Origin of the sequence: Demequina lignilytica (assembly GCF_030418375.1) — a bacterium.
Classification (GTDB): domain Bacteria; phylum Actinomycetota; class Actinomycetes; order Actinomycetales; family Demequinaceae; genus Demequina; species Demequina lignilytica.
The window spans coordinates 1-54,368 of sequence record NZ_JAUHPZ010000014.1 but is presented as its reverse complement, the minus strand read 5'-3'; the positions used below and the strand labels follow the sequence as shown (position 1 = coordinate 54,368).

Below are 54,368 nucleotides of genomic sequence, written 5' to 3'. Positions count from 1 at the left end.
CACTAAGTTACTCCCATGTTTCATCCGTGTCAAATCGGTGTTTCGTTCCGATCCGACCCGGTGAGGGAGTCCCACTTTCCTCGTCAAGGGCCTGGACGCATGACTGCATCCTCGGCTCTCGCCTGGTTCGTGGTGTGTTGCACGGGCTTCTCTCGCGGGGCCTTCTTCAGTCCTCCGCCGAGCGCTTCCGTCGTTGGCAACGGGTAATAACTTAAGGGGCGATCGCACCCCGAGTCAAATCGCCGTGAATCCCGGGCGTGTCGCGGTATCTACCCAGGTAGATGCCGGATAGGCCGGAGGCCGGCCGCCCCTCTCAGGCGACCGGCCTCACGATTCCCACGGACTTCTTCCCGCGCCTCACGACGACCCATCCCCCCGCGAGCACGTGGTCTGCTCCCAGCGCGAGATCCGGGTCGTCGACCCTCACGTTGTTGACGTAGGCGCCGCCGTCCTCGATCGCGCGCCGCGCGGCCTTGCGGGAGTCGACGATGCCCGCGGACACGAGCGCGTCCACGACCGTCGCGCCCGGATCGAGATCGACGCCTCCGAGCTCCTTCGCGCAGCCGTCGAGGGTCGCGCCATCGAGCGCGCCGAGCTCGCCGCGGCCGAAGAGCGCCTGGGACGCGTCGACCGCGCCCTGGGCTGCGGCCTCCCCATGAACCAGCCGGGTAACCTCCCACGCGAGCGTGCGCTGCGCCTCGCGACGGAACGGCTCCTCCGCGACCTTGACCTCGAGGGCCTCGATCTCCGCGCGCTCGAGGAAGGTGAACACCTTGAGGTAGCCGATGACGTCGGCATCGGCCTGGTTGAGCCAGAACTGGTAGAAGGCGTACGGGCTGGTCATCTCGGCGTCGAGCCACACGGTGCCCGACTCGGTCTTGCCGAACTTGGTGCCATCGGCCTTGGTGATGAGCGGAGTCGAGAGCGCATGGACCGAGGTGCCCTCCGCCTTCCGCGTGAGCTCGGTGCCCGACGTGAGGTTGCCCCACTGGTCCGAGCCGCCGGTCTGCAGCGTGCAGCCGTAGCGTCGGTAGAGCTCGAGGAAGTCCATCCCCTGCAGCACCTGGTAGCTGAACTCGGTGTACGAGATGCCCTCGTCGGAGTTCAGCCGGCGCGCGACGGTGTCCTTCGAGATCATCGTCCCCAGGCGGAAGTACTTGCCGACGTCGCGCAGGAGCTCGATCGCCGACATGTCCTTGGTCCACTCGTAGTTGTTGACCATGCGGGCGGCGTTCTCGCCCGTGAAGGACATGAACGGCTCGATCTGCCCGCGGATGCGCTCGACCCACTGGTGGACGATCTCCACCGGGTTGAGCGTGCGCTCCCCCGCCATCTTCGGATCGCCGATCAGACCCGTGGCGCCGCCGACCAGCATCAGCGGCTTGTGGCCGGCGAGCTGGAAGCGCCGCACGGTCAGGATCTGGACCAGGTTGCCGATGTGCAGGCTCGGTGCCGTGGGGTCGAAGCCGCAGTAGAGCGTGATCGGGCCCGAATCGAGGGCCTCCCGCAGCTCGTCCTCACCGGTGGTCTGGGAGATGAGCCCGCGCCATGTGAGCTCGTCGAGGATGTGGTCAGTCATGATGGAGGCCATTGTGCCAGGCATCGATGGGCCCCGATGCGGGGTGCGCGGCCACGACGATGCGCGTCAGGAGTCGCGTGCGAGAAGGTAGCGGCCGTCGCGGGAGAAGCCTGTCACCCGCCATCCGTCTGCAAGCGCCGCGGTGAGCGTCTCCCTCAGCGCCACGCGCCACGCGAGCCGCAGCCCAGGATCCTCCTCACGGATGCGCTCGATATGCCGCGGCACCGCGATCGCCGCCTCCGGCGCGCCCTGCGGCGCCGTGCGCACCTGCGGGCGACCGTCGGCGTCCGCGGCGAGGAGCAGTGGCAGCTCCTCGCCCGAGACCGCGACGGGTCCGCGCGCACGGGTGAGGTCCCAGGCGACGAGCACGCGGTCGCGGCCGAGCTCCGGACGGGTGCCCCCGCGGGTCTCGCCGTAGAAGTCGACGACGTACCTCTCCAGGGTCACGCCCAGCCGTCCGAAGTTGAACCACGCGTTGCCGGCGACGAGCGGGTCGAAGGTCCAGCGGATGGTCTCGATCCCACGCTCGAGGCACCACGCGCGCTGATGGAGCTTGATCGCCGCGCCGACGCCGTGGCCCGCGAGCTCGGGGAGGACGCCCGTGACGTGGGAGTGGAGCCCGACGTCGCCAGGCGACACGATCCCCACGCACACTCCCACCAGGTCCGCGCCCACGAAGGCCCCGGCGACGTAGTGCCCCGTGTGGTGCAACGCGACCAGCACCGGGAGCCCCACGGGGGGCACCCCCCAGAGACCGGCGAGCAGCGCGGCGGCGGTGCCGCACTCCTCGAGGGTGAGCGGTCGGACCGCGACGCCCGCGGCCGTGGCCGCGTCCCTCGCCTGCGCGATCGCGCCCTCGACGTCGCTCATGCCGTCCTCCTGATCGGGCCGTCGGCATCGTGCCGCGCCCAGGTGTTCCCCCATTCTGGCGCACCCGCGGCGTCAGCCCCTCACGCGGAGGTGTCGAGCACCAGGTCCGCCGCGTCGCGCACGCCGGACGCGTCGAGGTGCGCGCCCTCCGCCTCCTGCCATCGCTCCCATTCGCCGCGCATCGCCTCGCCGTCGCGGGCGATGCCGCGCTCCAGGCGCAGCTCGCGCGGCGCGTCCACGAGGACCACGCATGAGGCGTGCCGGCGTGCGGCGTGGGAGGCGACGCCGACCCCCTCGATCACCAGATACGGCCGGGGCGGCACAGCGATCTCGTGGCTTCGGGACGATGCGGTCCAGTCCCACATGCGGAAGGACCCCGTCCGGCCCGCGGACAGGGGGGCGAGCACCTGGTCGACCAGCACGTCGTCCAGGGTCGAGAGGCCGCCCCACCCCTCGTACATGTCGTCGCCGTGCAGGGTCTGGACCACGGCACCGTCCGGCACCGGGCGGGAGGGGTCGAAGGTGCCTGCTCCGGCCGACGCCCGCCCGCCCAGCGCGACGGCGATCTCGCCCGCGAGCGTGGTCTTCCCGGCACCCGCCGGGCCGTCGATCAGCACGAGCGTGGTGACGCCGAGCCGCGGTCCGCGGGCGCGGGCGATCGCGATCGCCCGATCCGCCGTCGTGTCCGCCACCCGACGAGGATACGGTGGGCGTATGCACCCCTCGAGCGCCAAGATCCTCGACCTCCTCACCGCGGCCGGACTGCACTCCCAGGTGCGGACGTTGGCCGACTCGGCTCGCACCGCCGCCGAGGCGGCCGCAGCGCTCGACTGCGAGGTCGGGGCGATCGCCTCCAGCCTCGTGTTCCTCGCCGACGGCGAGCCGATCCTGGTGCTCACCAGCGGCTCCCACCGCGTGGACACCGACCTGCTCGCCCGCCAGATCGGGGCGCGCGCGATCACGCGCGCCGATGCCGCCCGCGTCCGCGAGGCGACGGGTCAGCCGATCGGCGGCGTCGCTCCCGTCGGGCACCCCGCGCCCGTCACGACGTACATCGACGTCGAGCTCAAGAAGCACGGCGAGCTGTGGGCGGCCGCCGGCACCCCGCACTCGGTGTTCGAGATCGCCTACGACGACCTGCGCCGCATCGCGAACGCCACCGAGGTGACGGTCGAGGAGCACGCGTAGCCGCCTCGTCCCACCCGCCCAGGACACCGCGCACGGAGCTGGTCCCGGGTGGTCGGCGTGTCGGAACCCGAACGTGGGGACACGCCGGTGAACCCGGGACGGGTTCCGTGCGGGTTGTCCGCGAGGGCGAGAGCGAGTGCCGGGGTCGGGTCGGGTGGCTACGACGCCGAGCCCGCCCAGGGACGGAAGTGACGCACGCGCGCGCGTGCCGCCTTGCCCTGCTCGACGACCTGGGAGGGCGCCGTCCCCCCGGCGCCGGTGCGCGCCGCCAGCGACCCCTCGACCGTGAGCACCTCGAGCACGCCGGGCGTGAGGTCGGGGTGGATCGCGGCTATCTCCGCCTCGGTGAGCTCGTGGAGCTCCTTGCCGCGCTTCTCGCACAGACGGACGCACGCGCCCGCGACCTCATGCGCCTCGCGGAACGGGGTGCCGTTCCGCACCATCCACTCGGCGACGTCGGTCGCGAGCGAGAAGCCCGCGGGCGCGAGCTCCGCGAGCCGCTCGGTCCGGAACACGAGCGTGCGGATCATCCCGGTGAAGGCGGGCAGGATGACCTCGAGCGTGTCGACCGCGTCGAACACGGGCTCGTGGACCTCCTGGATGTCGCGGTTGTAGGCGAGCGGCAGACCCTTGAGCGTCGTGAGCAGCCCGGTCAGGTCCCCCACGAGGCGCCCCGCCTTCCCGCGCGCCAGCTCGGCGATGTCGGGGTTCTTCTTCTGCGGCATGATGCTCGACCCCGTCGAGTACGAGTCGTCGAGCGCCACGAAGCCGAACTCGACCGTGGCCCACGCGATGATCTCCTCGGAGATGCGGGACAGGTCGACCCCGACCATGGCCGCCACCCACGAGAACTCCGCGACCACGTCGCGCGACGCGGTCGCGTCGATCGAGTTCTCGCACGGGCCGACGAAGCCCAGCTCGTTCGCCACCGCCGCGGGATCGAGGCCCAGCGTGCTGCCGGCGAGCGCACCGGCGCCGTAGGGCGAGAACGCCGCGCGGGCGTCCCAGTCGGTGAGGCGCTCGACGTCGCGCAGCAGCGGCCAGACGTGGGCCATGAGCGCGTGGCCGACGGTCACGGGCTGGGCGTGCTGGAAGTGGGTGCGCCCCGGCATGGGCGCGTCGATGTGCCGGTCGGCCTGGCCGAGGAGGGCATCGGCGAGGTCGAGCAGCTCCGAGGCGATCAGCCGCGCGTGGCGGCGCAGGTACATGCGCGGCAGCGTCGCGATCTGGTCGTTGCGGGAGCGCCCGGCGCGGAGCTTGCCGCCCAGGTCCGTCCCGACCCGCTCGATGAGGATCCGCTCGAGGGCGCCGTGGACGTCCTCGTCCGACTCGGCGGGCAGCAGCGTGCCCGCGGCGACGTCCGCGCGCATCGTCTGCAGCGCCGCGACCATGTCGGCGGACTCGGCCCCGGTGAGCAGCCCCGCCCGCTCGAGAGCGTGCGCGTGGGCGATCGACCCCAGCAGGTCGTCGTCGGCGTACCGCCAGTCGAAATGCGTCGACTTGGACAGGCGCGCGAGCGCGGCGTCGGGCCCGCCCTCGAAGCGGCCTCCCCACAGCGCGCCCTCGTTGGTCCCCTGCTCGCCAGCCATGGTGCTCTCCCTCGTCACTACCTCGTGGAACAGCGCTCGGGCCGCGCATCGCGCGGCCCGAGCGGATACGTGATCGACCCTACGCCAGCCGCGACTCGCGGGCCGCGGCCTGCTTGGCGGCGAGACCGTAGATCTCGATGAAGCCGCGCGCGGCCGACTGGTCGAACGTGTCGCCCTCGTCGTAGGTGGCGAGGTTGAAGTCGTACAGACCGGTGTCCGAGCGGCGACCCGTCACGACGGCCTTGCCGCCGTGCAGCACCATCCGGATCTCGCCGTTGACGTGCTCCTGGGTCTCCTCGATGAACGCGTCGAGGGCGCCCTTGAGGGGGGCGTTCCACATGCCGTCGTAGACCAGCTCGGTCCACTCGTGGCTCACGCGGCGCTTGTAGCGGGCGAGCTCGCGCTCGATGGTGACGTTCTCCATCTCCTTGTGGGCCTCGATCAGCGCGATCGCGCCGGGGGCCTCGTAGATCTCGCGGCTCTTGATGCCCACCAGGCGGTCCTCGACGATGTCGATGCGGCCGATGCCCTGGGCGCCGGCGCGGCGGTTCATCTCCTCGATCGCCTGGAGCGGGGTGACGGCCTGGCCGTCGATCTTCACGGGCACGCCCTTCGCGAACTCGATCACGACCTCGTCCGGCACCGGCGGGAACGCCGGGTCGTCGGTGTAGTCGTAGATGTCCTTGGTGGGCGCGTTCCAGATGTCCTCGAGGAAGCCGGTCTCGACGGCGCGGCCCCACACGTTCTGGTCGATCGAGAAGGGGTTCTTCTTGGTGGTCGCGATCGGGAGGTTGTTGCGCTCGGCGTAGTCGATCGCCTTGTCGCGGGTCAGTGCGAGGTCGCGGACCGGCGCGATGCACTTGAGGTCCGGCGCCATGGAGACGATGCCGACCTCGAAGCGGACCTGGTCGTTGCCCTTGCCGGTGCAGCCGTGGGCCATGGTCGAGGCGCCGAACTGGCGGGCGGCCTTGACGATGTGCTTGACGATGACGGGGCGGGACAGGGCCGAGACCAACGGGTACTTGTCGTGGTACAGCGCGTTCGCCTTGAGGGCGGGCATGCAGTACTCCTCGGCGAACTCGTCGCGGGCGTCCGCGACGTAGGCCTCGACGGCGCCGCAGTCGAGCGCGCGCTGGCGGATGACCTCGAGGTCCTCGCCGCCCTGGCCGACGTCGACGGCCACCGCGATCACCTCGGCGCCGGTCGCCTCCGCGATCCAGCCGATGGCGACAGAGGTGTCCAGGCCTCCGGAGTAGGCCAGCACGATCCGCTCAGACATGTGTATTCCTTCTTGCTTGTGGGGGTCTTCAGCTGTGGTGACCGCTCGCGCGGTCGAGGAACCTCTGGGCGAGCGCGAGCCCGCCTGCCGGATCCCGGGAGAGCACGAACAGGGTGTCGTCGCCCGCGACGGTGCCGACCACCTCGGGGTCATCATGCCCGTCGATGGCGGTCGCGAGGAACTGCGCCGCTCCGGCAGGGGTGCGGAGCACGGCGATCGCGCCCGAGCCGTCCGCGGAGTGGAGCAGCTCGGCGCAGAGCCGCGTGAGGCGCGCGCCGGTGTCCTCGGACGCCTCGAGCGAGGCCTGGGTGGTGTAGACCAGCTGGCCGGAGGCCGCCCGGATCTTCACCGCGCCGATGTCGAGCAGGTCGCGCGACAGCGTCGCCTGGGTGACGTGGATCCCCTCCGCGTCGAGGCGCACCGCGAGCTCCGCCTGCGAGCGGATCTCGGCGCCCTCGATCAGGCGCGCGATCAGCGCCTGCCGGGCGGTCTTGGTCGGGGGGATCGTGGCGGCCATCAGCGCCTCGCGAGCCAGGCGAGGAGCGCCTTCTGGGCGTGGAGGCGGTACTCGGCCTCGAGCCACACGATCGACTGGGGGCCGTCGATCACGTCGGCGGACACCTCCTTGCCACGGTAGGCGGGCAGGCAGTGGATCACCTGGGCGCCGGGGGCCGCGATCTCGAGCGAGCGGGCGTTCACCTGGTAGCCCGAGAACACCGTCTCGCGCGCCTCGTACTCGCCCTCGTCGCCCATCGAGACCCACGTGTCGGTGGCGATGACGTCGGCGCCGGCCACCGCATCGTCGTGGTCCGTCGTGACGGTGATCGAGCCGCCCTGCTCCGCGGCGATCCGCTTCGCGTCCAGCACGATGCGCTCGTCGGGCAGGTAGTCGGCGGGTGCGCCGACCCGGACGTGCATGCCCGCGAGCGCCCCTCCCAGCAGGTACGAGTGCGCCATGTTGTTGGCGCCGTCGCCCACGTACGCGAGGCTGAGCCCGGCGAGAGCGTCCACTCCCCCGCGCGCATCCGCGACGGCCGCCAGGTCCGCGAGGATCTGGCACGGGTGGAACGAGTCGGTGAGCGCGTTCACCACCGGCACGGACGAGTGCGCCGCCATCTCCTCGATGAGGTCCTGGCCGAAGGTACGCCACACGATCGCGCTCACCATGCGCTCGAGCACGCGAGCCGTGTCGCCGACGGGCTCGCCCCGGCCCAGCTGGGACGTGGCGGAGTCGATGACGAGCGGGTACCCGCCCAGCTCGGCGATGCCGGCCGAGAACGACACGCGGGTGCGCGTCGAGGGCTTGTCGAAGATGACAGCGACGGCCTGCGGTCCCGCGAAGGGCTGCTCGAGGAAACGGTCCCGGCGGAACGCCAGCGCCAGCTCCAGGATCTCCCGCTGCTCGGCGGCGGTGATGTCGTCGTCGCGCAGGAAGTGGCGCGTCATGCGGATCCCTCCGTGATCAGGCGTGCGCCGTGCTCGGCCATCCACGCGATGAACAGGTCCGCCTCGGGCCGCGTCAGGGTGAGCGCTGGCACGAGCCGGATCGTGTCCGGCGACGGCGGGTTGACGATGAAGCCGGCCTCGACCGCGGCGGCCGCGATCGTGGCGGCGGCGGGGTGGGCGAGCCCGATGCCGAGCATCAGGCCTTCGCCGCGCACCTCGACGACCCCGTCGATCGCCTCGAGCGACGTCCTGAGGTGCTCCCCGACCGCCTTCGCGTTGGCGAGCAGGTCCTCGGACTCGATCACGTCGAGCGTGGCGAGCGCGGCCGCCGCCGCGAGGGCGTTGCCACCGAAGGTGGTGCCGTGGTCGCCCTTGGTGAGCAGGGCGCCGGCCGTCTCGCCGAACGCGACGACCGCGCCGATCGGGAAGCCTCCGCCGAGGCCCTTCGCGAGCGTCATGACGTCGGGCCGGATGCCGCCCAGCTGGTGCGCGAACCACGCTCCGGTGCGGGCCACCCCGGTCTGGATCTCATCCATGATGAGCAGGGCGTGGTGGCGCAGCGTGAGCTCGCGGGCCGCGGCGATGAACGCATGCGGCACCGGCCGGACGCCGGCCTCGCCCTGGATGGGCTCGAGGATGATCGCCGCGAGGTCGTCCCCCGCCTCGGCGACGGCGGCCCGCAGCGCGGCCTCGTCGGTCGGCTCGACGAAGACGACGCGCTCGAGCAACGGGGCGAAGGGGGCGCGGATCGCCTCCTTGGCGGTCAGCGACAGCGCGCCCATGGACCGGCCGTGGAAGCCATGCTCCAGCGCGATGATGGTGCCCTTGCCGGTGCGGCGGGCCATCTTGAAGGCGGCCTCGTTGGCCTCGGTCCCCGAGTTCGCGAAGAACACGCGGGACCCGGGAGGCGCCTGTGCCAGGTCGAGCAGCCGCTCCGCGAGGCGGATCTGCGGCTCGGTCGCGAAGAAGTTCGACGCCTGGGCGAGGGTGCCCGCCTGGTGCGCGATCGCCGCGACCCAGGCAGGGTGCGCGTGACCGAGCGCGTTCACGGCGATGCCGCCGAGGAGGTCGAGGTAGCGGTTGCCGTCGGCGTCCCACACCCAGGAGCCCTCGCCGCGGGCGAGCACGCGCATCGGCACACCGTACGTGCCCATGAGCGAGTGCGTGTAGCGCTGCAGGTCGACGGCGCCGCGCGTGAGGCCCGCCTCGCCGTGGGCACCGGGCTGGAGGTCGCTCATACCCAGATCTCCTTGTCCGGCAGCACCATGGTGCCCGAGCCCGCGGAGGTGAAGATCTCCGCGAGGATCGAGTGCGCCTCGCGCCCGTCGATGACGTGCGCCTGCGGGACGCCGCCGCGGACGGCGCGCAGGCACGCCTCCATCTTGGGGCGCATGCCCGACTCGAGCTCCGGGAGCATCTCCTCGAGGCTCCGCGCCGGGATCTCCGAGATGAGCGAGCCCTTGTCGGGCCAGTTCGCGTACAGCCCCTCGACGTCCGTCAGCACGATCAGCTTGCGCGCCCGCAGCGCGATCGCGACCGCCGCTGCCGCGGTGTCGGCGTTGACGTTCAGCACCTGGGTCGGGTCGTCGATGTCGGGGGCGACGGTGCTCACCACGGGGATGCGGCCGGCCTCGATGATGTCCTGGACCGCCCCGGGGTTGACCTTCACCACGTCGCCGACCAGGCCGACGTCGACGGGCTCGCCGTCGACGAGCGCGTGCCGGCGCTTGGCCTGCAGCATGCCCGCGTCCTCGCCGGACAGCCCCACGGCGTACGGACCGTGGTCGTTGATGAGCCCCACGAGCTCGCGCGAGACCTGGCCGGTGAGGACCATGCGAACCACGTCCATCGCCTCCGGGGTGGTCACGCGGAGGCCGCCGCGGAACTCGGACTCGATGCCGAGCTTGCCGAGCATCCCGGAGATCTGCGGGCCCCCGCCATGCACGACCACGGGGTGCAGGCCGAGCAGGCGCAGGTGGACGATGTCCTGGGCGAAGGCGCGCTTGAGGCCCTCGTCGATCATGGCGTTGCCGCCGTACTTCACCACGACGATCGCGTCGCGGAACTGCTCGATCCATGGCATGGCGTCGATGAGGACGCCCACCTTCTGGCGGGTGGTGAGCTCGGGGACGGTGAGATCGGTCATGAGGAGTACGCGCTGTTCTCGTGGACGTAGTCGTGGGTGAGGTCGTTGGTCCAGACCGTCGCGGAGGCGTCGCCGGCGTTGAGGTCGAGCGTGATGAGCACCTCGCGGCCCGACAGATCGACGAGCGACCGGTCCTCGCCGACGCCGGAGGCGCGGCACACCTGGACCCCGTTGACGGTCACGTCGAGGTTCGCGGCGTCGAACGGCGCCACCTCCTCCGGCACCGTCCCGGCGGCGGAGATGATGCGGCCCCAGTTCGGGTCGTTGCCGAAGATCGCGGCCTTGAAGAGGTTCGACCGGGTGATGGCCCGCGCGACGGCCTCGGCGGCCGCCTCGGTGGTCGCGCCCGCCACGGTCACGGCGACGTCGTGGCTCGCGCCCTCGGCGTCGGCCACCAGGCCGCGTGCGAGGGTCGCGCACACCTCGGTCAGGGCCTCCTCGAGCTCCCCGAGGGCGGGGACGATGCCGGTGGCACCGCTCGCGAGCAGGATCACCGTGTCGTTGGTCGACATGCAGCCGTCGGAGTCGACGCGGTCGAACGTGACGCGCGTCGCGGCGCGCAGCGCCGCGTCCGCGCGCTCGGCGCTCACGGAGGCGTCGGTCGTGATGACGCACAGCATGGTCGCGAGCCCGGGCGCGAGCATCCCCGCACCCTTCGCCATGCCCCCGACGACCCAGCCGTCGCGCGCCGCGACGGCCGTCTTCGGCACCGTGTCGGTGGTCATGATGGCGAGCGCCGCATCGTCCCCGCCCTCGGCGCTGAGCGACGCCGCCGCCTCGTCCACGCCGGCCAGCAGCGCATCCATGGGCAGGCGCACGCCGATCAGCCCGGTCGAGCAGACCGCGACGTCGCCGGAGGACACGTCGGAGCCCCGGGCCTGCAGGACCGTCGCGACGTGCTCGGCTGTGCGATGCGTGTCGAGGAACCCGTCCGGGCCGGTCGCCGCGTTGGCGCCGCCCGAGTTGAGGACCACCGCGTCGACGCGGGAGTCGACCAGCACCTGGCGCGACCACGTCACGGGGGCGGCCACGACGCGGTTGGACGTGAAGACCCCGGCGGCGACCCGCTCGGGGCCGGTGTTGACCACGAGCGCGACGTCGCGCGCTCCGGTCGACTTGAGCCCGGCGGCCACGCCGGACGCGACGAATCCCTGCGCTGCGGTGACGCTCATGGCGCGACCCCGATCGTGCTCAGGCCCAGGGTCTCCTCGAGACCGAGGGCGACGTTCATGGACTGGAGGGCCGCGCCGGCGGTGCCCTTGACCAGATTGTCGATGGCGCACACGACCACGACGCGGCCCGCCTTGCCGTCGACGGCCACCTGCATCAGCGCGGTGTTGGCACCGAGCGTCGCGGCGGTCGTGGGCCACTGCCCCTCGGGAAGCAGGTGGACGAACGGCTCGTCGGCGTAGGCGGCCTCCCACGCGTCGCGCACGGCCTCGACGTTGACGCCGGGCGCGAGCGGCGCGGTGACCGTCGCGAGGATCCCGCGGGCCATCGGCACCAGCGTGGGGGTGAAGCTGATCCTCACCTCGCCTGCGCCGGCGGACTCGAGGTTCTGGATGATCTCCGGGATGTGGCGGTGCGAGCCCCCGACCGCGTACGGCACCGCCGCGCCGAGGGCCTCGGAGGCGAGCAGGTGCGGCGCGAGCTTCTTCCCCGCGCCGGAGTAGCCGTTCGCGAGCACCGCGACGATGTCGCCGGGCTCCACCACGCCGGCGGCGACGCCAGGCTGGAGGGCGAGCGTGACCGCGGTGACGTTGCACCCGGGCACGGCGACGCGCCGCGCGCCCGGCAGCGTCTCCCGCTGGTGCCCGGTCGCCGTGATGAGCTCGGGCATGCCGTAGGGCCACGTGCCGGCGTGCTCGCCGCCGTAGTACGAGGCCCAGGCCTGGGCGCTGGCGAGCCGATGATCGGCGCCGCAGTCGAGCACCAGCGTCTCGGCCGGCAGCTGCGCGGCGATCTCGCCCGAGGCGCCGTGCGGCAGCGCGAGGACCACCACGTCGTGACCGGCGAGGTTCTCGGCGGTGGTGTCGACCAGCACGCGGTCGGCGAGATGGCGCAGATGGGGCTGGTGCGCACCCAGCGTGTCGCCTACGCTCGAGTGTGCGGTCAGGGCGCCGAACTCGACCTCGGGATGGGCCGAGAACACGCGCAGGACCTCGCCTCCGACGTAGCCGGAGGCGCCGGACACCGCGACCTTGATGCTCATGTGCATGACTATACATGCCAATGCATACTGTCGCGAGGCACCCCGTACGATGCACTCTGTGAGAGCGATCCAGGTGACACGGCATGGCGGCCCCGAGGTGCTGCAGCCCGCCGTGATCGACCGCCCTGAGGTCTCCCCCGGTCATGTGCTGGTGCGCGTCGAGGCCGCCGGCGTCAACTTCATCGACACCTATCAGCGGTCGGGCCTGTACCCGACGCCGACCCCGTTCGTGCCGGGCAAGGAGGGCGCGGGAGAGATCGTCGCGGTCGGCGAGGGCGTCGAGCACCTGGTCGAGGGCGAGGGCATCGCCTGGGCCTTCACCCAGGGCTCCTACGCCGAGTACGTCTCCGTGCCCGTCTCCGACGCGTACCCCGTTCCCGAGGACGTCGAGCTGGACATGGCCGCGGCGGTGATGATGCAGGGTCTCACCGCGCACTACCTGGCGACCTCCTCCTACGCGATCATGCCGGGCGACACGGTGCTGGTGCACGCGGCCGCCGGCGGGGTCGGGCTGCTGCTGACCCAGCTCGCGGTCGCGCGCGGCGCGACGGTCATCGGCACCGTCGGCTCGGAGGACAAGGCGCGCATCGCGCTGCAGGCCGGCGTGACCCACGCGCTCCGCTACGACCAGTTCGAGGACATGGCGACGGACCTCCCGGCGGCGGTCCGAGGGATCGCGCCCGAGGGCGTGGCCGCGGTGTACGACGGCGTCGGCCGAGCCACGTTCGACGGCTCGCTGGCATGCGTCGCCCGTCGCGGCCACCTCGTGCTGTTCGGAGCCGCGTCGGGCCCGGTCGCCCCGGTCGACCCCCAACGCCTCAACGCGGCGGGCTCCGTGTACCTCAGCCGCCCGACCATGAAGGACTTCCTCACGACCCCCGAGGAGCGGGAGCAGCGCGCGAGCGACATCCTCAACGGCATCCTGCTCGGCGACCTCACGGTCCGCATCGATCGCGGCCTGAGCCTCGAGGAGGCCGCCGAGGCGCACCGGGCCCTCGAGGCCCGCGAGACCACCGGCAAGGTGCTCCTGCACCCCTGACGGACGTGAACCCGCCAGCCGTAACCTTCCGGCAGGCCGATCGACACACGACCGTGACAATGTCCAGGCAGAATATGCCCATGCAGCATCTTCGCCTCCGCGTGATGCGCGACTCCGACCTCCCCGCGGTGACCGCGCTGAACGCCGCCGCCTCGCCCGCCCTCAACCTGCTGTCCGAGGACGAGATGCGGGAGCTGACCACCATGTGCGACGTGCGCCTGGTCGCGACGGGCGCGAGGCGCGAGGTGGTCGCGTTCCTCCTCAGCCTCGGCATGGGGCAGGCGTACGCGTCGGAGAACTACCGCTGGTTCGAGGAGCGAGGCGTCCGCCACCAGTACATCGACCGGATCGTGGTGTCGCCCACCGCCAAGGGCACCGGCGTCGGTCGCGCCTTGTACGAGTCCGTGTTCGAACGGGCCCGGGAACGCGGCGCGGCCGAGGTCACCACCGAGGTGTTCCTCGATCCCCCGAACCCCGGCTCGGTGGCGTTCCACGAGCACCTGGGATTCCGCCACCTGGGAGAGCAGCGGATCCGCGAGGGAAGCGTGCTGGTGGCGCTGCTCGCGCGCACCGTCTTCTGAGGTCGCTCAGTACCCCTGGGCGGCGAGCTGGTCCGCGCGCTGGGCGCGCGAGTCCACCAGCTGGCGCAGGGCGAAGGCGAGCACCCGCTCCTCGACGGCGAACCGGCGGGCGGTGAGCACGATCATGGCCCGGACCTCGTCGGTCTCGAGCGCGTCGCCGTCGGGTCCGAGCAGGCTCCGGACGTACGCGACCACGTCGGCACCCGGGCGCAGCGGCGCGTGCACCATGAAGGCGATGGACTCCCAGGTGCCCGGGCCGAGACCGCGGACCGCGAGGAGCAGGTTCGCGACGGACGCCTCGCGCTCGCGGACGGCCTCCTGGAGCTCCTTGGCGTGGCGGATGCCCGTGCCCACGAGCAGCCGAGCCGCCTCGTGGATCACCTCGGCGCGGCGGCGCGGCACACCGAGGACGGTGGTGTCGCCCCAGCGCTCTCCGATCAGGTGCTGGATGCCGGCCGTGTCGGCATCGACGAGCCCCGTCAGGTCGTCGAGCAGCTTGCCTGGGCTGCGCCGCATGACGGTGTCCGCGATCTCCGCGACGGAGGCAGCAGGCACCTGCGACGCGAACACTCCAGTGATCAGCGCGAGCTCGCACTGGGCGGGATACCCCCAGGGGGCGGCGTCACGCCACGACCCCGGCAGGACCTCCCCCAGCGCCGCCCTCAGATTCGGCACAAGGTCCTCGACCATGGCCTCACGCTACCCCCAGCGCCGTTCCTCCACCACCCCCGGTTCGGCCACGATCCGGTCGCGGACGCGCGGGGGTCTCCGCGCACCATAGTCTCGGAGCATGCGGATCCTCATCGTCGGCGGCACCGGGCTCATCTCGTCGGCACTGGCGCGCGCCGCCGGCACAGCAGGCCACGAGCTCCATCTGGTCACGCGCGGGACGTCGGCGACCGCGCCCCCACCGCCGGGCGCGCACAGCATCCACGTGGACGCCACCGACGCGGTGTCGCTGCGCAACGCCCTGCACGGGATGCGGCTCCGCGGCGAACGCTTCGACGCGGTGGTGCAGTTCATCGCGTTCGACCCCGCGCACGTGGCGGCCGACGTCGAGACCTTCGCCCCGCTGACGGACCAGTACGTGCTGATCGCCACGTCGGCGGCGTACAAGACCTTCGACCACCTGCATCCCCTCACCGAGGACACCGAGCAGGAGAACCTGTTCTGGGAGTACGCGCGGCTCAAGATGGAGGCCGAGGCCGTGCTCCGCGAGCACGCGGCGGCAGCGGGCCTCGGATGGACGATCGTGCGGCCCGCGCACACCTACGGTCCCTCCAAGATCCCGGCTTTCACCGCCAACTCCCGGCACCCCTGGACGCTCGTGGACCGCATGCGTCGCGGCGCCGACATCATCGTCCCCGGCGACGGCACCTCGCTGTGGACGCTCACCCACGCGACCGATGTCGCGACCGGCATCCTCGGGCTGCTCGGCAACGCGGCGGCCCTGGGCGAGGCCGTGCACATCACGTCGGACGAGGCGCTGACCTGGAGCGGCATCTACGCGGCGATCGCGCGCGCCGCCGGGCTCTCGCCGGACCGGCTCGCGCGGCAGACCGTCCACGTGCCATCGGAGGCGCTGATGGCCGCGATGCCGTGGGAGGAGGGGTCGATCCGCGGCGACAAGATGCACCCCGCGGTGTACGACACGGCGAAGCTGCGCCGCCTGGTCCTCGGCTGGGAGGCGCGAGTCCCGTTCGCCCGCGGCGTCGCGGAGTCGATCGCATGGTTCGAGGCGGACCCGGCCCGACAGACCGTCGACGCGGCCGCGAACGAGACTCTCGACGCTCTCGCCGCGATCTACCGCGACGCGCTCGCGCGGGCGCACCACCTGTCGGCCATGCGCGGCCACGAGGGATGAGCGACCAGGAACCCCGCGGTCGGGACCCGGAGGTCGCGTTCCCGCTCGCGATCGTGTCGACCGCGCTCGGCGTGGTGGGGCTCACCGTCCCGGTGCTGGCCTGGGTCGCGACGGCTCTGGCGGTCACGTCCTACGTCCTCAACACTCCGCACGCTCCGACCCGCACGCTGGCGATCATCGGCGCGGCCTTCGGGCTGGTGGGCATCGCGATCCCGTTCGTGGGCTGAGCCGAGCGGGCGCGCCTGGGGCGCATCGTCACGCGACGATGCGACAATTCCGGCGACGGCACCGCACCTGGCGGGCCCGACGCAGCAGGGGGTTCCTCATGACGCGCACCGGCCGCACCCACCGGGGTCTGACGCTCGTCTCGGCCGCCGTGATCCTCGTCGTGGCGGGCTGCACGGGCTCGGGAGGCGCGGCGAGCCCGACATCGAGCGCTCCTCCCGCCACCGAGGCGCCGATGCCGACATCGTCCGCGAGCCCCGCCCCGACGCCCGGCGGGGAGACCCCCGCACCCGCCGCCTCGTCCAGCTCCACCGCCGATGCCGGTGACGACGAGTTCTGCACCCTCATGATCGACGCGATGACGGCGCACCGGACCGCCGCCGAGGAGGTCCAGGCCGGGCTGCGGCTGCTGCTCGACAAGGACGCGGTGGCCGCCGACGACACCGCGGGGGTCAACGCCGCCGGCGAGGCGATCGTGACCTACGGCACCCGCTCCGCCGCGCTCTACGCCGAGGGCGCCGCCGTGGTGGGCGACGCCGGCGCGGCGGCCGACCTCGAGGCCATGGTGACCTTCGAGGAGCTCTTCACGGAGCCGGTGGGCCAGGCGCTGGCCGGCCTCGACTCGCTCGACGGCGCGGCCGCGGAGATCGCTGCCGTCACGGCGGACGAGGCGGTCCAGGAGGCCATGACGGCGGCCGCCGAGGCCTCGCCGGACCTGGCCCTCTACATCGCCGACCGCTGCGGCATCGAGGTCGCGGAGTCCGACCTGGCGCCGGCAGGCGGCCTCGGCTGAGCCTCAGTCGGACGACGCGCGGGGCGGGTTGACGGCGTCGCCCAGGCAGGTGAGGTCGGAGTCCGCTGTCACCTCGAAGGCCTCGAACGCGTCGTCCGCGAGGATCGCGTCGATCAGCGCGCGCGAGCCGCCCACGAGGGTCGAGTCGAGGTCGATCTCGGTGCCGAGCACCCAGGCGCGGTCGCGCGGCCAGATCAGCTGCGGTGACGGATCCCTCCCCCATGTGCGCGACCAGCCGATGCCCACCGCGTACCCCCAGTCCGGATCCTCGAGCTCCGACAGCGCGCAGGCGATCCGGAGGTAGGTCCGGCCCGGCAGACGCAGGAGGTGAGGGTCCGTGAGCGCCCGCGTCACCTCCGGCGAGACCGCCGGCGGCTCCGGAACCGCTGCGGGAGGCGCCTCGCCGTCACCCTCCCAGGCGATGTAGACCATCCCCGAGCCGGGGTGGAGATTGCCCCAGCCCTCCCATACGGCGAGCACCGCATCGTCCGGAGTCGACGTGCCGGCCGCGAGCAGCGGCGCCAGCCGCGCGAGCAGCGCAGGCTCGAGCCACCCCTCCTGAGGCGGCCGCACCTCCCAGGCGCCGATCGAGGTCTCGTGCTCGCGTGAGGCGAGGGACCCGTACTGGACCTCCGGGTGCATGATGGCGCCCACCGCGGCCGCGACCTGGGTCCAGGTCCACGCGCGCTCGTCCACCACCCGCGGCACCACTCCCTCGCCGCGGTCGGTCCAGTCGAGCAGCCGCCCCTCGAGGGGATGAAGGATCCGGGCGTAGGCGTCCCAGCCGGTGCCGACCACGCCGCCGACCGCTCCCCAGCCGTGCAGGCGCCGCTCCAGCCACTCCCCCTCGTGCGAGCCGAGCAGGACCCTCACGACCGGCGCTCGCCCAGCAGCAGCCGGTAGATCGCGAGGTCCTCGTCGCTGTACACGCAGAAGGTGACGTCGTTGACGTCCGGCGCCGACGCGAGCGCCTGCGCGACCGCGCGGGTCGCGATGCGGGCGGCGCGCTCCTTCGGGTAGCCGTAGACGCCCGTGGAGATCGCAGGGAACGCGATCGAGTGCACGCCATGGTCCTGCGCGATCTCGATGGCCCGGGTGTAGCAGGACGCGAGCAGCGCGTCCTCGCCCGAGTCGCCGCCCTCCCACACGGGGCCGACGGCGTGGATGATCCACTTGGCCGGGAGCGCGTGGCCGTAGGTGATCTTCGCCTCGCCCGTCCGACAGCCGCGCAGCGCGCGGCACTCGTCGAGCAGCCCCGGACCGGCGGCGCGATGGATCGCCCCGTCCACGCCCGCGCCGCCCAGCAGCGACTGGTTGGCCGCGTTGACGATCGCGTCGACGGGAAGGGTGGTGATGTCGGCGAGCCGTGCCCCCATGACGGCGGTCATGGCGCGAACCTACCGGAGCGACGCCCCGACGGTCGACTCCCCCGGGCAGCCGTCGCGCTCTGGGCGAACCTCGGAACATCCGCACGCGGAGCGGAGTTGCCTCTCAGGACACCCCACGACCCCCGGAGGACACCCCATGACCTGGACCGCGGCCGACATCCCCGATCAGAGCGGACGCGTCGCGGTGGTGACCGGCGCCAACGGTGGGCTGGGCCTCGCGTGCACCATCGCCCTCGCACGCCGAGGCGCCCACGTGGTGATGGCGGCGCGCAGCCCCGAGAAGACGGACGATGCGCACGCCGCGGTCCTCGCCGCGGTGCCGGGGGCGTCGCTCGAGACGGTCCCGCTCGACCTCGCCTCGCAGGAGTCAGTCCGCTCGGCCGGCCGGACCATCGCCGACCGGCACGGGGCGATCGACCTGCTGCTCGCCAACGCCGGGGTGATGGCCATGCCCGAGGGCCGCACCGCGGACGACTTCGAGACCCAGCTCGCCGTCAACCACCTGGGCCACTGGACGCTCATCGCGGAGCTGCTCCCGCGCCTCATGGAGGCCCCGGCCGCGCGGGTCGTCACCACCACCTCGATCGCTCGCCTCAACGCGGACCCGGTGGATCCCGCGAACCCGCATCTGGACGGCGAGTACGAGGACTGGAAGGCCTACGGGCGGTCCAAGCTCGCGGCGGTGCACCTCGCCGTCGGCCTCGACCGGAGGCTGCGGGCGGCGGGCTCGACGGCGCGCGCGCTCGTGGCCCACCCCGGCATCTCGCACACCGACCTGCAGAAGCGCACCGTGCGCGAGGGTGGTGGCGGGACCCAGGGACCCTTCTGGGAGCGCTACGCCGAGCGGCGCGGCATGGACCCCGCGCGCGGGGCCCTCTCGCAGCTCCGGGCCGCCACCGACCCGCGCGCCGAGGGCGGCACGCTGTACGGACCGCGGTGGGGCGTGACCGGCGCCCCGACGCGACGACCGCTGCTCACCCGACGCGGCATGGACGGAGCGATCGCCGCCCTCTGGACGGCGTCGGAGGAGCTGACCGGCGTCGCGCTCGAGGTGCCCGCGGAGGTGACGCGGTGACGGACCAGGCGTCGGCCGCGGACGCCCTGGTGTTCTTCGGGGCGACCGGCGACCTGGCGCGCAAGCAGATCTTCCCCGCGCTGTACGGCATGGTGGCGCACGGCGAGCTGGACGTGCCCGTGGTCGGGGTCGCGTTCTCGCAGTGGAGCGTCGACGACCTGCGGGAGCGCGCCCGCAGCTCGGTGACGGCGGCGTTGCCGGACGCGGACCCCGAGGTGCTCGACCGGCTCATCGGGCTGCTGCGCTATGTCGACGGCGACTACCGCGACCCGGCCACGTTCGAGGCGCTGCGCGACGCCTTGGAGGGGAGGCATCGTCCCGTCCACTACCTGGCCATCCCGCCGGCGCTGTTCGGGACCGTCGTGCAGGGGCTCGCCTCGGTCGATCTCGACCGGGACGCGCGCGTGGTGGTCGAGAAGCCGTTCGGCCGCGACCTCGCGAGCGCACGCGAGCTCGACGCGGTGGTGCGCTCCGCCTTCCCCGAGGAGTCGATCTTCCGGATCGACCACTTCCTGGGCAAGGAGGAGATCATGAACCTCCTCTACTTCCGCTTCGCGAACTCGTTCCTCGAGCCCGTGTGGAACCGCGACCACGTCGCGAGCGTCCAGATCACCATCGCCGAGGACTTCGGCGTGCAGGGGCGAGGCCCGTTCTACGAGTCCGCGGGGGCGCTGCGAGACGTGATCGAGAATCACGTCTTCCAGATCGTCGCGCTGCTCGCCATGGAGCCGCCCGCGTACCAGGGGTACTTCGCCGTGCACCAGGCGAAGGCCAACGTGTTCCGTGCGATGCGGCCGCTCACCCGCCACGACATCGTCCGCGGTCAGTTCGAGGGCTTCCGCGAGGAGCCGGGGGTGTCACCGACGTCCGACACCGAGACCTACGTCGCTGCGCGGCTGTTCATCGACTCGTGGCGGTGGGCGGGCGTGCCCTGGTACCTGCGGACGGGCAAGAAGATGCCGACCACCGCTCACGAGGTGGTCGTGGAGTTCAAGAAGCCGCCGCAGCCGTTGTTCGACGACGCGATGATGGCGCAGCGGCCCAACCACCTGCGGTTCCGCCTGCAACCCGACGGCGAGATCGCCCTGGGCGCGCGCATCAAGACGCCCGGGGAGGAGTTCGTCGGCGAGCAGCGCGAGCTGACGGTGCCGACCGCGGGCGCCCAGGCACGCCGTCCGTACGAGCGGCTGCTCGGCGACGCCCTCCAGGGCGACCGCGCGCTGTTCACCACCGAGGACTCGGTGGAGGCGGCGTGGACCGTGGTCGACCGCGTGCTGACCGACCATGCGCCGGCCATCCGGTACCAGCCGGGCACCTGGGGCCCCGCGGAGGCGGACACCCTGATCGGAGCGGACGGGCCGTGGTACGAGCCCAAGGGAAGGAAGGCCTGACATGCAGCTGGGGATGATCGGACTCGGACGGATGGGCGCGGGGCTGTCGCGCCGGCTGCTGCGGGACGGCCACACCGTCGCCGTGCACGACGTCGACCCCGCCGCGATCGACGCGCTCGCAGTCGACGGCGCGGTGCCGATCCGCGAGCTCTCCGGATTCGTCGAGGCGCTCGAGGCGCCCCGAGCCGTGTGGGTGATGGTGCCCGCGGGAGCGATCACCCAGCGGGTGATCGCGTCCCTCGCCGACGTGCTCGAGCCGGGCGACGCCATCATCGACGGCGGCAACAGCTACTACCGCGACGACCTCGACCACGCCGCGATGCTCGGCGAGCGTGGGATCCACCTGGTCGATGTCGGGACGTCGGGAGGCGTCCACGGCCTCGAGCGAGGGTTCTCGCTGATGATCGGCGGGGACGATGCGGTGGTCGCGCGGCTCGCGCCGGTGTTCCGGACGCTGGCGCCCGGGGTCGACGCCGCACCGCGCACCCCCGGCCTCACGGGCGAGCCGGTCCCCGGCGAGGAGGGGTGGCTGCACTGCGGCCCGGTGGGCGCGGGGCACTTCGTGAAGATGGTGCACAACGGTGTCGAGTACGGGCTCATGGCCGCGTACGCCGAGGGGCTCAACGTGCTGCGCAACGCGAACATCGGGTCGCGAGAGCACGCCCAGGACGCGGAGACGGCCCCGCTGTCGCATCCCGAGCACTACCGCTTCGACATCGACACCGCCGCGGTGGCGGAGGTGTGGCGCCGAGGGTCCGTGGTCGGGTCGTGGCTGCTGGACCTCACCGCCGCCGCGCTGCGGGAGGACCCGGACCTGGCCGCGTACTCGGGCCAGGTCTCGGACTCGGGCGAGGGCAGGTGGACGTCGATCGCGGCCATCGAGGAGGGCGTGCCGACGCCCGTGCTCACCACCGCGCTGTACTCGCGGTTCGCGTCACGGGACCTCGACGACTACGCCCAGAAGGCTCTGTCCGCGATGCGGAAGGGATTCGGCGGCCACGAGGAGAAGCCCACGGGCGAGTGAGCGGCACCTGAGCGGCACGGGTGAGGGTGCCGTCCGCGCCCGCTGCTGAATTCATGCACGAGCGGACGTGCGCGGGCCGCCCGCGCGCTCGTGCATGAAGGAGGGAGCGGCGACGGCGGGACTCCCTCGTGACGCGCCGCGCGGCACGCCGGGCGGACCGGGCGATGGACCGGACGGGGTCCGGAGGGCCGGCGCCCGGTCGCGCCTCACAGGGAGGCGCGACCGGGGGCCAGCGGGGCGGTGCGTGCGGCGCGGAGGCGCCTGGCGAGGCGCAGGTGCGCGCGCAGCGCACGCATCCTGAGCGACCACGAGGACCGACGGGAGGGCGGGGCCTCCCGCTCGGCCGCGCGGTCCGCGTGAAGCAGCTCGGGATGACGGGAGTAGTACAGCGCGAGCCTGGACTGAGGCTCGAGAGGGTTGGAGTGCATGAGAGTCACCTTCGGGGCGTGCGGTCGCGTGGCGACCGCCTCCGGGCACGGACGACCGTGCCACGGAGAGGACGATGTGCATCGCACCGCCGAGGCGACGGTCGAGCGTCGCGTCAGGAGTGCGGAGGCGCTGCGCCGTGAGGCGAGCGCAGGGCCCCGGACGGGGCGGCGAGGCGGGCGGTCCGCTAGGCCGTGAGGCCGAATGCTTCGCGCGCGAATCGCGCACAGGTGGGACCGTCGACCACCGGGCCGGTCAGGCGCGTGGGCGCGACCGAGCCGCTGAGGACAAGATCGTCGATGAACGTCATCATGAGGGTCGCACCCCCTTCCGTGTAGTGTCTCCGGCCCGACCGGACGCCGGGCCGTGGGCCAGTCAACACCCTGGCAGACGAAAGCGCCAGGACATTTTGCGCAATCGTGATATTGCGCCCGTCGAGGCCTGCCCGATCCCCTCAGAACAGGGTGAGGGGATCGACCGCCGACGACGGCGCGGCGGCGGCCCGACGCCACTCCCCCGCGTCGTCACGGGCGTTCGCGCGGGACGCCACCGATCCGGTGTTCGGGTCCTCCGGCGCCCGCGCCAGACCATGCTTCGCGATGATCGGTCTGATGCGCGAGGCCAGCCAGCGCCGGTACTCCTTCGGTGCATAGGCGCCGTCCCCGTACAGCTCGCGATAGCGCGGGATCAGGTCGGGACGATGCGCATGGAGGTACTGGGCGAACCACTCCTTCACGCCGGGCCGCAGGTGCAGCGCGGTGTACGTCACCGAGGACGCGCCGGCCTCCTTGATGCGCGCGAGCGCCGCGTCGAGGTGCGCCTCGGAGTCGGTCAGGAACGGCAGGACCGGCATCATGAACACGGCGACCTCGAAGCCCTCCGCGGCCGCGGCCGCCACGGTGGCCAGCCGCGCCTGCGCGGTGGGAGTGCCGGGCTCGATGGCCTGCTGGAGCTCGTCGTCGACGATCGCGATCGAGATCCCCAGGTCGACGGGCACGGACTCGCGCGCCGCCGCGAGCAGGGGAAGGTCGCGGCGCAGCAGCGAGCCCTTGGTGAGGATCGACAGCGGGGTCCCCGCGTCCGCGAGCGCGCGGACGATCCCGGGCATCAGCCGATAGCGGCCCTCGGCGCGCTGGTACGGGTCGGTGTTGGTGCCGAGCGCGACGTGCTCGCGCTCCCACGACGGCTTCGCCAGGTCCCTCCGCAGCGCGTCGACGATGTTGATCTTCACGACGATCTGGCTGTCGAAGTCGCGCCCGGCATCGAGCTCGAGGTACCGATGCGACGGGCGGGCGAAGCAGTAGGCGCAAGCGTGCGAGCAGCCGCGATACGGGTTGATGGTCCAGGTGAAGGGCACCGCGCTTCCGGGACCGACCCGGTTCAGCGCGCTCTTCGCGAGCACCTCATGGAACGTGATCCCGGCGAACTCGGGCGTCTGGACCGTCCGCACGACCGTCGACAGCCGCGCGAGCGCCGGCAGCGCATCGTCCGTCTCGGCGCGCAGCGCCTGACCCTCCCACCGCATGCCGCCATTCGAACAGGTGTTCGAGTCGAGGTCAACCCTCCACGCCGACGCGATCGACCTCGAGGGACACCTGCGGCGACGCACCCGCGGGAACCTCGAAGCCGTAGGACAGCACGGTGACGTCCCATTCCTCGGGGCGCGACAGTGTCCAGCTCACGCCGTCGGCGGCGAGGCGACCGCGCACGGCGTCTCCCCCGCAGGTCCCCGAGATGAACGTCGGCGGCTCCGTCACGGCGGATGCGTCCTCGAGAGCCACCGGAGCGAACGGCACCGTGGCCGAGCACGCGGCCGCCGTCGGATCCGAGGCCGCGTAGGCCTCGCCGCTCGCCGCCGGATCGAGCGTGAGCCGCACCAGGATGGGATCCGGCTGGTCGTCGCGCCCCTCCCACGGCCACCAGGAGTCGACCCGCTCGCCCGTGGACCAGACCCCGGTGACGAGCGCGACGTAGGAGTCGCCCGACGCGTCCGCCGCGTCGAGGTTCCGGTAGACCTCGACGCAGACGTCGAGCGCCCCGGAGTACGACTGCGACAGCGCCTGCCACGGGCGCGCATGCACCGACGCCCACACAACGGTGTCGACGCACTCCCCCGAGGATCGCTCGAAGTCGCCCGTGATCACCGGCAGCGGCATCTCGGCCGCCGCGCGCACCTCCGGCGCGGACCCGAGCGTGTCGGACCTCCACCAGAACCAGCCGATCGCGACCAGCACCAGCGTCACCAGGATCGTCACCACCGCGCGCACGCAACCCCCTCGCCCGCGGTCGCACGACCGCTCCCACGCCGAGCATAGGGCCCGCACCCTCCTGCGCCGCGGAGGCGCCGCACGGTCATGGCCCGTGACCTACGTCCCTTTTACCTTCCCTTGGAGAACGGCAGACTCGCCGATGAGGGCGCACCATGGGTGGTGTGCCCTCCCCTGCGAGACGAAGGAGCCGAGCATGACCGTGGTGGAGCACCGCAGCTACCTGGACCAGCTGACCCTCGCCCCCGAGGTGCGGGCCGCGCTGGAGACCGCTCCGGCGGTCATCATCCCCGCGACGCGCGCCGAGCTCTACGAGCTCACGCTCGGCCCGGACGGCGGACCCGTGTTCTCGGTCGACTACGACGTCGACGGCGAGGTCATCACGGAGGCGACCGTGACGCGCTGCCGCAACGGCGCCGCCGTCAACTACCCCGAGGACTACATGCGCCGGCGTGACCCGAAGTGCATGGTGATCGCGGACGACCGCCCGACGGACAAGGACCGGTTCGCGGACCGGTTCGGCCACGGCTTCGCGGAGACCCGGCAGGAGACCCTCGACTGGCTCTCGCGGCAGGAGCTGATCGTGGTGCCGTTCAAGGCCGGAGGCCCCACCTACGGGTCGCCGTCGATCGCGATCGTGCCGCGCAACGCCGCGTTCTTCGCGACCGCGCTGGTCGACCTCCAGGGCTGGGTCACGTTCGAGCAGCTGGGCGAGTTCGCCCCGCGCGGCATCGTCTACGTCGCTCCCCCGTTCCGTCACACCCACTTCGACGGCCGGCAGGTCGTGGTCCACGACCGCTCCGAGACGCTGCACGAGATCTTCGCCTACAACCTCTACCCGGGCCCGTCCGCCAAGAAGGGCGTGTTCTCGATCCTGCTCGACATCGGCGAGCAGGAGGGCTGGATCACCGCCCACGCCTCGTCGGTGCGCGTCACCACGCCCTACGACAACGAGACGGTGATCATGCACGAGGGCGCCTCGGGCGGCGGCAAGTCCGAGATGTGCCAGGAGCTCCGCCGCGAGCACGACGGCCGCATCCTGCTCGGCACCAACGTGGTGACCCAGGAGCCGTACCTCATCACCCTGTCGGAGACCTCCGACCTCGCGCCGGTGACCGACGACATGACGCTGTGCCACCCGGCGGTGCAGGACGGCAGCGGCAAGATGGTGGTCGCGGACGCCGAGGACGGCTGGTTCGTCCGCGTGGACAACCTCAAGAACTACGGCGAGGACGTGCACTTCGAGCGCGCCGTGATCCATCCCGACGAGCCGCTGATCTTCTTCAGCATCGACGGCGTCGCCGACGCGACCGCGCTGCCGTGGGAGCACACCCCGGACTCCACCGGGAAGCCGTGCCCGAACCCTCGCGTGGTGATCCCCCGCCGCATGGTAAAGGGCGTGGTCAACGACCCCGAGCCCGTCGACGTGCGCACCTTCGGGGTGCGGATGCCGGCCTGCACGGCCGACGCCCCGAGCTACGGGATCATGGGTCTCACCCACTTCGTGCCGCCGTCGATCGCGTGGCTGTGGCGCCTCATCGCTCCCCGGGGGGACAAGAACCCCTCGATCGGCGAGGCCGCCGACGCCGTGAAGAAGCTCGAGCACGGCGGGATGGTCTCGGAGGGCGTGGGCTCCTACTGGCCCTTCTCGACCGGCACCAAGGTCGAGGCCGCGAACCTGCTGCTCGCCCAGATCACGGAGTTCACCCGCACCCGCTACGTGCTCACCCCCAACCAGCACGTCGGCGCCTACAAGGTGGGCTTCTCGGCGGAGTGGCTGACGCGCGAGTGGCTCGCCCGCAAGGGTGGCGGACGGATGCGCGCCGAGAACCTCGAGCCCGCCCGCTGCGCGCTGTTCGGGTACGCGCCGCGGGAGATCACCCTCGACGGCCAGCCCGTTCGCCGCACGCTGCTGCGACCGGAGCTGCAGTCGCAGGTCGGCACCGCCGCCTACGACGCCGGCTGCGCGATCCTCACGGGATTCTTCAAGGCCGAGCTCGGGCAGTACCTCACCGACGATCTCGACCCGCTGGGACGGCGGATCATCGAGGCCTGCCTCAGCGACGCCACCGTGGAGGACTACGAGGCGCTGACGCCGATGTACCTGTAGCGGTTGACGGCGCGCGCCGGGCGGCGCACGGTGGGCGCATGAGCGAACCCGCCGGCGCCGTCCAGCTGCGCCTCGTCGTCCACGCCGAGGACCTCGACGCCGCCGTCGCGTTCTTCCGCGACGCGCTCGGCCTGCCCGCGGAGCTCGACCTCACCTCGCCCACGGACGGCCCCGGCGAGGATGCGCGGGTCGTGGTGCTCGGGGCCGGGCGGGCGACGCTCGAGCTCGTCAACACGCCGCAGCGCGCGCTCATCGACTCCCTCGAGGTGGGGCGTGACGCCTCGCGCGAGATCCGGGTCGCGCTCGAGGTCGACGATGCGGCGGACGCCTCCGCGCGGGCCGTCGCCGCCGGCGCCGTCGAGGTCGCGCCGCCCACCCCCACCCCGTGGGGCTCCCTCAACGCGCGCCTTGAGGGGCCCGCCGGGCTGCAGCTCACGCTGTTCCAGCAGGTCGAGCCCGAATAGGGCGCGATAGCGTGGAGCGAGAGGCGCCCCGGCCGCCTCGCCGACGTTCGACGAGGCGGCCACGCCGCCGCTGGGAGGCGCGATGGCCGCGACCGCGGGTCCCGAACCGTCGACGCGCGCCGCGGGCGACGTCGCCGCCGACGTCCGCACCGACCGCGAGGCGGGACTGGCTCCGGAGGATGCCGCGGCGCGGCTCGCGCACGACGGCCCGAACGCGCTGACGGCCGCGCCGCCCGTTCCCGCGTGGCGGCGGCTGCTGGCCCAGCTCGCCGACCCCCTGGTGTACCTGCTCGTCGGAGCCGTCGCCCTCTCCCTGCTCGCCTGGTCCGTCGAGGGCCGGGACGGCCCTCCCTACGACGCGATCGTGGTCGCGCTCGTGATCGTCGCGAACGCGGTGATCGGCTTCGCGCAGGAGCGCCGATCCGCGCGCGCCGTCGAGGCGCTGCAGAGGATGGCGGCGCCGCACGCGGTGGTCGTCCGCGGAGGCGACCGCGTCACGGTGCCGGCCTCCGCGGTCGTGGTCGGCGACCTGCTGGTGCTCGCCGAGGGTGACGCGATCGCCGCCGACGCGCGCGTGGTCGCGGGCTCGTTGTGGGTCGCCGAGGCCGCCCTCACCGGGGAGAGCGCACCCGTCGAGAAGTCCTCCGCGGCGCTGCGCGCCCCCGCCGCGCTCGGGGATCGGAGCTCGATGGTCTTCGCCGGCACCGCCGCCACGCGCGGCTCCGCGACCGCGATCGTGACGGCCACCGCGATGGACACCGAGACGGGACGCGTCGCCGCGATGCTCGAGTCCACGCCCGACGACCCGACACCCCTCCAGCGCGAGATCGCACGGCTCGGCCGGACGCTCGGCCTCGTCGTGGTGGTGATCGCGATCGTGGTGGTGGGCTCGGTGCTCCTCACCCGGGACGTGGACGGGCTGCCGGGCCTGGTCGACGTGCTGTTCCTGGGCGTGGCTCTCGCGGTGGCGGCGGTGCCCGAGGGCCTGCCGGCCATCATGTCGGTGGTGCTCGCGCTCGGGGTGCAGCGGATGGCGGGCCGCAACGCGATCGTCAAGGATCTCGCGTCCGTCGAGACCCTCGGCTCGGCCTCCGTGATCTGCTCGGACAAGACGGGCACCCTCACGGAGAATCGGATGGCCATCACCCAGGTCGTCACGGCGTCGGGCGGCTCCCCGGTGGACGGGGCCGACCCCCTCGGACGACGCGCCGTCGCGCTGGGCGCGCTGGCGTCGGACGCGACCGAGCGTGCCGACGGCCGCCTCGACGGCGACCCGACGGAGGTCGCCTTCCTCGCCGCGGCACGCGCGCACGCATCACCGGAGGACCAGGGGTCGCTCACGCGCCTGGACTCCGTGCCGTTCAGCTCCGAGCGCCGGCGCATGTCGGTCCTCGCGGGCGCCGGCGACGGCGCCCGGACCCTGGTCGTCAAGGGGGCGCCCGACGTGGTGCTCGATCGCTCCGCGCGCCAGGAGACGGCCGAGGGCGACATGCCGCTCGACCCGGATCGGCGCCGCCGCGTCGAGCGTGCCCTCGAGGAGCTGGCCGGCCGCGGCATGCGGACCCTCGCGGTCGCGGTGCGGGAGGCGGGGGACGCGCCCGCGGCGTCCGAGGAGCTCGAGCGGGAGCTGACGCTGGTCGGCCTCGTCGGCATCGTGGACCCGCCGCGCGACGCGGCGCGACTCGCCGTCGCCGAGGCGCAGCGCGCGGGGATCAGGGTCGTGATGATCACCGGCGACCACCCGCGCACGGCGGTCGCGATCGCGGGAGACCTCGGCATCGTCGCCACCGACGCACCCGCGCTCACGGGCGCGGACCTCGACGGCCTGGACGACCAGGCGCTCGCCGACGCGGTCGGCGACGTGTCCGTCTACGCCCGCGTGGCGCCGGAGCACAAGCTGAGGATCGTCGACGCGCTGCAGGCACGCGGCGCGGTCGTCGCCATGACCGGTGACGGGGTGAACGACGCGCCCGCGCTGCGCAGCGCCGACATCGGGGTCGCGATGGGGCGCGGCGGCACGGAGGTCGCGCGGGAGGCCGCGAACATGATCCTCACCGACGACGACTTCGCGACCATCGTCGAGGCCGTCCGCGAGGGGCGCGGGATCCTCGACACGATCACCCGGTTCCTGCGCTTCCTGCTCGCGTCCAACCTGGGCGAGGTCCTCGCGGTCTTCCTCGGCGTGCTCGCGGCGTCATGGCTCGGGCTGATCGCCGCGGACGGCGCCGTGCTCGCGCCGCTGCTCGCGACACAGATCCTGTGGATCAACCTCCTCACCGACCTGGGCCCGGCGCTCGCCGTGAGCGCGGAGGAGTACGCCGACGACCTCATGGACAGGCGTCCGCGGCCGCTGGGCACGCCGCTGATCGGGCGTCGGATGTGGGCCGGCATCGCGGTCACCGGGCTGGCGATGGCCGTGGTGACGCTCGCGACGTTCGACCTGCTCCTGCCCGGCGGCCTCATCGAGGGCACGGCCGACGTCGACACGGCGCGAACCGCGGCCTTCACGGTGCTGGTCATCGCGAACCTCACGGTGGTGTTCTCCGCGCGGTCCGAGACGGTCTCCGTCGCGCACCGGCTGCTCACCAACCCGTGGCTCTGGGGCGCGGTCGGGCTGTCGCTCACCCTGCAGGTCGCGGTGGTGCACGTGCCCGCGCTCAACAGCGCCTTCTCGACCGCTCCCCTCGACGCGCGGCAGTGGGCGGCGTGCGTGGCGCTCGCCATGGTGGTGCCGGCGGTGAGCGAGGTCCGCAAGGCGGTCCTGAGGTCCCGCGACCGGCGTGCCCGAGCGGCGGTAGGTTGACCGGGAGCACCGAGGAGGCGACGTGACCCGCGCGCATGAGATCAAGGCGGCGATGGCAGAGGTCCCCGTCGAGGACCCCGCACGGACGGAGTACGACAAGCTCGCCGCCGACGAGTGGTTCCGCTACCGCGCCGGCCCCGAGCTCGCCGACATGCAGCGAGCGACCCTCGCGCGCCTGCGGGACCTCAACGGCGCGTACTTCGAGGACCCGGAGGGCTCGACCGCGGCGCTCGCCGCGCTGGTCGGCGAGTGCGGGCCAGGGCTGGACTTCCGTCCGCCGGTCTACCTGGAGTACCGCGAGCGGGTGAGGTTCGGCAGCAACGTCTTCATCAACGCCAACCTCATGATCCTGGGCAGCGGGATCGTCACGATCGGCGACAACGCGCTGATCGGCCCCGATGCGCGGTTCTACACGGTCAACCACGCCTTCGACGTCGAGACCCGTCGCGAGGGCTGGGAGCGCGCCTTCCCCATCACGCTCGAGGCGGACGTGTGGCTCGGCGGCTCCGTCGTGATCTGCCCCGGCGTGACCATCGGGCGCGGCTCCGTGGTCGCGGCCGGCTCGGTGGTGACCAAGGACGTGCCGCCGATGACGGTGGTCGGAGGGAACCCGGCGCGGGTCCTCCGCACGCTGTGACCGGGCTCCTGCCGACCCAGAGGCCGCTCTCGGGCCCCCAGCTCGAGGCGCTGCTCGCGCCGCTCGGCCGGCCCGCGCACACGTGGCTGATGTCGGGCGGGACGTTCTCCGCCGTCCAGGGCGTCGAGCTCGACTCCGGCGAGACGGTCGTGGTGAAGACCTCGGTGCCGGAGGCGCTCGACGAGGCCGGCCGGTCACGGCTCCTCGGCTACGAGCATGACCTGCTGCGCGCGGAGCGCGATCATCTCGCGCTGGTGGCGGAGGTGCCCGACGTGCCGGCGCCCCGCGTCCTCGCGGAGGACTTCTCCCGTGCGATCGCCGACGTCGACGCGCTGGTGATGACGCTCGCGCCGGGCATGCCGTGGGATTCCGCCCGGGACGTGATGACCCCCGAGGCCAACGCCCGGGCCTTCGAGGAGGTCGGCCACGTGGTCGCCGCGCTCGCCGCCCAGACGGGGTCGCGGTACGGCCTGCCCGCCCGCGACTTCGTCCTCGGAGGCGCGACGATGCGCGGGTTCATGTCCGCGCTGATCGCGTCGGCGGCGGACGATGCGCGCGCCTGGGGCGTCGACATCGAGGCCGACCGCCTCCACGAGGCGGTGGAGGCGGCCGGCGACGCGCTCGACCAGGTCGAGACGCCGTCGCTGGTCCACGCCGACCTGTGGCATGGGAACGTCCTGGTGGATCCGCAGACGGGCCAGGTCACCGGCGTGGTCGACTTCGAGCGGTCGCTGTTCGGCGATCCGCTGTGGGGTCTGGCCGGCGGGGAGACGCACGCGTCCGGCGCGTTCGAGGCGGCGAAGGTGCGCGGCTACGAGGCCGCGACCGGCCGCCCCCTGGCGATGGACCGCGCCGCGGAGCGACGGGTCGCCCTGTACCGCCTGTGGTCGATGGCGGTGCAGCTGGTCGAGATCCATCCGCGGGGCTTCAGCGGCGACTGGATCGCCGGCCACGAGGCGTCGATCCGCGCGAACCGCGAGCGCCTGCACGCCATCCTCGACGTCTAGCCCGAGGCCTGGAGCGCGTCCAGGGCACGCAGCGCATCGTCCCGCCTGTCCCACGGCACGAAAATGTGGTCGTGGTGGAATCCGGCGACCACGTTCGCGCTGATCCCGACGTCGGCGAGCGCACGTGCGAAGGCCGCGGTGAGGCCCACCGCCTCGAGCGCCGAGTGCACCTCGAGGGTGATGCGCGCGGATCGGAACTCGTGCGCGGCGCCGGCCGCGCGCGCCTGCGCCTCCGGGACCACCCAGGTGGTGCCTTCCGCCTCCTCGACGGTGACCACGGGCGCGCAGCCGGCGGGAGCCACGTCGCCCGTGACCCACACGTAGGGCTCGGGGTCGAGCCGCGCGCTCATGGAGGAGATCAGCTCCGCCAGGTCCGTGATGGCCATGGCACCTACGGTACTCAGGCGCCCGCGAGCGCGAGCCGGGCGTCGCCGTCGGCGAGGATCATCGCGGTGCAGGCGCCCGGAGCGCCGTGGAGGTGCTCGAACGTGGCGTTGTAGCAGCCGAGCCACACGGTGGTCGCCCACGCGACCTCGGTCTCGTCCGCGGTGAACGAGCGCCCGGCCTCGCGCTCGTACGCCGCGAGGAGCGCCGCACAGCTCTCGATGTCCGCGATCGCGCCCTGCTCGAGGGTCGCGACGTGGTCCGCGGCGAGGTTGCCCACGTGCACCGCCTCGGGCAGGACCGCGATCGAGTCCCAGTCGTGCACGATCGGCCGCTCCCCCACCCAGCGGACGTTCTGACCGTTGAGGTCGGCGTGGCCCAGCACCCGGGGCAGGTCCGCCGCCAGCAGCCGGGCGCGGGCGGCACCGCCCAGCCGGACGAGGGAGGGCGGCAGATCGGCCTCGATGCGGTGCGGGTCCCAGCGCGACGATGCGGCGGGCGGCCAGACCCGGTCCGGATCGGCGTGGTCGTAGTGCATCCACGGGGGCGGCTCGAGCCCGGCGGCGTTCACGTCGCCGACCGCGGCGATGATCTGCGCCGACAGCCGCGCGTAGAGGTCCTGAGGCGAGCGCGGCGGCCGGGTCCGACCCTCCGGACGCCACGCCTCGGCGGTCAACCGCTGGTCGCCGTCGACGGGGTCGGGACCGGCGAGCAGGGCGGGAGTGTCGATGCCCGCGGCATCCGCGGCGCGGTGCGCGGCGGCGACGATCGCGAGCCGGCCGTCGTCGCCACGCCGCTTGATCGCGACGCGGCGGCCGTCGACGAGCTCGACACCCCACACCTCCGACATGGAGCGGGCCTCGAAGAAGACCTCGTGCGGCGACGCGCCGAGGGTCCGGGCGACCCACGCGGCGACCTGCGGATCGAGCGTCATGGCACGAGGCTAGCGAGGGTAGACGGCGATCACGCCGGCGTACGGGCCCAGGTAGGGCGTCGGCTCGGGAGCCCCCGTGATCCACAGTTGCGAGATCTGGCCGTCGAGGTACAGCGCGTCGTCGCAGCCGAGGACGTCGCGGAACAGCGTCGCGAAGTCCCACAGGTTGACGAAGCCGAGCGAGAGGGCCAGGTGAACGGTGGTCCCATCCGGACTGACGCCCACGCCGGAGCGCACCGCCGTGTTCACGCTGCCCTCCCGGAACTCGGGATGGATCTCGCCGTCGAGCACGAGCGCCGGGCCCGACTGGGTCGCGTACGTGACGCCCGCGGGGTCGTAGGCCGTGCTGTCGACCACCTCCGCGGTGCCGTCGTCGTGGACGGCGAAAACGGCGTTGGGCTTGAGATGGAAGTTGCCGCCGCCGTCGGCGAGGTTGAGGTCGCGAAGCACCTCGCCGTCGCTCACCAGCAGGCCGCCGGGTCGGAGGTCGTCGGAGAAGATCCCCGCATTGGTCAGCGCTGCGATCTCCGGGTGATCAGCCAGGTAGACGGCCAGATCGGTGCCGTCGTCCTCCTGCGGCCAGTCGACGCGGACCTCCCACTCCTCGAGCGGGAGGGTGAGCACCGCGAAGCGGTGACCGTCGACCTCCGGGTTGCTGAGCGTGCCGACGATCGCGGCGGGCTCGTCGCTCGCCGTGGGCGCGGACATGGACGATGCCGACGCGGCGGGCGACGCCGCGGTCGGGGTCGCGGTGGACGCGTCAGGCGCGGTCGCGCCGGAGCAGCCGGCGAGCAGCGCGGCGGCGGCGAGGGCGACGATCGAACGGGCGCGGAGCACCCGACGAGGCTACGCGACGGGAAGGCGGGAGGCCTCCCGTTCGTTCCACCCGCATCGTCCCCCATCGACCCGAGGAGCGCTCATGCCCACCGGCACCCTGTCCGACACCCCCGCCACCGTGACCGTCGCCGTGCTCGGCACGGGGATCATGGGCTCGGCGATGGCGCGCACCCTGGTGCGCGCCGGACACCGTGTGCGGGTGTGGAATCGGACCCACGCGCGCGCCGCCGAGCTCGCGGGCGACGGGGCCACGGTCGCCGTGACCGCGGCGGAGGCCGCGCACGAGGCGGACGTGGTCCTCTCGATGGTGCACGACGGCGACACGGTGACCGAGGTCATGCGGCTCGCCGCCCCCGGCGTGCGGCCGGGGGCGGTGTGGATCCAGTCCTCGACCGTGGGAGTCGAGGCGCAGCGCGGGATCGCCGAGCTCGCGCGTGAGCTCGAGGTCGTGCTGGTCGACGCGCCCGTGCTGGGCACGCGCGAGCCGGCAGAGGCCGGCCAGCTGACCGTGCTTGCGGCCGGTGCGGACGAGGCCCGTCCCGTCGCGCAGGCCGTGTTCGACGCCGTCGCGGCGCGCACCGTCTGGACGGGCGACGATGCGGCGGCAGGGTCGGCGCAGGCGCTCAAGCTCGTGGTCAACAGCTGGGTCCTCGCGGTGAACAACGCTGTCGGCGAGAGCGTCGCGCTGGCCGCGGGCCTCGGAGTCGACCCGCGGCTGCTCCTCGACGCCGTCGCGGGCGGCGGGCTCGACATGGGCTACCTGCGCCTCAAGGCCGGGCTGATCCTCGACGAGCGCCTCTCCCCTGCGTCCTTCGCGACGGAGACCGCCGCGAAGGACGCGGACCTGATCGTGGACGCCGCCGCGCGGGCCGGGGTGAGGGTCGACGCGCTCGCCGCGGCGGGCGGGCGCCTGCACCGCGCCGTCGGCGGCGGCCACGGCTCCGAGGACATGGCGGCGGCGTACTTCGCGTCGTTCGAGGGGTAGCGCGCCGGGAGCGGTCTCACCGCGTACGGTGGGCGCATGGTTCAGCACCCCGTCCGACTCGCCACCCGCGCGGATGCCCGCGCCGCGGCGCAGCTGCTGCACGACTTCAACAAGGAGTTCGACGCCCCCACCCCGGGACCGGAGGTGCTGGCGGCCCGGCTGGCACGGCTGCTCGACCAGGGGGACACGTTCGCCTACCTCGCGGGCTCGCCCGCGGTGGGGATCGCGCTGGTGACGCTACGTCCGAACGTGTGGTTCGACGGTCCGGTCGCTCTGCTCGACGAGCTCTACGTGCGCCCCGACCTGCGCGGGCGCACCATCGGCACCGACCTGATCCGCGCGGTCGCGGACTACTGCCGCGAGCTCGGCGTGGACTTCCTCGAGGTCAACGTCGACGAGGGCGACAAGGACGCGCTGCGCTTCTACGTCCACCACTCGTTCGCGCTGCGCCAGCCCGACACCGGCGAGCGGGCGTTCTACCTCACGCGCGCGCTCGGCTGATCGCCGCGGGGCGCTACGGTGCACCCATGATCGGCACGGAGCTCCACGTCACCCATGACGACGCACGCCTCCGGGTGGTGCTGTCCCCTGCCGCCGGGAGGCCCACGCTGGTGCTGCTGCACGGCATCACCGATGGCGCCGCGACCTGGGGCCGCGTCGCGGAGCGCCTGGCGGGGTGCTACTCGCTGGTGATGCCCGACGCGCGGGGCCACGGCGGCTCGAGCCGGATCACCGGCTCGATCGACATCGAGACGCTGGTGGACGACGCCGCGGCGGTGCTCGATCACCTCGCGACGGGTCGCGTGCTCGTGTGGGGCCACTCCATGGGCGCGGAGACGGCGGCCCGCCTCGCCGGCGCCCGCCCCGACCTGGTGCGCGCGGCCGTGCTGGAGGACCCGCCGTTCCACGACGCGCCCCCCGCGGAGGCGGCGGGCGGCGACGACGACCCGCACCTCGCCGCGTTCGTCGAGCTGCTTCACAGCGTGGGCGACATGACCCCGGAGCAGCGCATGGCGATGGCGCGCGCGTCGAACCCCGGCTGGCACGACGACGAGCTGGCGCCGTGGGCCGACACCAAGGCGGACTTCGACACCTCCGCGCTCACGCTGCTCGACGGCGGGCTGGGCCGCGACTGGCGGGCGGCCGTCGCCGCGATCGCGTGTCCGACGCTGCTGGTCACGGGCGACGCCGGCGCGATCGTGACGCCTGAGGTCGCGGCCGAGGCGGCCGCTCTCGCGCCGGCCGCGCGCGTCGTCCGCATCGACGGCGCGGGCCACAGCGTGCACCGCGACCGTTTCGACGCCACCGTCGCCGCCGTCACGGCGTTCCTGCGCGACGTCGTGGCCGACTGAGCCGTCGCCGCGACGGCGACCCGCGCATCGTCCCGCCCCTGGTAGCGGCGGATGCGCACGAGAGAGCGCTCTCGCCCGATATTCCCGACGCCGCGGCATCGTTACATTTCCGTGACGCCGGGCATTTGACGAAACGGCGTCCCCCGCTCTACTGTCAGTCGAAGCGATTCGAAAGTTGCCGCCGCCAACGAATGTCGGAAGGTCGGCAAGGTCCTCGCACGAAGGAGTGAGTATGGACGAGCGTTCAGCAGGCGTCGGGGACGACGCCGCGCGCCCCTCCGCTACGGGGGTGGCGCGATGACGTCATCGATGATCCTGGCGGAGACCACCGCCGAGCAGATCGAGGAGCGCGGCAAGAAGCCCAAGCGGGGCGAGCGCGGCCCGGGCAAGAAGTCGTTCACGCCGTTCTTCCTGATCCTCCCCTTCCTCATCCTCTCCTTCGTCTTCGCGTACCTGCCGCTGTTCGGCTGGGTCTACTCGCTGTACGACTACAAGCCGGCGCTGGGCCTGTCCGGCTCGGAGTTCGTCGGGCTCCAGTGGTTCCGCCTGCTGGTGAGCTCGCCCACGCAGCTCGCGCAGATCGGCCAGGTGCTGGTCAACACCCTGGCGATCAGCTTCCTCGGGATCGCGACCTCGATCCTCCCGCTGGGCTTCGCGGTCCTGCTCAACGAGATCCGCGCGAAGTGGTTCAAGAACGCCGTGCAGACGCTCACCACGCTCCCGAACTTCATCTCGTGGGTGCTGGTCTACATGATCGCGTTCTCGCTGTTCTCGACCTCGGGCCTGGTCAACGACATCCTGATGGACGGCGGCCTCATCACCGCCCCGATCAAGTTCCTCGACACCGATCAGCACGTGTGGCTGACCATGACCCTCTGGAGCGTCTGGAAGGGCCTGGGCTGGGGCGCGATCATCTACCTTGCGGCGATCTCGGGCATCGACCCGTCGCTGTACGAGTCGGCCCGCATGGACGGCGCCGGACGCTGGCAGACCATCCGCTACATCACCATCCCGCAGCTGATGCCCACCTACCTGGTGCTCCTGCTGCTCTCGGTCGCGAACATCCTGAACAACGGCATGGAGCAGTACTACGTGTTCCAGAACGCGTTCAACCAGAAGTACATCCAGGTGCTCGACCTGTACGTCTACAACATCGGCATGACGGGCAACAGCCTGTCGATGGCGACCGCGATCGGCATGCTCAAGTCGCTCATCTCGGTCGCGCTGCTGCTCACCGTCAACTGGATCGCCAAGCGCGTGCGCGGCGAGTCGCTGGTCTAGGAGGCGAACATCATGACCACCACGACCACCACCGTCGCGAAGCCGACCAAGCCCGCGAAGGCGCGCCGTCGCAAGGGCCACGACCACGACCGGACGTTCGGCGACATCCTGTTCGCGATGGCGAACTACTCGCTGTTCGCGCTGCTCGTCGTGATCTGCGCGTACCCCTTCTACTACCTGATCATCAACTCGGTCTCGGCGAACGACATCTCGGCGCTCGGCGACGTCCGCCTGTTCCCCCAGGGCTTCCACCTGTCGAACTACGAGCAGGTGTTCCAGCTCCAGGGCCTGCCGATGGCGGCCGCGGTCTCCGTCGGTCGTACCGTGATCGGCACCCTGCTGACCGTGCTCGCCTCCGCGTTCCTGGGCTTCATGTTCACCCAGCAGCGGATGTGGGGCCGGAAGTTCTGGTACCGCTTCCTGATCATCACGATGTACTTCAGCGCGGGCCTGATCCCGATCTTCATCATCATGAAGAACCTGGGGCTGACCAACACGTTCTGGGTCTACATCCTGCCGTTCATCGTGCAGCCGTTCTTCGTGATCCTGGTCAAGACCTACGTGGAGTCGATGCCCGCCTCGCTGCAGGAGGCAGCGGAGGTCGACGGCGCGTCGCTGCTGCAGGTGTTCTTCAAGATCTACCTGCCGAACATGACGCCGATCCTCGCGACCGTGGCGATCTTCTCCGCGGTGACGCAGTGGAACAGCTTCCAGGACACCCTGATCTACATCACCGACCAGAGCCTGTACACCCTCCAGTACCTGCTCTACATGTTCATCAACCAGGCGAGCTCGCTGGCGCAGGCCGCGCAGAACGCCGGCGGCAACCTGGGTCAGATCGCCTCCGCGGCGACCACCCAGACGCCCACGTCGATCCGGATGACCGTGTCCGTGATCGTCGTGCTCCCCATCATCTTCATCTACCCCCTCTTCCAGCGCTTCTTCGTGAAGGGGATCATGCTGGGCGCCGTCAAGGGCTGACGTCGCTCGAAACCATCAGAAAGGAAAGCAATGAAGCTGACTAGGACGACCGCGGCCTTCGCCGTCGCGGCGGTGGTGACGGCAGGGGCGCTGGCATCGTGCTCCTCGGGCGGTGGCTCCGAGGAGACCCCGACCTCCGCGACCGGCTCCGAGACCGGAGCCTTCCCCACCTCGTGGGACGAGGAGATCACGATCGACGTCTTCGCCGGTCTCGCGAACTACATGGGCATGCAGCAGGGCTGGTTCGCGAAGATCGTCAAGGACAAGTTCAACATGAACCTCAACATCATCGCGCCGAACGTGGCCGGTGGTGGTGACACCCTCTACAACACGCGCGTCGCGGCCGGCGAGCTGGGCGACCTGATCGTCACGGACAAGGGCCAGAAGCTCGACGAGCTGATCCAGGGCGGGCTCGTGGGCGACATGTCCGAGTACTACCCGCTGATGGAGAACGTCGGGCAGTTCGACACCGCGATGGACAACCTCAACGCGGAGTCCGGCGGCGTCTACGCGTTCCCGACCTCGGTGTCGCACCTCATGCCGACGGACGCCTCCGAGGGCCTCAACCCGACGTTCGGCCCGTTCATCCGCTGGGACTACTACGCGGAGCAGGGCTACCCGTCGCTCGACACCCTCGAGGACCTCCTCCCCGTCCTCAAGCAGATGCAGGAGGACCACCCGACCGGCGACAACGGCCAGCCCACCTACGGCTTCTCCCTGTTCAAGGACTGGGACGGCAACATGATGGTGACCGCGAAGCAGCCCGCCTGCTTCTACGGCTACGACGAGATCGGCTTCGTGCTCGCGAAGGCCGACGGCTCGGACTACCAGTCGATCCTCGACTCCGACTCCGAGTACGTCCGCAGCCTGCGCCTGTACTTCGACGCCAACCAGATGGGCCTGGTGGACCCCGAGTCGACCACCCAGAACTACGACACCCTGTACTCGAAGTTCCAGAACGGCCAGGTGCTGTTCGCGTGGTGGCCGTGGCTCGCGCAGACCGCGTACAACACCGAGGACAACATGGCCGCCGGCAAGGGCTTCGAGATCGCCCCGGTCGACGACATGGAGGTGTTCTCCTACGGCGCCGAGGCCTACGGCGGCAAGCAGGTCTTCGCGATCGGCTCCAAGGCCGAGGACCCCGAGCGCATCGCGGCCTTCGTGGACTGGCTGTACTCGCCGGAGGGCGCGTACGCGAACTCCGCGCAGACGCTGGGCTCCGCCGGTCCGCAGGGCCTGACCTGGGACATCAACGACGCGGGTGAGCCCGAGCTCACCGAGTTCGGCAACGAGGTGTTCCTCGGTGGCGGCGCCACCACCCCGGAGGAGTGGGGCGGCGGCGACTACCTCGACGGCGTCTCCGCTCTCAACACCATCTCGGTCCTCCCGATCGACGTGGACCCGAACACCGGCTTCCCCTACAGCTACACCTTCTGGCCCTCGTACCAGGAGGCGACCGCCACCCCGCTGAGCGAGGACTGGTCGGCCAACATGGGCGACGCCACGTCGACGATGGACTACCTCTCCACCAATGACAAGCTCCTGGTCGCCCCCGGCGCCAGCTTCACCATCCCGACCGACTCGTCGGAGGTCGAGACGCTCCGCAACCAGATCAAGGCGATCGTCATCCAGTACTCCTGGCAGATGGTCTTCGCCAGCGACGAGGCGCAGTTCGAGTCGCTGCTCAAGGAGCTGCAGGACACCGCCAACGGCCTCGGCTACGAGAAGGTCCTCGAGACCGACATGGCAAACGCCGAGATGCAGAACGACGCTCGCGTCGCGGTGACCGCCGCGTTCCAGTGATCTGACGGTCATCACACGGAGGCCCCGGGGCGCATGCCCCGGGGCCTCCGTCGTGCCCGGGGACGATGCCTTCCGCGTCTCGCTCCCCCGCCGGTTCGCGCGCTGTGAGGACATGAGTGCACGTTTCGAGTCGAAACGTGCACTCATGTCCTCACAGGACGCATGAGAGTCGAGGGGCCAACGGCGCACACTGGAAGGGTGAGGGTGGAGCTGCTGCACATCGCCGACTGCCCGGGGCACGAGCGGGCCGCGAGCCGTCTGCGCGCCGCGCTGGACTCGCTTGGGCTCGCCGCGACGCGGATCGAGGAGGTGCGGGTCGGCGCCGGGTCGATCCCGGCCGGATTCGCCGGCTCGCCCACCATCCTCGTGGACGGGACGGACCTGTTCCCCGGCACGCCACCGCTGGCGCATCTCGCGTGCCGGGTCTACCGGACGGGTGCAGGACCGGCGAACAGCCCCTCGTCGGAGCAGATCCTGGCGGCGCTGGCCTCGCGTTGAGCGTGCGCGAGGTCCGTGGTCTCCCCGCAGGAGGCGACGATGCGCCGAGAGGGGCGGTCAGTTCCCCGCAGCGGGTGTGGGGAGCCGAGGGAGAAGGACGTGGCGGTCCAGGCTACGCGTGACGGCTGAAGATGTTCCGGTACAGGAACGCCGAGGCGTAGGCCATCATCGCGAACCCGATGCTGAGGACGATGAACGCGAACGGCGGGAAGATCATCGTGATCGACGCGACGGTCGCCGGGATGAGCAGCAGGCCGATGGTGCGGACCGGCTCGGCGGCGGGCAGCAGCAGCGCGTTGCGCAGGGTCTGCCTGAACGTGTTGCGGTACCGCGCGACCAGCGCCATGCCGTGCGTGAAGGCCGCCACCAGGTACGCGGCGACCAGCAGCGCGACCAGCGACAGGATGGTCGAGACGGTGGTCTCCTGCGCGAACCAGAACACGGCGGCGAAGGTCAGCAGCACGAACGGCACCAGCAGCGCGAGATAGACCGCGGTCGCGGGCCGGAAGTTGCGCTTGAACGCCGGCAGGAAGTCCTCGAGGGGACGCCCCCGCTCGTCGTCGGAGTACTTGATCATCACCTCGAGCAGCGCCGAGGTCGCGGCACCGATGGTCACCACGGGGATGCACAGCACGATGAAAAGCACGTTGAGGGCGACGAAATGCAGGAACATCGTCAGCCCCTGCACGGACCTGCTCTCCGGGTCGATGTTCATGAGTCGATCCTGGCACGTGACGGCTCGCCCACCGCGAGCTCGGGGGGCAGCAGCTGGACGGACGGGTGCGCTCCCCCGGCGAGCATCGCGCAGATCATCTCCGCGGCGGACTCGCCCAGGGCCTCCGCCGGCACCGCGATGGTGTCGGTCAGCCCGTGAGCCCGCAGCGCCCCCTCGCGAGACGTGAGTGCCAGGCAGTCGGGCGCCGTCGCGCTCGGCACGTGGGCGCGGATGCGGTCGGCGATGAACGGCAGGGCGCCGTCGTTGTGCACCAGGATCCCGGTGATGCCGGGGTCGGCGGTCAGGACCGCGTCGACCTCGGCCAACGCCTCCGCAGAGTCCGGGATCGGGTGGGTCGAGCCCTCCACGCCGCGCGCCTCGCATGCCTCCAGGAAGCCCCGGATCAGGCGGTCCGCGTACGACGTGTGCCGCTCCATCACGGCCTCCGGCGCGCCGAACAGCGCGAGCCGCGTGTGGCCCAGCCCGACCAGCCGGTCGACCGCGAGCCAGCCCGCGGCCTCGAAGTCGAAGTCGATGCACGGGATCGACCGCCGCCCAGCGGGCAGCCCGATGAGCACCGAGGGCTGGTCGAGCTCCGCGATGGTCGCGAGGCGCGCGTCCTCGGACTCGACGTCCATGATGAGCAGGGCGTCCACCATCGAGCCGCGCGAGGCGCGGGCGAGCCCCTCCGCCTCGTCGCTGGACAGCAGGAGGATGTCGTAGCCGTGGACCCGCGCGCGCTGCACGACGCCCGCGACCACCTGCATGATCACGGGCACGTCGACTCCGGTGCGCAGCGGCGCCTGGAGCCCGATCACCCGGGTCGAGCGGGACGCGAGGGACCGGGCCCCCGCGTGCGGCCGGTAGCCGAGCCGTGCGATGGCCGCCTGCACCCGGCCCCTGGTGTCGGCGGAGATCGCGCGCTTCCCGCTCATGACGTAGGACACGGTCGAGGTCGAGACGCCCGCCTCGCGGGCGACGTCGCTGATGGTCACCATGCGTGGGCCCCCTCGCCGACGATCACCGACGGGTTGCCGGGGACGATGCGGTGCTCGACCTCGGCGCCGTCCGGCGTCGCGACGGTCACGGTCGCCGCGCGGGCGTCGCTGTGGAGCACGGCCCGGGTCAGCAGCCCGCCGCGCCACTCGAGGTCCACCGTCACTCCCCCGCGGGCACGCAGCCCGCGCACGGCACCGTTGCGCCACCCCGGCGGGAGGGCGGGCAGCAGCCGGAGGACGCCGCCGTGCGACTGCAGCAGGGACTCGGCGACGCCCGCGGTCAGTCCCATGTTCCCGTCGATCTGGAACGGCGGGTGGGCGCTCAGGAGGTTCGCGTAGACGCCACCCCGATGCTCGGCACCGTGCTCCTCGGCCGGGCGCAGGGCCAGCCGCAGCTGACCCTCGACCCGCGCGCCGTCCCGCAGACGCGCCCACATCGAGGTCCGCCACGCCAGCGCCCAGCCGGTCGACTCGGGGCCGCGGGCGAGGATCGAGGCCTCCGCCGCCGCCGCGAGCTCGGGCGTGCCGTCCGGCGTGATCTGCGCGTACGGGAAGAGGCCCACCAGGTGGGAGAGGTGACGATGCAGGGGCTCGGGCTCGTCGAACGGCCGGTCCCACTCGAGGATGCGGCCGTCCTCGCCGATCACAGGGTCGGGCAGCGCGGCGGTGAGCGCGGTCAGGCGCCGCACCCACGCGGGCTCGAGCCCGAGCTCGCGCGCCGCCGCCGCGCACACGGCGCCGAGTTCGCGCAGCAGCGCGACGTCCATGGTCGCCGAGGTGGTGACGGAGTGCTCGGCGCCTTCGGCGTCGAGGAAGTGGTTCTCGGGCGACGTCGACGGGCTGGTCCAGGCGCCACCCTCATCCCCCTGGATCCACGACAGCGCGAAGGCTCCGGCGCCCTCGAGCACCGGCCAGGCGCGCTCGCGCAGCCGCGTCACGTCGCCTCCGAAGGCGTACTGGTCCCACAGGTGCAGCGCGAGCCACACGCCTCCGAGGGGCCAGAACGCCCACGCGGGGTCGCCGTGGCCGTCCCCGACCGGCGCCGCGAAGCCCCAGGCGTCGGAGTTGTGGTGCGCGACCCAGCCGTCCGCCCCGTACAGCTCGCGCGCGACCTCGCGGCCGGGACCGGACGCGAGGCGCGCCACGAAGTCGAGGAGCGGCTCGTGGCATTCGGCCAGGTTCGCGGTCTCCGCGTGCCAGTAGGCCATCTGCAGGTTGATGTTGATCGTGTAGGCGCTCGACCACGGCCCCGGCAGCTCCGCGTTCCACAGCCCCTGCAGGTTGGCGGGCAGCCCGCCCGGGGCGGACGATGCGATGAGCAGGTACCGCCCGTAGTGGAACGCGAGCGCGACCAGGCCCGGGTCCTCCCGGGTGAGCGCCTGCGCGACGCGGGCATCCGTGTCGAGCGCTCCGGCGTCCGCGGGCGACCACAGGTGGAGGGCGCAGCGCTCGTACAGCTCGGCGTGGGCGGCCCGATGCGCGGCGAGCAGCACGCGAGCGGGCGCGCTCGCCGCGTCGGTCACGGCGCGTGCGGCGTCCGCGGCGTCGCCGCCGGCGTCCGCGGTCGCGGTGCCGACCACGATCACGTGCTCCGTCGCGGCCTCCGACACGAGCGAGCCGTCCAGCACCCGCGCGCCGGCGCCGCCGCGCACCGCGACGGCGCCCACGCGGCCCGACACGAGGTCGTACACCACGGGCTCGGCCGGCTGCTCGTGACCGGGCGCGACATCCACCGGAAGGTGGACCTCCCGGACCAGCGCGCCGGCCACGTCGTGGTCGTCGCCCCGCGGGCGCAGCAGGCCGGACAGGCTCGCCCGCACCTCGACGGGCACGTCCGCGGTGACGTGGTGGACGATCGCCCCGGACGGCCGGTCGCCCCACGTGCGGTGCCGGACCGCGACGCCCCCGACACGGTACGAGTGCTCGGCGACGCCGCTGCGAAGGTCGAGCTCGCGCTCGAGGTCCGCGACCTCGCCGCCGAGCGCCGCGCCGTCGACGCCGGTGACCTCGAGCGTGAGGGTGCCCAGCGGGAGGTACGCCTGCGCCCACGGTGCCTGCTGCTCCTGCACCAGCCGCTCCGCCTCCGCGTGGTCGCCCGCGGCGATCGCGGCGCGGATGAGCGCGAGGTGCTCGGGGCCGCGCACCTCCGGCGCGATCCCGGCGAGCGCGCCGCCGGGGTACGGGCCGGACCACGCGGTCACGTCGTTGAGCCACAGGGTCTCGGTGAGCGGACGCCCGGCGCACATGGCGCCGCGGTGGCCGTTGCCCACGGGCAGGCCGTCGAGCCAGCCCGCGGCGGGCGTGGAGTAGCGCAAGGTGTGCAGCACGTCATCGGTCTGCGTCGACACGGTCATGTGGGTAGTATAGGGTCTCCGTGTTGAAGCGCTTCGACAGTTTGACGACGAGGTTGAACCACCCATGACGCACCAGGTCCCGACGCCCGCCTCCGGGCCGTTCCCCGTGGCCCTCGACGGCCGCATCGTCTTCGGCGGCGACTACAACCCCGAGCAGTGGCCGCGGGAGGTGTGGGACCAGGACGTCGCCCTCATGCGTGAGGCCGGCGTGAACCTGGTGACGGTCGGGGTCTTCAGCTGGTCGAGCCTCGAGCCGGCCCCCGGAGAGCGCACCTTCGAGTGGCTGGACGAGGTGCTGAACCTCCTGGCAGACAACGGCATCGCCGTCGACCTCGCCACCCCGACCGCGTCCCCGCCGCCGTGGCTGGGGATCGACCACCCGGAGACCCTCGCGGTGACCGCCGACGGGGTCCGGATGAGCGCCGGATCCCGCAACCAGTTCTCCCCCTCCTCCCGCGTGTACCGGGACGCCGCGCTGGCGATCACCCGGGACCTGGCGGCCCGGTACGCCGCCCACCCGGCGGTGCGGATGTGGCACGTGGGCAACGAGTACGGCCAGGTCGACCACGGCGACGAGGCGGCCCGCGAGTTCCGCATCTGGCTGCGGAACAGGTACGGCTCCATCGAATCGCTTAACCGCGACTGGGGCACGGCCGTGTGGTCGCAGGGGTACCGGAGCTTCGAGGACGTCGTGCCGCCGCGCGCCGCGCCCTACGTGATGAACCCGACCCAGGCCGTCGACTTCCGGCGGTTCAGCTCGGACCAGATGCTCGCCGTCTACAGCGAGCAGCGCGACGCGATCCGCGAGGCCGGCGCGACCCAGCCCATCACGACCAACTTCATGGGCTTCTTCCCTCACGTCGACTACTGGTCGTGGGCGGACCAGGTCGACCTGATCGCGGACGACCAGTACCCGGATCCCGGCGACCCGCACTCCCCCTCGGACATCGCGCTGGTTCAGGACCTCATGCGCTCCCTGGGCGGCGGCCGGCCGTGGCTGCTGATGGAGCAGGCGATCAACGCCGTCTCGTGGCGCCCGCACAACCTGCCCAAGAGCCGCGAGCGCGGGCTGCTCGACTCGTACCAGGCGGTCGCCCGCGGAGCCGACGGCGTCTGCTTCTTCCAGTGGCGCCAGGCCTCGGCCGGCTCCGAGCGTCACCACTCCTCGATGCTCCCCCATGCCGGCGCCGACTCCGAGGTGTTCCGCACCGTCTGCGAGCTCGGCGCGGGGCTGGCTCGTCTCGCGCCGGTCACGGGCGGACGCGTCGAGGCGCAGGTCGCGATGCTCTTCGACTGGCCGTCGTGGTGGGCGGCGGAGGAGCCCGGCGGGCTCACGACCCGCCTGCGCACCGTCGAGCAGCTGACGCGCTGGTACCGGGTGCTGTGGCGCGCGGGCATCGCGGTGGACATCGTCCGTCCCGGCGCCGACCTCTCCGGCTACCGCGCCGTGCTCGCGCCCCACAGCTACGTGATCGGGGACGATGCGGCGGAGACGCTGCGCGCCGCCGTCGCGGCGGGCGCCACGGTGGTGGTGGGGCCGTACTCGGGTGTCGCCGACGAGCGCGGCCACGTCCTCACCGGCCGCTCGCCCGTGAGGATCGCCGACCTGCTGGGCGCCAGCGGAGAGGAGTGGGCATGCCTGCCGGACGGCGACACCGCGCTGGCGGCGACCGACGCGTGGCCCACCGCTCCGGCAGGCCTCACCGCCGGCATCCTGGGCGAGCGCCTGCGCGCCGACGACGCAGAGGTGCTCGCCACCTTCGGGCACGGGCACCTCGCGGGACTGCCCGCGATCACCCGTCGCCGCGCCGGCGATGGCGCGGCCTGGTACGTGGGTGCGGTGCTCGGCGACAGCGCGCTGGACGCCCTGCTCACCGAGGCGCTCGACGCCGCGGGCGTCTCCGGCATCGTCCCCGGCAAGCCGGCCGACGTCGAGGCGGTCCGCCGCGGCGACGCCCTGTTCCTGCTCAATCACGGCGACACCGAGGCCACCGTGGCCCTCGCGACCCCGGGCCGTGACCTGCTCTCCGGCGAGGTGCTGGAGGGAGCCGCGGTGCTCGCACCCGGCCAGACCATCGTTCTCATCGAAGGAGAGACCCCGTGACCGAGGAGACCCCTCGCTACCGCCGCATCGACCTGAGCGTCGCGGAGCGCGCCCAGGACCTGCTGGACCGCCTGACGCCCGAGGAGCGGATCGCGATGCTGCACCAGGTGGTGCAGCCCGTCGAGCGGCTCGGGCTGGGCGAGTTCCACACCGGCTGCGAGGCGCTGCACGGCGCGGCCTGGATGGGCACGGCGACCGTGTTCCCGCAGCCCGTGGGCCTCGCGGCGACGTGGGACCTGGACCTGGTGGAGCGCGTGGGCGCGGTCGCCGCGACCGAGGTGCGCGCCAAGCGTGCGGAGAAGGCGTCCGTGAGCCTCAACGTGTGGGCGCCCGTGGTGAACACGCTGCGTCACCCGCTGTGGGGTCGCAACGAGGAGGGCTACTCGGAGGACCCGCACCTCACGGGCGAGATGGGCGCCGCGTACGCGCGCGGCCTGCGCGGCGACCACGAGCGCGTCTGGCGCACCGTGCCCGCGCTCAAGCACTTCCTGGGCTACTCCAACGAGTCGGACCGCTCCGTGACCAGCTCCGAGATGTCGCTGCGCACGCTTCACGAGGAGGAGCTGCCGGCGTTCCGGTGCGCGCTCGAGACGGGCGCCGCGGGCGGGATGATGCTCGCCTACAACCGCGTGAACGGGAAGGCCGCGCACACGCAGCCGGAGCTCGTCTCCGTGGCGCGCTCCTGGGCGCCCGGGTCCATCGCGGTCGTGTCCGACGCCGCCGCGCCGACCTTCCTGGTGACCACCCAGCGCGAGGAGCCCGACTTCGTCCACGGCGCGGCCGCCCTGGTCCGCGCGGGACTCGACTCGTTCACCGACAACGACGCGAACTCGCAGCCCACCATCGATCAGATCACGGCCGCGCTCGACCAGGGGCTGCTCACCATGGCGGAGGTCGACGCGGCCGTGCTGCGCCTGCTCGAGCTGCGCGTGCGCACGGGCGAGCTCGACGGCGACGCCGACCCCTACGCCGGGATCACCGCCGAGGACATCGACCTGCCCGCCTCGCGCGAGCTCGCGCGCGAGGCCGTGGCGCGCTCCGTCGTGGTGCTGCGGAACGATGCGAAGGTCCTGCCCCTCGCCGCGCCGACCAGGGTCGCGGTGGTGGGGCCGCTCGCGGACGACATCCTCACCGACTGGTATGCCGGCACCCCGCCCTACAAGTCGACCATCGCGGGCGCGCTCGCCGAGCGCTTCCCCGACGCCGCCGTGGAGGTCGCCACGGGCGCCGACACCGTGGCCCTGCGCGCCGCATCGTCCGGCCGCTATGTGACCGCGAGCGCCGACGGCGCCACCGTGATCGCGGACGCCGACGCGGCGGGCGATGCCGCGCTGTTCGACATCACCGACTGGGGCGACGGGGTCCTCACGCTGCGCTCCCACGCGAGCGGCCTGCTGCTCACCGGCGGGCACTGGCCCGTCCGCGCCGACGCCGAGCGCGTCGGCGGCTGGGTCGCCCAGGAGAGCTTCCGCCGCGTCACCCATGCCGACGGCACCTGGTCGCTGCTGCACCTCGGCTCGGGCCGCTGGCTGCGCGTGATGCGCGAGGCCGGCCTGGTCTCCGCGGACGCCGTCACGCTCGACGCGGCCGAGCGGTTCACGGCGCGCGTGGTCCGCTCGGGCGCGGAGGCGGTGGCGACCGCCGCCGCATCCGCGGACGCCGTGATCGTCGCGGTGGGCAACGACCCGCACCTGGCCGGACGCGAGACCGAGGACCGGCCGCACCTGTACCTGCCCGAGGCCGCCGCCGAGGTCTACCGCACCGCACGGGAGGCCAACCCCCGCACCGTCCTCGCCGTCGTGTCGAGCTTCCCGTACGTGCTGGGCGAAGGCGTCGCGGACGCCCCGACCGTGGTGTGGTCGAGCCACGGCGGCCAGGAGCTCGGCCGCGGCCTGGTCGACGTGCTCGCCGGCGACGTCGAGCCCACCGGCCGCCTCGCGCAGTCGTGGCCGGCGCACCCTGACCAGGCGGGCGACCTGTTCGACTACGACACGCTGCGCCAGCAGGCCACGTACCGGCACCAGCCCGCGCCGATGGCCTTCGCCTTCGGCCACGGCTGCACGTACGGCGAGGTGACCTACGCCGGCGTGACCCTGTCGGAGGGCGAGGTGGCCGCTCCCGCGCCCACGCATCGTCACCCTGCGCTCACGCCCCGGTCCGACGAGACCACCGTCACCGCGACCGTCACGGTCCGCAACGGCGGCGCCCGCGCCGCCGAGGAGCTGGTGCAGGTCTACGCGGTCGGCGACGGCACGACGCGCATCCCGACCCCGCTGCGCCTGCTGCTCGCCTACCGGCGTGTCCGCCTCGAGCCCGGCGAGACCAGGGAGGTCGAGCTGACGTTCGCGGTCGACCGGCTCGCGGTGTGGGACGACGAGCTGCGCCTCGAGGGTGCGCCGTCCGACTGGCTCCACGAGGGGGCGTTGCGCGTGCAGCCGGGGACGTACACGATCGCGGCGGGGGCGTCTGCGGACCGCCTCGACGTCGAGGCCGTGCTCAGGGTCGCCTGAGGCGCGGCGGGCGGGATCGTCTAGGATCTGAGGCCATGTCCGACGGTCATAGTCAGGGGCGCCGGCCCGGTGGGCGGGGGCTCCCGCCGGCGCCAGCCCCCGCCCACCGCTCGCGCGCCCGCGCGCCCCGTCCCCGGAGAGGTCGAGCATGACCGCCGCGTGGCTGCTGCTCCTGCTGGCGCTGATCCTCATCGCGGCGAACGCGCTGTTCGTCGCGGCCGAGTTCGCGTTCGTCACCGTCGACCGCCCGACCGTCAAGAAGGCCGCCGAGGGCGGCGACCGTCGCGCCGCATCGTTGCAGGCCGCCCTCAAGCGGCTCTCCACGGAGCTGTCGGGCGCGCAGCTGGGCATCACCGTGACCAGCCTGCTGGTCGGATTCATCGCCGAGCCCTCCATCGCGACGCTGCTGCGCGGCCCGCTGGAGTCCGCCGGCCTGCCCGCAGGCACGGCGACCGCCGCCTCGTTGACGGCCGCCTTCCTGCTGGCGACCATCACGCAGATGGTCGCGGGCGAGCTCATCCCCAAGAACTGGGCGATCGCCGAGCCGCTGCGGGTGGGCCGAGCCGTCGCGGGACCCCAGCGCGCGTTCACCTGGTTCGCCGGACCGCTGATCCGCGTGCTGAACGGCAGCGCCAACCGGATCGTGCGGGCGCTCGGCATCGAACCCCGCGAGGAGCTCGCGTCGGCGCGCTCCGCGCAGGAGCTGCACTCGCTCGCGGAGCGCTCCGCGGAGTCCGGGGACCTCGAGCCGAGGGTGGCCCGCCGCCTCGCGCGTGCCGCCGAGATGGGTGAGAGGTCGGCGTCCGATGCGATGACTCCGCGCACCCGCGTCCACTTCCTCGAGGCCGACGCGCCGGTGTCGGAGGTGCTCGAGATCGCGTCCCGCACCGGCCACGCCCGCTTCCCCGTCACCGGGGAGGACGTGGACGATGTGGTGGGCGTCGCGCACTTCAAGCGCGCGTTGGCCGTGCCCGCGCGGCAGCGTGGCAGGACCACGGTGGCCGAGATCCTGCTCCCCATCGACTCGGTGCCGTCGACCATGCCGCTCAGCTCCGTGCTCGACGCGCTGCGCACCGGCTCCCAGATCGCCGTCGTGGTCGACGAGTACGGCGGCACCGACGGCGTGGTGACGCTCGAGGACCTGGTCGAGGAGATCGTGGGCGAGATCGAGGACGAGCACGACCGCCCCGTGCGGCGCCACCGACGCCTCAAGGACGGCCGCTGGTCGCTGTCGGGCCTGCTGCGACCCGACGAGGCGGGCGAGCTCATGGGACTCGAGCTGCCCGAGGCGCGGGAGTCGGACACGCTGGGGGGCCTGCTCACGGAGCACCTCGAGCGCTTCCCCGAGGTGGGCGACACCGTCGAGCTGGACGCGCGCGACGAGGCCAACCGTGACGAGGACGGCATCGCCACCCCCGTGCAGGTCCGCATCGAGGTGACCCGCCTCGACGGGCACCGCGTCGACCGCGTCGCCATCGAGGTGGTCGCGGTCGACGACGAGGACGACGCGCAGGGCGAGGAGGTGTCCCGTGGCTGACTGGGTCGCGATCCTCATCGCCATCGCGCTGCTCGTGGGCAACGCCTTCTTCGTGGGCGCCGAGTTCGCGCTCATCTCCGCCCGCCGCACCCAGATCGAACCGCGCGCTGCCGAGGGCTCGTGGGCCGCTCGCGTGACCGTGCGCGGCATGGACCGGGTGTCGCTCATGATGGCCGGCGCACAGCTGGGCATCACCGCCTGCTCGCTGGGCCTGGGTGCGATCGGCGAGCCCGCCGTCGCCCACCAGCTCGAGAAGCCGCTCGCGGCGATCGGGATCACCGGCGCGTGGCTGCACGGCATCGCGTTCGCCGTCGCGCTGGTCGTGGTGGTGGCGCTGCACATGATCCTCGGCGAGATGGTGCCCAAGAACATCGCCATCGCCGGCCCCGAGCGCGCGGCGCTGCTGCTCGCTCCCCCGCTGTACGGGCTGGTGTGGATCCTGCGGCCCCTGATCTGGCTGATGAACGCGCTCGCGAACCTGGGGCTCAAGGTGCTGAGGGTCGAGCCGCGCGACGAGGTCGCCACCACGTTCTCCGCGGAGGAGGTCGCCGGCCTGGTCGCCGAGTCGCACCAGGAGGGTCTGCTCGACGAGGCGGAGCGGCGCGTGCTCGACGGCTCGCTCACGCTCAGCTTCGAGACCGTCGACTCGGTCATGGTGCCGCGGGACGAGCTGATCACGCTGCCCGTCGACGTCACGCCCCAGAAGGCGCAGCAGGCGACCGTGCGCACCGGGTTCTCCCGCTTCCCGCTCACGGACGGCGACGAGCTCGTCGGCTACCTGCACCTCAAGGACTTCGCGACGGTGCCGCGCGGCGGTGCCACGCGGCCCATCCCGGACGATGCGGTGCGTCCGCTCACGTCGATCCCCTCCGGGTCGTCGCTCGAGCAGGCGCTCGGGCGCATGCAGGCACGCGGCACCCACATCGCGCTGGTGCGCGGCGAGGGGGGTGTGGTGCTGGGCGCGGCGATGCTGGAGGACGTCATCGAGAGGCTGGTCGGCGAGGTCGTGGACGTCGGCCAGGAGCTGCAGGCCTGACGGGGCGGCGCTGCGCCGGACCTCAGTCCGGGACCTGCGTGTCCTCGCCTCCGGGTGGCATGTCGGCGGCCTCCGGTCGCCGGCTGAGGAACATGATCGAGGCCACCAGCCCGCCCCAGATCACGACCATCACCACGACCATCAGGGTCATCGCCGCGGCGCTCATGACGCGCTCCCCTCGACCGGCGCATCGTCCCTCCCGGGCGGCAGCCCCAGCTGCTGACGGGTCGGCCACGGCCGGAAGTGCACGATGTCCCGCCGCCACCTGAGCCACGGCATCACCAGTGCCGCCGCCAGCAGGAACGCCGCGGTGCCCCACCCGAAGATCGCCAGGTAGGACGTGGGGTAGCCCTCGTAGCCGTCGCGCGCGAGAGAGACGGCCTTGGTCGCGAACATGTAGATCAGCAGCACGGACACGGCGTTGACCAGCACCAGCCACCACGTGCCGAGCTTGAGGGTCGACACGGCGCTGAGGTGCCGCTGCAGCTCGCGGGAGCGACCCCCGAACCAGAGGGCGGCCGCGATCATCGCGATGGCGCCGGCCACGATCCCGAGCTGGTTCGACCACTGGTCCACCACGTCGAGCAGGTACAGGCCCGTGGTGGTGCCGAAGCCGATGATGGACAGCACCGCGGAGACCACGCCGACCGCGACCGCGGAGCCCCGCGGGTGGAGGCCGAACTTGTCCTGCAGCGCCGCGGAGATGGTCTGCATGACGGAGATCAACGAGGTGAGCCCGGCGACCACCAGCGATCCGAAGAACAGCGCTCCGAACAACGGCCCGCCCGGCATCTGCGCGATCACCGCGGGGAAGGTCACGAAGGACAGGATGGGCCCGGCGAGGCCGTCGAGCTCCGCGACGGGGACGTCCTGCTGGTGCGCGAGGAAGCCGACGGTGGCGAACACGCCGATGCCCGCGAGGACCTCGAAGGAGCTGTTGCCGAAGGCGATCACCAGGCCCGGCGAGGTGATGTTGGAGCGGCGACGGCGGTACGACGCGTAGGTCAGCATCACGCCGTAGGCGAGCGAGAGGGAGAAGAAGATCTGACCGTAGGCGGCGATCCACACGTTCGGGTCGGTCAGCGCGCTGAAGTCGGGGGTGAAGAGCGCGTCGATGCCGTCCGCCGCGCCGGGCAGGGTGAGCGCGCGCACCACGAGGATGCCGAAGGTCGCCACGAGCAGCGGGATGCCGATCACGTTGAGCCGCTCGACGCCGTTGTGCAGGCCGAGCGCGAGCACCACGATGGTGATGATCCAGATCGCCGCGAGGGGGATCAGGACATGGGGCACGAAGCTCAGGCTGACGGTGCCGGCCTCGCCCAGCTGGAGGTACTCGCCGGTGAAGAAGCCCGCAGGGTCGTCCTTGTAGGCCAGGGTGAAGCTGAAGAAGAAGTAGCTGAGCGCCCAGGCGATCACGGCCGTGTAGTACAGGCCGATCACGAAGCAGATGGCCACGTGGAACCAGCCGACGCCCTCCGCGCGCCTGTGCACGCGGCGCATCGCGAGCGGCGACGAGCCACGGAAGCGGTGGCCGATCGCGTTCTCGAGGAACAGGATCGGGATGCCGGCGGTGAGCAGGGCCACCACGTAGGGGATCATGAACGCTCCCCCGCCGTTGTCGTAGGCCTCGCCGGGGAAGCGCCAGATGTTGCCCAGACCCACCGCGGAGCCGATCGCGGCGAGGATGAACGCGGTCTGGCCGGACCAGTGCTCGCGCTTCTCGTGGGTGTGCGGTGCTGCGGCTTCAGGCTGGTCGCTCATGGGTGCCTCCCCGTGCTGGCGCTACGGAGATCACGCTAGTGCCAGGCAGGTCCCGGTGCAGGGCGGCGAGGTCCCGGGCCCGCGAGCCCGATGTCGGCGTCGGCCGCTACAGTCGGGAGTGGATCACGAAGCCTGGCCTCAAGCCCTCCAGCCGGCCAGCTGGCAACCGCGTCCCGACACGGTGCCCCTGGAGGAAGATCCGCCGCGCGTCGACCGGCGCGCGGAAGGACGGATTCTCTGAAGGAGAGAACCATGGCTGACGCCACCCTGCCCCCGTGCATCCTGTCGCAGGCCGGGCACGCCCTGCACCCGATCCAGCTGCGGCTCGCGCGGAACGCGGCGACCGAGATCGAGTACGAGCTGCTCGGTGAGCATCCCGACGGCATCTACGTGGTGCGCCGCGATGCGACGTCCCCCGTCGAGACCTGGTGCATGCACCAGCAGTGGCGGGATGTGGCCCGCCGCGCGTTCCGGGCGGGCGTCACCGAGGTGATCGACCACACGCATTCGCTCGCCACCATCAACGGCACGGCCGTCTCGTACACCACCCCCGAGCACTGGCGTGAATGCCCGCCGCCCGGGGAGCTCACCCCGTGGGAGCGCGGCTTCCTCACACGCGCCGAGCTCGCCGCATACCTGCGGGCGCGGAACGCGGGCGACGGGTCCTGACCCGAGCCGTGTCCGGAGAGTGCACGAGGGTACGGCATCGGTCGATTCCGGACCCGCGTGCCCTGCTGGGGCGCCGGCGCGCGGGCGGGTGAGCGACCGCGGCGGCGGCCCCCACCGGCGGCGCACGATGCGGCGCGCGAGTGACCGCCGGCGTGGGGGTGGCGCGCGGCGCCGCCGGAGCGACCGGCACCGGCGCCGCTGCCGCCGTTGCCGCCCGAGCGACCGG

Annotated in this window: 52 protein-coding genes and 1 riboswitch; of the genes, 26 read left to right on the top strand and 26 right to left on the bottom strand. The window is 72.5% G+C overall.

The genetic code is table 11. The annotated features are described in order from the left end of the window. Window positions 1-313: 313 nt before the first annotated feature. The 3 genes from tyrS to QQX13_RS13325 all read right to left on the bottom strand — a co-directional run bounded on the left by tyrS (window position 314) and on the right by QQX13_RS13325 (window position 3,141). Entirely contained in the window at window positions 314-1,579 is a 1,266-nt protein-coding gene (gene tyrS / locus QQX13_RS13335; protein WP_301153638.1) for a tyrosine--tRNA ligase, read from the bottom strand. 66 nt (window positions 1,580-1,645) lie between these two features. Beyond that, window positions 1,646-2,449, bottom strand: coding sequence for a hypothetical protein (locus QQX13_RS13330; protein ID WP_301153636.1), 804 nt, complete (start codon window positions 2,447-2,449; stop codon window positions 1,646-1,648). 80 nt (window positions 2,450-2,529) lie between these two features. Further along, window positions 2,530-3,141: a uridine kinase family protein gene (locus tag QQX13_RS13325; RefSeq protein WP_301153634.1), complete on the bottom strand. Its 612-nt coding sequence runs from the start codon at window positions 3,139-3,141 to the stop codon at window positions 2,530-2,532. 22 nt (window positions 3,142-3,163) lie between these two features. Here QQX13_RS13325 and QQX13_RS13320 point away from each other — a divergent pair, with 22 nt between their 5' ends. After that, window positions 3,164-3,637, top strand: coding sequence for a YbaK/EbsC family protein (locus tag QQX13_RS13320; RefSeq protein WP_301153632.1), 474 nt, complete (start codon window positions 3,164-3,166; stop codon window positions 3,635-3,637). Between the two features lie 158 nt (window positions 3,638-3,795). On the opposite strand, the gene argH is transcribed toward QQX13_RS13320, so the two are convergent. From argH to argC, 8 genes are all read right to left on the bottom strand, one after another. After that, window positions 3,796-5,226: an argininosuccinate lyase gene (gene argH, locus QQX13_RS13315; protein ID WP_301153630.1), complete on the bottom strand. Its 1,431-nt coding sequence runs from the start codon at window positions 5,224-5,226 to the stop codon at window positions 3,796-3,798. Between the two features lie 79 nt (window positions 5,227-5,305). Continuing rightward, the gene (locus tag QQX13_RS13310) at window positions 5,306-6,505 is read right to left on the bottom strand and encodes an argininosuccinate synthase (protein WP_301118264.1); all 1,200 of its coding nucleotides are present in this window, start codon (window positions 6,503-6,505) and stop codon (window positions 5,306-5,308) included. A 28-nt stretch (window positions 6,506-6,533) separates the two neighbouring features. After that, window positions 6,534-7,022 carry an arginine repressor gene (argR, locus tag QQX13_RS13305; protein WP_301118265.1) on the bottom strand — a complete coding sequence of 163 codons (489 nt, stop codon included), beginning with the start codon at window positions 7,020-7,022 and terminating at the stop codon, window positions 6,534-6,536. After that, window positions 7,022-7,951 carry an ornithine carbamoyltransferase gene (gene argF, locus QQX13_RS13300; RefSeq protein ID WP_301118266.1) on the bottom strand — a complete coding sequence of 310 codons (930 nt, stop codon included), beginning with the start codon at window positions 7,949-7,951 and terminating at the stop codon, window positions 7,022-7,024. Before argF ends, argR begins: the two co-directional genes overlap by 1 nt. Beyond that, window positions 7,948-9,189, bottom strand: coding sequence for an acetylornithine transaminase (locus QQX13_RS13295; RefSeq protein WP_301153629.1), 1,242 nt, complete (start codon window positions 9,187-9,189; stop codon window positions 7,948-7,950). The genes argF and QQX13_RS13295 overlap by 4 nt, the downstream gene beginning before the upstream one ends. Continuing rightward, window positions 9,186-10,097 carry an acetylglutamate kinase gene (gene argB, locus QQX13_RS13290; RefSeq protein ID WP_301153628.1) on the bottom strand — a complete coding sequence of 304 codons (912 nt, stop codon included), beginning with the start codon at window positions 10,095-10,097 and terminating at the stop codon, window positions 9,186-9,188. Before argB ends, QQX13_RS13295 begins: the two co-directional genes overlap by 4 nt. Continuing rightward, entirely contained in the window at window positions 10,094-11,269 is a 1,176-nt protein-coding gene (gene argJ / locus QQX13_RS13285) for a bifunctional glutamate N-acetyltransferase/amino-acid acetyltransferase ArgJ (RefSeq protein ID WP_301153626.1), read from the bottom strand. The genes argB and argJ overlap by 4 nt, the downstream gene beginning before the upstream one ends. Continuing rightward, window positions 11,266-12,315: an N-acetyl-gamma-glutamyl-phosphate reductase gene (gene argC / locus QQX13_RS13280; protein ID WP_301153624.1), complete on the bottom strand. Its 1,050-nt coding sequence runs from the start codon at window positions 12,313-12,315 to the stop codon at window positions 11,266-11,268. Before argC ends, argJ begins: the two co-directional genes overlap by 4 nt. Window positions 12,316-12,367: 52 nt before the next feature. On the opposite strand from argC, the gene QQX13_RS13275 reads away from it, so the two are divergent. Next, window positions 12,368-13,348 carry a quinone oxidoreductase family protein gene (locus QQX13_RS13275; RefSeq protein ID WP_301153623.1) on the top strand — a complete coding sequence of 327 codons (981 nt, stop codon included), beginning with the start codon at window positions 12,368-12,370 and terminating at the stop codon, window positions 13,346-13,348. An 80-nt stretch (window positions 13,349-13,428) separates the two neighbouring features. Beyond that, a complete protein-coding gene (locus QQX13_RS13270) occupies window positions 13,429-13,929 on the top strand; it encodes a GNAT family N-acetyltransferase (protein WP_301118272.1) in 501 nt (166 codons plus the stop codon). A gap of 6 nt (window positions 13,930-13,935) precedes the next feature. Here QQX13_RS13270 and QQX13_RS13265 read toward each other — a convergent pair whose 3' ends face one another. Then, the gene (locus tag QQX13_RS13265) at window positions 13,936-14,619 is read right to left on the bottom strand and encodes a DUF8548 family protein (protein ID WP_301153622.1); all 684 of its coding nucleotides are present in this window, start codon (window positions 14,617-14,619) and stop codon (window positions 13,936-13,938) included. A gap of 100 nt (window positions 14,620-14,719) precedes the next feature. Here QQX13_RS13265 and QQX13_RS13260 point away from each other — a divergent pair, with 100 nt between their 5' ends. The 3 genes from QQX13_RS13260 to QQX13_RS13250 all read left to right on the top strand — a co-directional run bounded on the left by QQX13_RS13260 (window position 14,720) and on the right by QQX13_RS13250 (window position 16,811). Further along, window positions 14,720-15,793, top strand: a complete 1,074-nt coding sequence (locus QQX13_RS13260; protein WP_301153620.1) for an NAD-dependent epimerase/dehydratase family protein — start codon at window positions 14,720-14,722, stop codon at window positions 15,791-15,793. Further along, window positions 15,790-16,020, top strand: a complete 231-nt coding sequence (locus tag QQX13_RS13255; RefSeq protein WP_301118275.1) for a hypothetical protein — start codon at window positions 15,790-15,792, stop codon at window positions 16,018-16,020. Before QQX13_RS13260 ends, QQX13_RS13255 begins: the two co-directional genes overlap by 4 nt. A 98-nt stretch (window positions 16,021-16,118) precedes the next feature. Continuing rightward, window positions 16,119-16,811 (top strand): hypothetical protein, encoded by a 693-nt coding sequence (locus tag QQX13_RS13250; protein ID WP_301153618.1) that lies wholly within the window; start codon window positions 16,119-16,121, stop codon window positions 16,809-16,811. Window positions 16,812-16,814: 3 nt separating this feature from the next. Here QQX13_RS13250 and QQX13_RS13245 read toward each other — a convergent pair whose 3' ends face one another. Next, entirely contained in the window at window positions 16,815-17,684 is an 870-nt protein-coding gene (locus tag QQX13_RS13245; protein ID WP_301118277.1) for a hypothetical protein, read from the bottom strand. Next, window positions 17,681-18,199: an O-acetyl-ADP-ribose deacetylase gene (locus tag QQX13_RS13240; RefSeq protein ID WP_301118278.1), complete on the bottom strand. Its 519-nt coding sequence runs from the start codon at window positions 18,197-18,199 to the stop codon at window positions 17,681-17,683. Before QQX13_RS13240 ends, QQX13_RS13245 begins: the two co-directional genes overlap by 4 nt. 136 nt (window positions 18,200-18,335) lie before the next feature. Between QQX13_RS13240 and QQX13_RS13235 the strand changes: the two genes are divergently transcribed. The 3 genes from QQX13_RS13235 to gnd are packed head-to-tail and all read left to right on the top strand — an operon-like array spanning window position 18,336 to window position 21,689. Next, window positions 18,336-19,274, top strand: coding sequence for an SDR family NAD(P)-dependent oxidoreductase (locus QQX13_RS13235; protein ID WP_301118279.1), 939 nt, complete (start codon window positions 18,336-18,338; stop codon window positions 19,272-19,274). Next, the gene (gene zwf, locus QQX13_RS13230) at window positions 19,271-20,665 is read left to right on the top strand and encodes a glucose-6-phosphate dehydrogenase (protein WP_301118280.1); all 1,395 of its coding nucleotides are present in this window, start codon (window positions 19,271-19,273) and stop codon (window positions 20,663-20,665) included. Before QQX13_RS13235 ends, zwf begins: the two co-directional genes overlap by 4 nt. Window position 20,666: 1 nt before the next feature. Further along, on the top strand, window positions 20,667-21,689 hold the full coding sequence (gene gnd / locus QQX13_RS13225) for a phosphogluconate dehydrogenase (NAD(+)-dependent, decarboxylating) (RefSeq protein WP_301118281.1): 1,023 nt from the start codon (window positions 20,667-20,669) through the stop codon (window positions 21,687-21,689). A gap of 206 nt (window positions 21,690-21,895) precedes the next feature. On the opposite strand, the gene QQX13_RS13220 is transcribed toward gnd, so the two are convergent. From QQX13_RS13220 to QQX13_RS13205, 4 genes are all read right to left on the bottom strand, one after another. Next, window positions 21,896-22,117 (bottom strand): hypothetical protein, encoded by a 222-nt coding sequence (locus QQX13_RS13220; RefSeq protein ID WP_301118282.1) that lies wholly within the window; start codon window positions 22,115-22,117, stop codon window positions 21,896-21,898. 185 nt (window positions 22,118-22,302) lie between these two features. After that, window positions 22,303-22,428, bottom strand: coding sequence for a hypothetical protein (locus tag QQX13_RS13215; protein ID WP_301118283.1), 126 nt, complete (start codon window positions 22,426-22,428; stop codon window positions 22,303-22,305). A gap of 141 nt (window positions 22,429-22,569) precedes the next feature. Continuing rightward, window positions 22,570-23,640: an Rv2578c family radical SAM protein gene (locus QQX13_RS13210; RefSeq protein WP_301118284.1), complete on the bottom strand. Its 1,071-nt coding sequence runs from the start codon at window positions 23,638-23,640 to the stop codon at window positions 22,570-22,572. A 31-nt stretch (window positions 23,641-23,671) separates the two neighbouring features. Further along, the gene (locus tag QQX13_RS13205; RefSeq protein ID WP_301118285.1) at window positions 23,672-24,382 is read right to left on the bottom strand and encodes a hypothetical protein; all 711 of its coding nucleotides are present in this window, start codon (window positions 24,380-24,382) and stop codon (window positions 23,672-23,674) included. Window positions 24,383-24,578: 196 nt separating this feature from the next. Here QQX13_RS13205 and QQX13_RS13200 point away from each other — a divergent pair, with 196 nt between their 5' ends. From QQX13_RS13200 to QQX13_RS13180, 5 genes are all read left to right on the top strand, one after another. Next, complete coding sequence (locus QQX13_RS13200) at window positions 24,579-26,492, top strand: DUF4914 family protein (RefSeq protein WP_301118286.1); 1,914 nt, start codon at window positions 24,579-24,581, stop codon at window positions 26,490-26,492. Between the two features lie 38 nt (window positions 26,493-26,530). Beyond that, window positions 26,531-26,956 carry a VOC family protein gene (locus tag QQX13_RS13195; RefSeq protein ID WP_301118287.1) on the top strand — a complete coding sequence of 142 codons (426 nt, stop codon included), beginning with the start codon at window positions 26,531-26,533 and terminating at the stop codon, window positions 26,954-26,956. An 82-nt stretch (window positions 26,957-27,038) separates the two neighbouring features. Further along, window positions 27,039-29,759, top strand: coding sequence for a cation-translocating P-type ATPase (locus QQX13_RS13190; protein WP_301118288.1), 2,721 nt, complete (start codon window positions 27,039-27,041; stop codon window positions 29,757-29,759). A 22-nt stretch (window positions 29,760-29,781) separates the two neighbouring features. Further along, window positions 29,782-30,396 carry a sugar O-acetyltransferase gene (locus QQX13_RS13185; protein WP_301118289.1) on the top strand — a complete coding sequence of 205 codons (615 nt, stop codon included), beginning with the start codon at window positions 29,782-29,784 and terminating at the stop codon, window positions 30,394-30,396. Then, window positions 30,393-31,403 (top strand): phosphotransferase family protein, encoded by a 1,011-nt coding sequence (locus QQX13_RS13180; protein WP_301118290.1) that lies wholly within the window; start codon window positions 30,393-30,395, stop codon window positions 31,401-31,403. The genes QQX13_RS13185 and QQX13_RS13180 overlap by 4 nt, the downstream gene beginning before the upstream one ends. On the opposite strand, the gene QQX13_RS13175 is transcribed toward QQX13_RS13180, so the two are convergent. Genes QQX13_RS13175 through QQX13_RS13165 form a run of 3 tightly spaced genes read right to left on the bottom strand, consistent with a single transcriptional unit; the run spans window position 31,400 to window position 33,558 of the window. Further along, a complete protein-coding gene (locus tag QQX13_RS13175; protein WP_301118291.1) occupies window positions 31,400-31,789 on the bottom strand; it encodes an ACT domain-containing protein in 390 nt (129 codons plus the stop codon). The genes QQX13_RS13180 and QQX13_RS13175 overlap by 4 nt on opposite strands. Before the next feature lie 14 nt (window positions 31,790-31,803). Then, on the bottom strand, window positions 31,804-32,721 hold the full coding sequence (locus QQX13_RS13170) for a hypothetical protein (RefSeq protein ID WP_301153616.1): 918 nt from the start codon (window positions 32,719-32,721) through the stop codon (window positions 31,804-31,806). A 9-nt stretch (window positions 32,722-32,730) separates the two neighbouring features. Further along, window positions 32,731-33,558, bottom strand: coding sequence for a phosphodiester glycosidase family protein (locus tag QQX13_RS13165; protein ID WP_301118293.1), 828 nt, complete (start codon window positions 33,556-33,558; stop codon window positions 32,731-32,733). Between the two features lie 82 nt (window positions 33,559-33,640). Here QQX13_RS13165 and QQX13_RS13160 point away from each other — a divergent pair, with 82 nt between their 5' ends. The 7 genes from QQX13_RS13160 (at window position 33,641) to QQX13_RS13130 (ending at window position 40,458) form a co-directional block, all read left to right on the top strand. After that, complete coding sequence (locus QQX13_RS13160) at window positions 33,641-34,543, top strand: NAD(P)-dependent oxidoreductase (protein ID WP_301118294.1); 903 nt, start codon at window positions 33,641-33,643, stop codon at window positions 34,541-34,543. 36 nt (window positions 34,544-34,579) lie between these two features. Beyond that, window positions 34,580-35,044: a GNAT family N-acetyltransferase gene (locus QQX13_RS13155; RefSeq protein ID WP_301118295.1), complete on the top strand. Its 465-nt coding sequence runs from the start codon at window positions 34,580-34,582 to the stop codon at window positions 35,042-35,044. Between the two features lie 26 nt (window positions 35,045-35,070). Continuing rightward, on the top strand, window positions 35,071-35,895 hold the full coding sequence (locus QQX13_RS13150; protein WP_301153614.1) for an alpha/beta fold hydrolase: 825 nt from the start codon (window positions 35,071-35,073) through the stop codon (window positions 35,893-35,895). Between the two features lie 297 nt (window positions 35,896-36,192). Then, window positions 36,193-37,176 carry an ABC transporter permease gene (locus tag QQX13_RS13145; RefSeq protein WP_301118297.1) on the top strand — a complete coding sequence of 328 codons (984 nt, stop codon included), beginning with the start codon at window positions 36,193-36,195 and terminating at the stop codon, window positions 37,174-37,176. 12 nt (window positions 37,177-37,188) lie between these two features. Continuing rightward, complete coding sequence (locus QQX13_RS13140; protein ID WP_301118298.1) at window positions 37,189-38,157, top strand: carbohydrate ABC transporter permease; 969 nt, start codon at window positions 37,189-37,191, stop codon at window positions 38,155-38,157. Between the two features lie 30 nt (window positions 38,158-38,187). Next, window positions 38,188-39,960, top strand: a complete 1,773-nt coding sequence (locus QQX13_RS13135; protein WP_301118299.1) for an extracellular solute-binding protein — start codon at window positions 38,188-38,190, stop codon at window positions 39,958-39,960. Window positions 39,961-40,158: 198 nt separating this feature from the next. Further along, window positions 40,159-40,458 (top strand): hypothetical protein, encoded by a 300-nt coding sequence (locus QQX13_RS13130; protein WP_301118300.1) that lies wholly within the window; start codon window positions 40,159-40,161, stop codon window positions 40,456-40,458. 112 nt (window positions 40,459-40,570) lie between these two features. On the opposite strand, the gene QQX13_RS13125 is transcribed toward QQX13_RS13130, so the two are convergent. Genes QQX13_RS13125 through QQX13_RS13115 form a run of 3 tightly spaced genes read right to left on the bottom strand, consistent with a single transcriptional unit; the run spans window position 40,571 to window position 44,525 of the window. Next, complete coding sequence (locus tag QQX13_RS13125) at window positions 40,571-41,173, bottom strand: YesL family protein (protein ID WP_301118301.1); 603 nt, start codon at window positions 41,171-41,173, stop codon at window positions 40,571-40,573. Next, on the bottom strand, window positions 41,170-42,171 hold the full coding sequence (locus tag QQX13_RS13120; RefSeq protein WP_301153612.1) for a LacI family DNA-binding transcriptional regulator: 1,002 nt from the start codon (window positions 42,169-42,171) through the stop codon (window positions 41,170-41,172). The genes QQX13_RS13125 and QQX13_RS13120 overlap by 4 nt, the downstream gene beginning before the upstream one ends. Further along, a complete protein-coding gene (locus QQX13_RS13115) occupies window positions 42,165-44,525 on the bottom strand; it encodes a glycosyl hydrolase family 95 catalytic domain-containing protein (RefSeq protein ID WP_301153610.1) in 2,361 nt (786 codons plus the stop codon). The genes QQX13_RS13120 and QQX13_RS13115 overlap by 7 nt, the downstream gene beginning before the upstream one ends. 64 nt (window positions 44,526-44,589) lie before the next feature. Here QQX13_RS13115 and QQX13_RS13110 point away from each other — a divergent pair, with 64 nt between their 5' ends. From QQX13_RS13110 to QQX13_RS13095, 4 genes are all read left to right on the top strand, one after another. Beyond that, on the top strand, window positions 44,590-46,629 hold the full coding sequence (locus QQX13_RS13110) for a beta-galactosidase (protein WP_301153609.1): 2,040 nt from the start codon (window positions 44,590-44,592) through the stop codon (window positions 46,627-46,629). Continuing rightward, complete coding sequence (locus QQX13_RS13105) at window positions 46,626-49,139, top strand: glycoside hydrolase family 3 C-terminal domain-containing protein (RefSeq protein ID WP_301153608.1); 2,514 nt, start codon at window positions 46,626-46,628, stop codon at window positions 49,137-49,139. The genes QQX13_RS13110 and QQX13_RS13105 overlap by 4 nt, the downstream gene beginning before the upstream one ends. Before the next feature lie 148 nt (window positions 49,140-49,287). Next, window positions 49,288-50,676 carry a hemolysin family protein gene (locus QQX13_RS13100; protein WP_301153606.1) on the top strand — a complete coding sequence of 463 codons (1,389 nt, stop codon included), beginning with the start codon at window positions 49,288-49,290 and terminating at the stop codon, window positions 50,674-50,676. Beyond that, window positions 50,669-51,712 (top strand): hemolysin family protein, encoded by a 1,044-nt coding sequence (locus QQX13_RS13095; RefSeq protein ID WP_301118307.1) that lies wholly within the window; start codon window positions 50,669-50,671, stop codon window positions 51,710-51,712. Before QQX13_RS13100 ends, QQX13_RS13095 begins: the two co-directional genes overlap by 8 nt. A gap of 22 nt (window positions 51,713-51,734) precedes the next feature. Here QQX13_RS13095 and QQX13_RS13090 read toward each other — a convergent pair whose 3' ends face one another. Together QQX13_RS13090 and QQX13_RS13085 are read right to left on the bottom strand one after the other, a co-directional pair. Then, window positions 51,735-51,878, bottom strand: a complete 144-nt coding sequence (locus tag QQX13_RS13090) for a methionine/alanine import family NSS transporter small subunit (protein ID WP_301118308.1) — start codon at window positions 51,876-51,878, stop codon at window positions 51,735-51,737. After that, window positions 51,875-53,473 carry a sodium-dependent transporter gene (locus QQX13_RS13085; protein WP_301118309.1) on the bottom strand — a complete coding sequence of 533 codons (1,599 nt, stop codon included), beginning with the start codon at window positions 53,471-53,473 and terminating at the stop codon, window positions 51,875-51,877. The genes QQX13_RS13090 and QQX13_RS13085 overlap by 4 nt, the downstream gene beginning before the upstream one ends. 121 nt (window positions 53,474-53,594) lie before the next feature. Then, a riboswitch (SAM riboswitch) is annotated at window positions 53,595-53,708 on the top strand. 17 nt (window positions 53,709-53,725) lie between these two features. On the opposite strand from QQX13_RS13085, the gene QQX13_RS13080 reads away from it, so the two are divergent. Then, on the top strand, window positions 53,726-54,142 hold the full coding sequence (locus QQX13_RS13080) for a hypothetical protein (protein ID WP_301118310.1): 417 nt from the start codon (window positions 53,726-53,728) through the stop codon (window positions 54,140-54,142). Window positions 54,143-54,368: the final 226 nt, after the last annotated feature.

Excerpts from the sequence above, each read along its gene's own strand:
- QQX13_RS13250 (WP_301153618.1), top strand. The coding sequence starts at position 16,119 with ATGACGCGCACCGGCCGCACCCACCGGGGTCTGACGCTCGTCTCGGCC.
- tyrS (WP_301153638.1), bottom strand. The coding sequence starts at position 1,579 with ATGACTGACCACATCCTCGACGAGCTCACATGGCGCGGGCTCATCTCC.
- QQX13_RS13235 (WP_301118279.1), top strand. The coding sequence starts at position 18,336 with ATGACCTGGACCGCGGCCGACATCCCCGATCAGAGCGGACGCGTCGCG.
- QQX13_RS13190 (WP_301118288.1), top strand. The coding sequence starts at position 27,039 with ATGGCCGCGACCGCGGGTCCCGAACCGTCGACGCGCGCCGCGGGCGAC.
- QQX13_RS13265 (WP_301153622.1), bottom strand. The coding sequence starts at position 14,619 with ATGGTCGAGGACCTTGTGCCGAATCTGAGGGCGGCGCTGGGGGAGGTC.
- argH (WP_301153630.1), bottom strand. The coding sequence starts at position 5,226 with ATGGCTGGCGAGCAGGGGACCAACGAGGGCGCGCTGTGGGGAGGCCGC.
- QQX13_RS13175 (WP_301118291.1), bottom strand. The coding sequence starts at position 31,789 with ATGGCCATCACGGACCTGGCGGAGCTGATCTCCTCCATGAGCGCGCGG.
- QQX13_RS13115 (WP_301153610.1), bottom strand. The coding sequence starts at position 44,525 with ATGACCGTGTCGACGCAGACCGATGACGTGCTGCACACCTTGCGCTAC.
- QQX13_RS13100 (WP_301153606.1), top strand. The coding sequence starts at position 49,288 with ATGACCGCCGCGTGGCTGCTGCTCCTGCTGGCGCTGATCCTCATCGCG.
- QQX13_RS13110 (WP_301153609.1), top strand. The coding sequence starts at position 44,590 with ATGACGCACCAGGTCCCGACGCCCGCCTCCGGGCCGTTCCCCGTGGCC.
- QQX13_RS13145 (WP_301118297.1), top strand. The coding sequence starts at position 36,193 with ATGACGTCATCGATGATCCTGGCGGAGACCACCGCCGAGCAGATCGAG.
- QQX13_RS13260 (WP_301153620.1), top strand. The coding sequence starts at position 14,720 with ATGCGGATCCTCATCGTCGGCGGCACCGGGCTCATCTCGTCGGCACTG.
- QQX13_RS13200 (WP_301118286.1), top strand. The coding sequence starts at position 24,579 with ATGACCGTGGTGGAGCACCGCAGCTACCTGGACCAGCTGACCCTCGCC.
- QQX13_RS13270 (WP_301118272.1), top strand. The coding sequence starts at position 13,429 with ATGCAGCATCTTCGCCTCCGCGTGATGCGCGACTCCGACCTCCCCGCG.
- QQX13_RS13125 (WP_301118301.1), bottom strand. The coding sequence starts at position 41,173 with ATGAACATCGACCCGGAGAGCAGGTCCGTGCAGGGGCTGACGATGTTC.
- QQX13_RS13120 (WP_301153612.1), bottom strand. The coding sequence starts at position 42,171 with ATGGTGACCATCAGCGACGTCGCCCGCGAGGCGGGCGTCTCGACCTCG.
- QQX13_RS13215 (WP_301118283.1), bottom strand. The coding sequence starts at position 22,428 with ATGATGACGTTCATCGACGATCTTGTCCTCAGCGGCTCGGTCGCGCCC.
- QQX13_RS13085 (WP_301118309.1), bottom strand. The coding sequence starts at position 53,473 with ATGAGCGACCAGCCTGAAGCCGCAGCACCGCACACCCACGAGAAGCGC.
- gnd (WP_301118281.1), top strand. The coding sequence starts at position 20,667 with ATGCAGCTGGGGATGATCGGACTCGGACGGATGGGCGCGGGGCTGTCG.
- QQX13_RS13135 (WP_301118299.1), top strand. The coding sequence starts at position 38,188 with ATGAAGCTGACTAGGACGACCGCGGCCTTCGCCGTCGCGGCGGTGGTG.
- QQX13_RS13150 (WP_301153614.1), top strand. The coding sequence starts at position 35,071 with ATGATCGGCACGGAGCTCCACGTCACCCATGACGACGCACGCCTCCGG.
- argB (WP_301153628.1), bottom strand. The coding sequence starts at position 10,097 with ATGACCGATCTCACCGTCCCCGAGCTCACCACCCGCCAGAAGGTGGGC.
- argC (WP_301153624.1), bottom strand. The coding sequence starts at position 12,315 with ATGCACATGAGCATCAAGGTCGCGGTGTCCGGCGCCTCCGGCTACGTC.
- QQX13_RS13255 (WP_301118275.1), top strand. The coding sequence starts at position 15,790 with ATGAGCGACCAGGAACCCCGCGGTCGGGACCCGGAGGTCGCGTTCCCG.
- QQX13_RS13170 (WP_301153616.1), bottom strand. The coding sequence starts at position 32,721 with ATGACGCTCGATCCGCAGGTCGCCGCGTGGGTCGCCCGGACCCTCGGC.
- argR (WP_301118265.1), bottom strand. The coding sequence starts at position 7,022 with ATGGCCGCCACGATCCCCCCGACCAAGACCGCCCGGCAGGCGCTGATC.
- QQX13_RS13295 (WP_301153629.1), bottom strand. The coding sequence starts at position 9,189 with ATGAGCGACCTCCAGCCCGGTGCCCACGGCGAGGCGGGCCTCACGCGC.
- QQX13_RS13210 (WP_301118284.1), bottom strand. The coding sequence starts at position 23,640 with ATGCGGTGGGAGGGTCAGGCGCTGCGCGCCGAGACGGACGATGCGCTG.
- QQX13_RS13240 (WP_301118278.1), bottom strand. The coding sequence starts at position 18,199 with ATGACCGCCGTCATGGGGGCACGGCTCGCCGACATCACCACCCTTCCC.
- argF (WP_301118266.1), bottom strand. The coding sequence starts at position 7,951 with ATGACGCGCCACTTCCTGCGCGACGACGACATCACCGCCGCCGAGCAG.
- QQX13_RS13320 (WP_301153632.1), top strand. The coding sequence starts at position 3,164 with ATGCACCCCTCGAGCGCCAAGATCCTCGACCTCCTCACCGCGGCCGGA.
- QQX13_RS13140 (WP_301118298.1), top strand. The coding sequence starts at position 37,189 with ATGACCACCACGACCACCACCGTCGCGAAGCCGACCAAGCCCGCGAAG.
- QQX13_RS13195 (WP_301118287.1), top strand. The coding sequence starts at position 26,531 with ATGAGCGAACCCGCCGGCGCCGTCCAGCTGCGCCTCGTCGTCCACGCC.
- QQX13_RS13220 (WP_301118282.1), bottom strand. The coding sequence starts at position 22,117 with ATGCACTCCAACCCTCTCGAGCCTCAGTCCAGGCTCGCGCTGTACTAC.
- QQX13_RS13330 (WP_301153636.1), bottom strand. The coding sequence starts at position 2,449 with ATGAGCGACGTCGAGGGCGCGATCGCGCAGGCGAGGGACGCGGCCACG.
- QQX13_RS13080 (WP_301118310.1), top strand. The coding sequence starts at position 53,726 with ATGGCTGACGCCACCCTGCCCCCGTGCATCCTGTCGCAGGCCGGGCAC.
- QQX13_RS13090 (WP_301118308.1), bottom strand. The coding sequence starts at position 51,878 with ATGAGCGCCGCGGCGATGACCCTGATGGTCGTGGTGATGGTCGTGATC.
- argJ (WP_301153626.1), bottom strand. The coding sequence starts at position 11,269 with ATGAGCGTCACCGCAGCGCAGGGATTCGTCGCGTCCGGCGTGGCCGCC.
- QQX13_RS13155 (WP_301118295.1), top strand. The coding sequence starts at position 34,580 with ATGGTTCAGCACCCCGTCCGACTCGCCACCCGCGCGGATGCCCGCGCC.
- QQX13_RS13310 (WP_301118264.1), bottom strand. The coding sequence starts at position 6,505 with ATGTCTGAGCGGATCGTGCTGGCCTACTCCGGAGGCCTGGACACCTCT.
- QQX13_RS13160 (WP_301118294.1), top strand. The coding sequence starts at position 33,641 with ATGCCCACCGGCACCCTGTCCGACACCCCCGCCACCGTGACCGTCGCC.